Genomic DNA, 51086 nt, shown 5'->3' with positions numbered 1-51086 from the left:
TGACGGCGGTGAGTTCAACCTCCCAGCCGGTCTCTTCGAGGGTTTCCCGCAGGGCGGCCTGGGGCAGCGTCTCGTCGGCTTCGAGGTGGCCGGCGGGCTGGTTCAGGACGGCCCGGCCGTCGGCTTCTTCCTCGACCAGGAGGAAGCGGCCCTGGTCTTCGACCACGGTGGCGACGGTGATGTGGGGTTGCCAGGTCATGGTGTGGCTCCTTCTGAGGGGGCGACATGTTCGCAGGGCTGCGCCGGAAAAAGAAACCCCGGGACATGCCCGGGGGTTCTGGTGCTACAGGTCGTTTAGGCGACCAGTCCGTCGATGACCGCGTTGAAGGTGGCGCTGGGGCGCATCACCTGGCTGGTCAGCTCGGGGTTGGAGCGGTAGTAGCCGCCGATTTCGGCAGGCTTGCCCTGTACGCCGTTGAGTTCGGCGACGATGGCGGCTTCCTGCTCGGTCAGGGCCTTGGCGACCGGGGCGAAGTGGGCCTTGAGTTCGGCATCTTCGTCCTGGGCGGCCAGGGCCTGGGCCCAGTAGAGCGCCAGGTAGAAGTGGCTGCCACGGTTGTCGATCTCGCCGACCTTGCGGGACGGGGACTTGTTGTTGTCCAGCAGTTTGCCGGTGGCTTCGTCGAGGGTCTTGCCCAGCAGCTTGGCCTTGGCGTTGCTGGTCTTGATGCCGGTCTCTTCGAGGGAGACGGCCAGGGCCAGGAACTCGCCGAGGGAATCCCAGCGCAGGTAGTTCTCTTCCACCAGTTGTTGCACGTGCTTGGGCGCGGAACCGCCAGCGCCGGTTTCGTACATGCCACCGCCCGCCATCAGTGGGACGATGGAGAGCATCTTGGCCGAGGTGCCCAGTTCCATGATGGGGAACAGGTCGGTCAGGTAGTCACGCAGGACGTTGCCGGTCACCGAGATGGTATCCAGGCCGCGGATCATGCGTTCCATGGAGACGCGGATGGCTTCGTTGTAGCCCATCATGCGGATGTCCAGTCCGGTCAGGTCGTGGTCCTTGAGGTACAGCTCGACCTTCTTCTGCAGTTCGCGGTCGTGGGCGCGCTCCGGGTCCAGCCAGAAGATGGCCGGGGTGTTGGACTGGCGGGCACGGGTGACGGCCAGCTTGACCCAGTCGCGGATCGGGGCGTCCTTGGTCTGGCAGGCGCGCCAGATGTCGCCGGCTTCCACTTCGTGCTGCATCAGGACGGTGCCGTCGGCGGCGACGACGCGCATGGTGCCGTCGGCGGTCATCTCGAAGGTCTTGTCGTGGGAGCCGTATTCCTCGGCCTTCTGCGCCATCAGGCCAACGTTCGGTACGCTGCCCATGGTGGTGGGGTCGAACGCGCCGTTGGTTTTGCAGAAGTTGATCATTTCCTGGTAGATGCGGGCGTAGGTGCTTTCCGGCATCACGGCCTTGGTGTCTTTCTGCTTGCCGTCCTTGCCCCACATCTGGCCGGAGTTGCGGATCATGGCCGGCATGGAGGCGTCGACGATCACGTCACTGGGGATGTGCAGGTTGGTGATGCCCTTGACGGAGTCGACCATCGCCATTTCGGGGCGGTGGCTGTAGACCTCGTGGATGTCGTGCAGGATCTCTTCCTGCTGGGAGGCGGGCAGGGCTTTGATCTTGTCGTAGACGCTGCTGATGCCGTTGTTCGGGTTGACGCCCAGTTCCTTGAACAGGTCGCCGTATTTGTCGAAGACGTCCTTGTAGTAAACGCTGACGGCGTGGCCGAACACGATCGGGTGGGAGACCTTCATCATGGTGGCCTTGACGTGCAGGGACCACATGACGCCGGTTTCTTTGCAGTCTTGCAGGGTCTGTTCGAAGAAGGCGCGCAGTTTCTTGCAGCTCATGAACATGCTGTCGAGCACTTCGCCGTCCTGAAGGGCCAGCTTTTTCTTGAGCTCGACCTGGCCGTCCTTGCCGACGAATTCGATGCGAACGTCACCGGCCTTGGCCATGGTGATGGACTGCTCGCTGGAGAAGAAGTCGCCGCCACGCATGTAGTCGGCGTGGGAGCGGGAGGCCATGCTCCACTTGCCCATGGAGTGAGGGTGCTTGCGGGCGTAGGCCTTGACGGCTGCCGGGGCGCGGCGGTCGGAGTTGCCTTCGCGCAGGACCGGGTTCACGGCGCTGCCCAGCACCTTGGTGTAGCGCGCGCGGATTTCCTTCTCTTCTTCGCTCTGCGGATCTTCAGGGAAATTGGGGACGTTGTAGCCCAGTGCCTGGAGTTCGGCGATGGCGCCCTTCAGCTGCGGTACCGATGCGGAGATGTTCGGCAGCTTGATGATGTTGGCGTCGGCGGCGGTCGCAAGGGTCGCCAGGTAGGCCAGGTCATCCTCGATGCGCTTGTCGGCGGGGAGGGTGTCGGCGAAGGTGGCGAGGATGCGTCCGGCGAGGGAGATGTCGCGGGTCTCCACGTCGATGCCGGCGGAGGCGGCGAATCCCTTGACGATGGGGAGGAGGGAGTAGGTGGCGAGCGCTGGGGCTTCGTCGGTGAAGGTGTAGGTAATCTTCGGACGGTTGGGCATTAACGTTTGACTCTCTTCTATGCTGGACGCGCACAGACTCTCGTAGCGCACCGGTAGATGCAGTCGCTCAAACGGATCTGATGTTGAGCAGTGCCGAGAATTGCCGCGGAGGGGTAATGGAGCGCCAGTAGAGCGTTGCTCGGCCCGATCATGATGGTGGTCTGGCCGCTTCAGGGTCAGTTGAGCCTGGTCCCAGACTGCTCGACCCAGGTGACCATGAGGTCACGGCGCGCAGTGTACCATTCCTTTCGGTTGGCTGGCTCTGGCACGATGTTTCGACTAAGGAAGATATGGTCGATGACCGCCCGTTTGGAGTAGGCTCACGGGCCGCAAGAGCATTCTCAAACCACAATATGGAGCTCAGCATGGGATACCAAAAGATCCAGGTTCCGGCAGTCGGTGACAAAATCACCGTTAACGCGGATATGTCCCTGAACGTACCGAATACCCCCATCATTCCCTTCATCGAGGGCGATGGTATTGGTGTCGACATCAGCCCTGTAATGATCAAGGTCGTGGACGCTGCAGTGTCCAAGGCCTATGGCGGTGAGCGCAAGATCGCATGGATGGAGGTCTATGCCGGCGAGAAGGCCACTCAGGTCTACGATCAGGACACCTGGCTGCCCAAGGAAACCCTGGAGGCCGTGCGCGACTACGTCGTATCCATCAAGGGTCCGCTGACCACGCCGGTGGGCGGTGGCATCCGCTCTCTCAACGTGGCCCTGCGCCAGGAGCTGGATCTTTACGTTTGCCTGCGCCCCGTGCGCTGGTTCGAAGGCGTGCCGAGCCCGGTCAAGAAGCCCGGCGACGTGGACATGGTGATCTTCCGCGAGAACTCCGAGGACATCTATGCGGGTGTCGAATGGAAGGCGGGTAGCCCTGAGGCCGAGAAGGTCATCAAGTTCCTCACCGAGGAAATGGGCGTGAAGAAGATCCGCTTCACCGAGAACTGCGGTATCGGTATCAAGCCTGTTTCCGAGGAAGGCACCAAGCGCCTGGTTCGCAAGGCCCTGCAGTACGCGGTAGACAATGACCGCAGCTCCGTGACCCTTGTGCACAAGGGCAACATCATGAAGTTCACCGAAGGCGCCTTCAAAGAGTGGGGCTACGAGATTGCGCGCCAGGAGTTCGGTGCTGAACTGCTGGATGGCGGGCCGTGGATGCAGTTCAAGAATCCGCGCACCGGCAAGGACATCGTGGTGAAGGACGTCATCGCCGACGCCATGCTGCAGCAGATTCTGCTGCGCCCGGCCGAGTACGACGTGATCGCGACCCTCAACCTCAACGGCGACTACCTGTCCGATGCCCTGGCGGCTGAGGTGGGGGGTATCGGTATTGCTCCGGGCGCCAACCTGTCGGACTCGGTCGCGATGTTCGAAGCAACCCACGGCACTGCGCCGAAGTACGCAGGTCTGGACAAGGTGAACCCGGGCTCGGTGATTCTTTCCGCCGAAATGATGCTCCGCCACATGGGCTGGGGCGAGGCTGCGGACCTGATCATCAAGGGCGTGAACGGTGCCATTGCGGCGAAGACCGTCACCTACGACTTCGAGCGTCTGATGGATGGTGCCAAGCTGCAGTCCTGTTCCGAATTTGGTGACGCCATCATCACGCACATGTAATTGCTAAGGCGTGCAACAAAAAAAGGCCGGTCAAGTTGACCGGCCTTTTTGTTTTCCAGCTTTCAGAGTCAGGCTTCGACGGCGCTGCCTTTGGCAATAGCAACTGCAGCGGTGCCATGGGTATCGCTGGTCGCCGTGACAGGGCTGATATTCACGGCATGCAGACCCTTCGGGCCCTGGATAATGTCGAAGCTTACCGGTTGGCCAGCTTTGAGGGTCTTGTAGCCCTCCATCTGGATCGCCGAGTAATGGGCGAACAGGTCCTCATCTCGGCCTTCAGCGAGGATAAATCCATACCCCTTGGCGTTGTTGAACCACTTGACCTTACCGCTAACCATGCTGATATCCCTCTGCAAAGGACTCCATCACTGGAGTATCATCCACTACGACCCCGCGCCATGCCCGACCGGGCGGACGAAGGTGCGGAACCCTTGATACCCGTAGGTGGGTATCCCTTGTTTGTAACACCCTTTTGCCTTTAGTCAAGGCGATGCGGCGACCGGCTGAGAGGCGGGTCAAACTCCATGGGGCGTTCCTTTCCATCGGCCAAGAAGCTTTTTCCAGCATGCATGCAAGCAGCCAGATTCGACTAACATTCAATCAGGATCGACCCGAGCACATTGGTGGTGGTGATGCCGGCTTGGTGCTCCAGGAAGCCAAGCCGGCTCTGAAAGCGCCATCCATGTACAAGGTTGTGATGTTCAATGATGACTACACGCCGATGGACTTCGTGGTCGAGGTGCTGGAAACCATCTTCAATCTGGATCGTGAAGTGGCGACGCGGGTCATGCTGACCGTCCATACCGAAGGGCGGGCTGTGTGTGGTGTGTATACGCGCGATATTGCTGAAACCAAGGCTATGCAGGTGAATCAATACGCGAGAGAGAGTCAGCATCCGCTGCTCTGTGAGATCGAGAAGGACGGTTAATCCGGCCACTTGGGTATGAGGTGAAGCTATGTTGAACCGCGAGCTCGAAGTCACCCTCAATCTTGCCTTCAAGGAAGCACGCGCAAAACGTCATGAGTTCATGACGGTCGAGCACTTGCTGCTGGCCCTGTTGGACAACGATGCTGCTTCCGCCGTCCTCCGCGCCTGCGGCGCTAATTTGGATAAGCTCCGGCGTGACCTTCAGGAGTTCATCGACTCCACCACGCCGCTGATCCCGCAGCATGATGAGGATCGTGAAACCCAGCCGACGCTTGGCTTTCAGCGCGTCCTGCAGCGTGCGGTCTTCCATGTACAGAGTTCTGGCAAGCGTGAAGTCACCGGGGCCAACGTGCTGGTCGCTATCTTCAGTGAGCAGGAGAGCCAGGCTGTCTTCCTGCTCAAGCAGCAGAGTGTCGCTCGTATCGATGTAGTCAACTACATCGCCCATGGTATCTCCAAGGTGCCTGGGCATGGCGAGCAGCACGAAAGCGAGCAGGAAATGCAGGACGAGGAAGGTGGAGAGTCTTCTTCGGCAGGTCATCCGCTCGACGCTTATGCCAGTAACCTGAATGAGCTTGCTCGCCAAGGGCGCATTGATCCGCTCGTAGGGCGCGAGCAAGAGGTCGAGCGCGTTGCGCAGATATTGGCGCGTCGTCGCAAGAACAACCCGTTGCTGGTCGGTGAGGCTGGTGTTGGTAAGACTGCCATCGCCGAGGGGCTTGCCAAGCGAATCGTGGACAGCCAGGTGCCGGAATTGCTGGCTGATAGTGTCGTCTACTCATTGGATCTCGGTGCGTTGCTGGCCGGGACGAAGTACCGTGGCGACTTCGAGAAGCGCTTCAAGGCGCTGCTGAACGAGCTGCGCAAGCGCCCCCATGCAATCCTGTTCATCGATGAGATTCACACCATCATTGGTGCAGGGGCAGCATCCGGAGGGGTGATGGATGCATCCAATCTTCTCAAGCCTCTTCTGTCTTCGGGTGAGATTCGCTGCATCGGCTCGACGACCTTCCAGGAGTTCCGCGGCATTTTCGAGAAGGATCGGGCGCTAGCTCGGCGCTTCCAGAAAGTTGATGTGGTCGAGCCTTCCGTCGAGGACACCATTGGCATCCTTAAAGGGCTCAAGCCGCGCTTCGAGCAGCACCACCACATCGAGTACAGCGATGAGGCGCTGCGTGCTGCGGCAGAGCTGGCGGCTCGTTACATCAACGATCGGCACATGCCTGACAAGGCCATTGATGTGATCGACGAGGCGGGCGCCTATCAGCGCCTTCAGCCGGAAGAGAAGCGCGTGGCTCGGATCGAAGTGGCTCAGGTGGAAGATATCGTCGCGAAGATCGCACGCATTCCGCCCAAGCATGTCACCAGTTCCGACAAGGAGCTGCTGCGCAATCTCGAACGTGACCTCAAGCTCACCGTCTTCGGTCAGGATGCTGCCATCGATTCGCTGTCAACGGCCATCAAGCTCTCCCGTGCCGGTTTGAAGTCCCCGGACAAGCCGGTCGGTTCCTTCCTGTTCGCCGGTCCTACCGGTGTGGGCAAGACCGAGGTCGCGCGCCAGCTGGCGAAAGCGCTGGGGATCGAACTTGTGCGCTTCGACATGTCCGAATACATGGAGCGGCACACCGTCTCGCGTCTCATCGGTGCGCCTCCCGGCTACGTCGGGTTCGATCAGGGCGGGTTGTTGACCGAGGCCATCACCAAGATGCCCCACTGTGTGCTCCTGCTGGATGAGATCGAGAAGGCGCATCCGGAGGTCTTCAACCTTCTGCTGCAGGTCATGGACCACGGCACTCTCACGGACAACAACGGGCGCAAGGCTGATTTCCGCAACGTGATCGTGATCATGACCACCAACGCGGGCGCCGAGACTGCTGCGCGAGCGTCCATCGGTTTCACCCAGCAGGACCACTCGTCCGATGCGATGGAGGTGATCAAGAAGAGCTTTACGCCCGAGTTCCGCAATCGCCTGGACACCATCATTCAGTTCGGTCGGCTGTCGATGGAGACCATCAAGAGCGTGGTCGACAAATTCCTCACCGAATTGCAGGCCCAGTTGGAGGACAAGCGTGTCCAGCTGGTTGTCAGTGACGAGGCGCGGGAATGGCTCGGGGAGCGCGGCTATGACGTGCAGATGGGGGCTCGCCCCATGGCTCGTCTGATCCAGGACAAGATCAAGCGCCCGTTGGCAGAAGAAATCCTGTTTGGTGAGTTGGCCGATCACGGCGGCGTGGTGCACGTCGATGTGAAGGGTGATGAGCTGGCCTTCGAGTTCGAGACGACGGCCGAGATGGCCTGATAGTCAGGCAAACGAAAAAGCCCGGCGATTGCCGGGCTTTTTTCTGGATCTGATCAGCGAGCGCGGTAGGTGATGCGGCCTTTGCTCAGATCATAGGGAGTCAGCTCGACGCGAACTTTGTCACCGGTCAGGATGCGGATGTAGTTCTTGCGCATCTTGCCGGAAATGTGCGCGGTGACGACGTGCCCGTTTTCCAACTCCACGCGGAACATGGTGTTGGGTAGGGTGTCGACGACAGTGCCTTCCATTTCGAAGCTGTCTTCTTTCGACATGCAGTAGAGCCCTCGGAATCAAAGAATGGCCGGGTGCAATCGGCGCCTGGCAAAAACGGCGTGCATTGTGCCCGAAAATGCCACCGCTCGCCAAGGGCTTCAGGTCAGAGTGACCCAGCGCTGATTCACGAAGAGCTCGATTGGGCGGTACTGGGTCTTGTAATTCATCTTGCGGCAGTTCTTGATCCAGTATCCGAGATAGACCGCCTCAAGGCCCAGGCGGAGGGTTTCGCCGATCTGCCAGAGGATCGCGAAGCGGCCCAGGCTGCGCCGTTCTTCCGAGGGGTCATAGAAGGTGTAAACGGCGGAAAGACCGTTTGGCAGGACGTCGGTGACGGCTACAGCGATGAGGCGTCCCTGCAGGCGGAACTCGAAGAAGCGGCAGAATGAAAGATCGCGGACCAGGAAGGTCGAGAACTGGTCGCGGCTCGGAGGGTACATGTCACCGTCGGCATGGCGTTCCTCGATGTAGCGCACGTAGAGCGCGTAGTACTCCTCCGTGAAGGAGGGTTTCACTCCGCGTACTTCGATGTCCGCGTTCCGCTTGAGGATGCGGCGCTGCTGGCGATCGGGGCTGAACGGTGCGGCAGGAATGCGGGCAGGAATGCAGGCAGTGCAGCGTTGGCAGTGGGGGCGGTACAGGTGGTCTCCGCTGCGGCGGAAACCCATTTCCGAAAGTTCGGCATAGACGTCCACATCCATGGGCTGGCTGGGGTCGAGGAACAGCGTGGTGGCCTGCTCCCCGGGCAGATAGCTGCATGGGTGTGGCTGAGTGGCATAGAACTTCAAACGGGCCAGCTCGGTCATGGCGGAACCTCGGAAAAGCCTTCCGCAAGTGTATGTCAGGGTTGGCGACTCGCCTAGGCAGCGGTCCAGTTGGCGGTGTTCGGCTGGTCGAGGTACAGCTGAAGGTAGCGGGCGTACTCGCTGCGGGGGATGGCGTAGGCGCCCAGACTCTGGAGGTGCGAGGTGGGCATCTGGCAATCGATCAATACGAACCCCCATTTGACGAGGTGGGTGGCCAGCGTGGCGAAGCCGACCTTCGAAGCATTGTCTGCCCGGCTGAACATGGACTCGCCAAAGAACAGCTTGCCAATGGCCAGGCCATAGAGGCCGCCCACCAGTTCACCGTTCAGCCTGACTTCCACCGAGTGGGCAAAGCCCCTCTGGTGCAGCTCGATATAGGCCTGTTGCATGGCGTCGGTGATCCATGTTCCGTCGGCATAGCTGCGAGGGCCTGCGCACCCCTGGATCACGGCTGCGAAGTCCGTGTCGAAGCTCACTTGGAACCTGCCCTGGCGAAGGATTTTCGCCAGGCTGCGTGATACGTGAACTTCGTGGGGGGATAGGACGGTGCGTGGGTCGGGCGACCACCAGAGTGGTGGCTGCCCCTCCTGGAACCAGGGGAAGCAACCGTGGCGATAGGCAGCGAGGAGGCGCTCCGCGCTCAGGTCGCCGCCTGCTGCGAGCAAGCCGTTGGGCTCACGCAGTGCGCGCTCCAGGGGAGGGAAGTCACAGGTGTCGCGATTGAGCCAGGTCAGCATGGAAGGGGAGGGCGGCATGGCCGCCCTGCCTCGTCGTCAGTGGCTGTCGTCGAGGAACTTCTCGGCGTCCAGGGCTGCCATGCAGCCTGCGCCGGCCGAGGTGATTGCCTGGCGATAGACGTGGTCGGCTACGTCGCCGGCGGCAAAGACGCCCTCGATGCTGGTCGCCGTGGCATTGCCCTCTGAGCCACCACGGATCACCAGGTAGCCGTCGCGCATTTCCAGTTGGCCCTGGAAAAGATCAGTGTTCGGTTTGTGGCCGATAGCAATGAATACGCCTGCCAACTGCAGTTCCTGGGTCGTGCCGTCTTTCGTGCTCTTCAGGCGTACGCCGGTAACGCCAGTCTTGTCGCCCAGGACTTCATCCAGGGTCTGGTTCCAGTGCAGGCGGACGTTGCCGTTGGCTGCCTTCTCGAAGAGCTTGTCCTGCAGGATTTTCTCCGAGCGCAGCTTGTCGCGGCGATGGATCAGGTGTACTTCCTTGGCGATGTTGGACAGGTAGAGCGCCTCTTCGACGGCGGTATTGCCGCCGCCAACCACGCAAACAACCTGGTTGCGATAGAAGAAGCCGTCGCAGGTGGCGCAGGCCGAAACCCCCTTGCCGGCAAAGGCTTCCTCGGACGGAAGGCCAAGATACTGGGCGGACGCGCCCGTAGCGATGATCAGTGCGTCGCAGCTGTAGATGCCACTGTCGCCCTTGAGGATGAAGGGGCGTTGCTGCAACTCAGCGGTGTGGATGTGGTCGTAGAGGATCTCGGTGTCGAAGCGCTCGGCATGTTTCTGCATGCGCTCCATCAGTGCGGGGCCGGTAAGCCCTTCGACGTCGCCGGGCCAGTTGTCCACCTCAGTGGTGGTGGTCAGTTGCCCGCCGGGCTGGATGCCGGTGATGACGGTAGGCTTGAGGTTGGCGCGTGCAGCATATACGGCGGCGGTATAACCGGCTGGGCCGGAGCCCAGGATAATCAGACGTGAATGCTTGACGTCGCTCATAAAAAGGCCTCATAAGTCTTTGTCACAAAAGAGAATGCATGCTCCAATTGAGCACTGCGCAAGACGCTGCGGGCTATGCTACACCGAAGCAGGAAGCGTCAGCAAAACGCACCCGTAGCGCCGTGTGCGCTGTGGCGTCCGAGCGTTAAACCCGTACAATGGGCATCCTTTTCGCCCCTGATCGAATCTTGGACGCGCCAATGGCGCAGGAAACCAGGCGTTTGAAGAATTCCACCCCCTCTGCCCAGATTCCAGTCTGGCGACAGCAATTGCACTCCCGCTTGAAAGAGGGAGCGCTGATTGCTCTGGGCGCCCTGTGCCTCTATCTCTGGATGGCGCTCCTCACCTACGACTCCGCCGATCCGGGCTGGACCCACACCAGCAACGTCGAGCAGGTCCAGAATGCTGCCGGTCGCCTGGGTGCCTGGTCTGCTGACATCCTGTTCATGGCGCTGGGCTACTTCGCTTATGTCTTCCCGTTGCTGTTGGGGATAAAGACACTGCAGGTGTTCCGCCATCGTCACCAGCCCATCGACTGGAGCGGCTGGTTGTTCTCCTGGCGGCTGATCGGTCTGGTCTTCCTGGTGCTGGCCGGCGCCGCGCTGGCTGATATCCACTTCCAGGACAGCGTTGGCATGCCGGCTTCTGCCGGTGGCGCGCTGGGTGAGAGCCTGGCTCATCTCTCGGTCAATGCGTTGAACGTGCAGGGCAGTACGCTGCTGTTCTTCGCCCTGTTTCTGTTCGGCCTCACCGTGTTCACCGACCTGTCCTGGTTCAAGGTGATGGACCTGACCGGCAAGATCACCCTCGATCTGGTGGAGTTGATCCAGAGCCTGATCACCCGTTGGTGGAACGCCCGTATGGAGCGCAAGCAACTGGTGGCCAAGCTCCGTGAGGTCGATGACCGTGTCACCGAGGTCGCGGCTCCGGTCGTCAAGGACACCCGCGAGCAGGCCAAGGTCAAGGAGCGGCTGATCGAGCGTGAGGAGTCCCTTGCCAAGCACATGACCGAGCGGGAAAGCCGTCCGGCGCCCACCATCGCGCCGCCGCCACCGCCCAAACCTGCCGAACCCAGCAAGCGCGTCCAGAAGGAAAAGCAGGTCCCGCTGTTCATCGACAGTGCCGTGGAGGGAACCTTGCCGCCCATCTCCCTGCTCGACGCTGCCGAGAAGAAGCAGAAGAGCTTCTCGCCGGAGTCGCTCGAGGCCATGTCGCGCCTGCTGGAGATAAAGCTGAAGGAGTTCGGCGTCGAGGTCATGGTGGAGTCCGTTCACCCGGGCCCGGTGATCACCCGCTTCGAAATCCAGCCGGCGGCCGGTGTCAAGGTCAGCCGCATTTCCAACCTGGCGAAAGACCTGGCGCGATCCCTGGCGGTCATCAGCGTGCGCGTGGTCGAGGTCATTCCCGGCAAGACCACCGTCGGTATCGAGATCCCCAACGAAGACCGGCAGATCGTGCGCTTCTCCGAAGTGCTGTCGTCCACCGAGTACGACGACGCCAAATCGCCGGTCACACTGGCCCTGGGGCATGACATCGGCGGTCGGCCGGTCATCGCCGACCTCGCCAAGATGCCTCACCTGCTGGTGGCCGGTACTACCGGCTCCGGTAAGTCGGTGGGCGTGAACGCCATGATCCTGTCGATTCTCTTCAAGTCCACGCCGGAGCAGGCGCGGATGATCATGATCGACCCCAAGATGCTCGAACTCTCCATCTACGAGGGAATCCCGCACCTGCTCTGTCCTGTGGTGACGGACATGAAGGAGGCGGCCAATGCCCTGCGCTGGAGCGTTGCCGAGATGGAGCGCCGCTACAAGCTGATGGCCGCGATGGGCGTGCGTAACCTGGCGGGCTTCAACCGCAAGGTGAAGGACGCCGAAGAGGCCGGCACACCGCTGCCCGACCCGCTTTATCGTCGCGAGAGCATGGAAGATGAAGCACCCCTGCTGAAGCAGTTGCCCACCATCGTCGTGGTCGTCGACGAATTCGCCGACATGATGATGATCGTCGGCAAGAAGGTTGAAGAGCTCATCGCCCGTATCGCCCAGAAGGCGCGGGCAGCGGGCATCCACCTGATCCTCGCCACCCAGCGTCCGTCGGTGGATGTGATCACCGGCCTGATCAAGGCGAACATCCCCACCCGCATGGCGTTCCAGGTCTCCAGCAAGATCGACTCCCGCACCATCCTCGACCAGGGCGGTGCCGAGCAGCTGCTGGGCCACGGCGACATGCTCTACCTGCCGCCGGGCACCGGCCTGCCTATCCGTGTCCATGGCGCCTTCGTCTCCGACGACGAAGTGCACCGTGTGGTGGAAGCCTGGAAGCTGCGCGGCGCACCCGACTACATCGAAGACATCCTCGCCGGCGTGGAGGAGGGCGGTGGTGCCTCCGGGAGCTTCGAAGGTGGTGAGGGCGGTAGCGAGGGCAGCGAGGATGACCCGCTGTATGACGAAGCTGTACGTTTCGTCACCGAAAGCCGTCGTGCCTCCATCTCGGCAGTCCAGCGCAAGCTGAAGATCGGCTACAACCGCGCTGCCCGGATGATCGAAGCCATGGAGATGGCCGGCGTGGTCACTCCGATGAACTCCAACGGCTCGCGCGACGTGGTCGCTCCCGCGCCGATCCGCGATTAACCCTGAACGGTTCACTCAAGAGGATTCCCATGCGCCTGATCCGCATGCTGCTCGTCGCTGCCCTCGGCTTTGTCGCCTCCCAGGTGCAGGCAGACGACCAGGTGGCCATTTCCCGCCTGACCGAGATGCTCAACAAGGCCCAGACCATCACTGGCCGCTTTTCCCAGCTGACCCTGGACGGCTCCGGCACCCAGCTGCAGGAAACCTCCGGCGAACTCGCGCTCAAGCGTCCCGGTCTGTTCCGCTGGCACACTGATGAGCCCATGGAGCAGCTGCTCGTCTCCAATGGCGAGAAGGTCTGGCTGTATGACCCGGACCTGCAGCAGGTCACCATCCAGACCCTGGACCAGCGCCTGACCCACACCCCGGCCCTGCTGCTGTCCGGTGACGTTTCGAAGATCAGCGAGAACTTCGAGATCACCCACAAGGAAGGCGGTGACGTGGTCGACTTCATCCTCAAGCCCAAGGCCAAGGACACCCTGTTCGACACCCTGCGCCTGTCCTTCCGTAACGGCGTGATCAACGACATGCAACTGATCGACAGCGTCGGCCAGCGCACCAACATCCTGTTTCTCGGGGTGAAGATGAACCAGAAACTCGATGCCGCGCAGTTCGACTTCAAGGTCCCCGAAGGCGCCGACGTCATCCAGGAATAACGGAGCCCACCGCCTCCCATGGACCTGTTCCGCAGCGAACCCCTCGCCCAGCCACTGGCCGCGCGCCTGCGCGCCACCACGCTGGACGAGTACGTCGGGCAGGAGCACCTCCTGGCGCCGGGCAAGCCCCTGCGGGAGGCCCTGGAGCAGGGCGCGCTTCACTCGATGATCTTCTGGGGGCCCCCTGGGGTGGGCAAGACCACCCTGGCCAAGCTCCTGGCCCAGGTCAGCGATGCGCATTTCGAGACCATCTCCGCCGTGCTCTCGGGCGTGAAGGAGATTCGCCAGTCCGTCGAGATGGCCCGCCAGCAGGCCGCTCAATATGGTCGGCGCACCATCCTTTTCGTCGATGAAGTGCACCGCTTCAACAAGTCCCAGCAGGATGCGTTCCTTCCCTACGTGGAAGACGGCACGCTGATCTTCATCGGCGCCACCACCGAGAACCCCTCCTTCGAGCTGAACAACGCGCTGTTGTCCCGTGCTCGGGTCTACGTGCTCAAGAGCCTCGACGAACCGGCGATGCGCCGCCTCGTCGGGCGGGCGCTCAATGAGGAGAAGGGGCTGGGCAAACGCAAGCTGAGCCTCTCCGATGAAGCCTTCTCCATTCTCGTCGCGGCGGCGGATGGCGATGGTCGCAGGCTGCTCAACCTGCTGGAGAACGCTGCTGACCTCGCCGAAGATGGCAGCGAGATCGCCCCCGAATTGCTGCAGAACCTGCTGGGCGACAGTCGCCGGCGGTTCGACAAGGGTGGCGAAGCCTTCTACGACCAGATTTCCGCCTTGCACAAATCCGTGCGCGGCTCCAGTCCCGATGGTGCGCTCTATTGGTACGCGCGGATGATCGATGGCGGTTGCGATCCGCTCTACATCGCCCGCCGTGTGGTGCGCATGGCCAGCGAGGACATTGGCAACGCCGATCCTCGAGCGCTCAGCCTGTGCCTCGCCGCCTGGGATGTGCAGGAGCGCCTCGGCAGCCCCGAAGGCGAGTTGGCCGTGGCCCAGGCCATCGTCTACCTGGCTTGCGCACCCAAGAGCAACGCGGTCTACACGGCCTTCAAGGCTGCCATGCGAGACGTGGCCGAGAACGGTTCTCGCGAGGTGCCGCTGCACCTGCGCAACGCGCCGACCAAGCTGATGAAGCAGCTCGGCTATGGCGACGAATACCGCTACGCCCACGACGAGCCCGACGCCTATGCCGCCGGGGAAGACTACTTCCCCGAAGACCTCGAACCGCGTCGTTACTACGAGCCGGTGCCCCGTGGTCTGGAACTCAAGATCCGCGACAAGCTCGAGCACCTCGCTACGCTCGATGCTCGTAGCCCTAGGAAGAGACGCCCATGACGCCACTGCCTTTGCTGCTCTCCGTCTCCCTGGGCGGCGTTGCCGGCACCCTGCTGCGCTTCACTGCGGCCAATTGGGTTTCGGCGCACTGGCCTCGGCACTTCTACCTCGGTACTCTTGCCGTCAATATCGTCGGCTGCCTGCTCATCGGCATCCTTTACGGCCTGTTCCTGCAGCGGCCGGAGGTGCCGATCGAGCTTCGTGCAGGCTTGATCGTCGGATTTCTCGGCGGCCTGACGACGTTTTCTTCGTTTTCCCTCGACACGTTGCGCCTGCTGGAGAGCGGCCAGGTTCCCCTGGCCCTCGGCTATGCGGCAATCAGCGTGCTGGGTGGTCTGCTTGCGACCTGGGCAGGCCTGACTTTGACCAAATTCTGATAGACGGGAACCTCACATGCTCGACTCCAAACTGGTACGCACCCAGACCCAGGACGTGGCCCAGCGCCTCGCCTCCCGTGGCTTCCAACTGGACGTGGCGCGCCTCGAATCCCTGGAAAACCAGCGCAAGGCCGTGCAGACCCGCACCGAGCAGTTGCAGGCCGAGCGCAATGCCCGCTCCAAGTCCATCGGTCAGGCCAAGCAGCGCGGTGAGGACATTGCACCGTTGCTGGCCGATGTGGACCGCATGGGCGGCGAGCTGGAAGAGGGCAAGCGTGAACTCGACCGTATCCAGGCCGAACTGGATGGCCTGCTTCTGACCATCCCCAACATCCCCCACGAGTCCGTTCCGATGGGCGCGGATGAAGAGGGCAACGTCGAGGTTCGTCGCTGGGGCACCCCGCGAAGCTTCGATTTCGAGATCAAGGACCACGTCGCCCTGGGCGAGCAGCATGGCTGGCTGGACTTCGAAACCGCCGCCAAGCTCTCCGGTGCCCGCTTCGCCCTGCTGCGCGGCCCTATCGCTCGCCTGCACCGTGCCCTGGCTCAGTTCATGATCAACCTGCACACCGGTGATCATGGCTACGAAGAGGCCTACACCCCCTACCTGGTCCAGGCTCCTGCGCTACAGGGCACTGGCCAACTGCCGAAGTTCGAGGAAGACCTGTTCAAGATCAGCCGCGAGAACGAGGCCGACTTCTACCTTATCCCCACTGCCGAAGTGTCCCTGACCAACATCGTGGCGGGCGAGATTCTCGACGCCAAGCAACTGCCGCTGAAGTTCGTCGCCCACACCCCGTGCTTCCGCAGCGAGGCGGGCGCATCCGGTCGAGACACCCGCGGCATGATCCGCCAGCACCAGTTCGACAAGGTCGAGATGGTGCAGATCGTCGAGCCGTCCAAGTCCTTCGAGGCCCTGGAGTCCATGACAGGCAATGCCGAGCGCGTGTTGCAACTGCTGGAGCTGCCATACCGCGTGCTCGCCCTGTGCACCGGTGACATGGGCTTCTCCGCCACCAAGACCTACGACCTCGAAGTCTGGGTGCCGAGCCAGGACAAGTACCGCGAGATTTCCTCCTGCTCCAACTGCGGTGACTTCCAGGCCCGCCGCATGCAGGCGCGCTACCGCAACCCGGAAACCGGCAAGCCGGAGCTGGTCCACACCCTCAACGGCTCCGGCCTGGCCGTAGGCCGGACCCTGGTGGCGGTGCTGGAGAACTACCAGCAGGCGGACGGCAGCATTCGCGTGCCCGAGGTGCTCAAACCCTACATGGGCGGCATCGACATCATCGGCTGATTGCCTGCGCCCGCACCGGCGCCTGCCAGCCTGTCCAGCCCGCGTCTCGGCCTCTGCCGACGCGGGCTGTTTCTTCCCGATTCACCCAGGACTTATCCATGGATTTCCTACCGCTGTTCCACAACCTCCAGGGTCGTCATGTGCTTGTCGTCGGGGGCGGAGAAATCGCCCTGCGCAAGGCGCGCCTGCTGGCGGACGCCGGCGCCTGCCTGCGGGTGGTGGCGCCGGAGATCGACAGCCAACTGGTGGCATTGGTCGAGCAGTCCCATGGGCTGGTGCATCGCCGAGGGTACGCCTCGGGTGATCTGGAGGGTGCGGTACTGGCCATTGCCGCCACCGATGACGAGCCGCTCAACGCGCAGATTTCCCGCGATGCCCAGGCGCGTGGCGTGCCGGTCAACGTGGTGGATGCGCCGGCCCTGTGCAGCGTGATCTTCCCTGCCATCGTCGACCGCTCGCCGCTGATCGTCGCGGTGTCCAGTGCGGGGGATGCGCCCGTCCTGGCCCGGCTGATCCGCGCCAAGATCGAGACCTGGATCCCGTCTGCCTATGGCCAGTTGGCCGGCCTGGCCAAGCGCTTCCGCCAGCAGGTCAAGCAACTGTTCCCCGACGTGCAGCAGCGCCGGGTGTTCTGGGAGGACGTCTTCCAGGGGCCGATCGCCGAGCGCGTGCTCTCTGGGCAGCCTGCCGAAGCCGAGCGAATGCTTGCCGAGCGGGTCGCGGGCGGTGTGCCCAAGCCTCTGGGCGAGGTGTACCTGGTGGGGGCTGGCCCGGGCGATCCGGACCTGCTCACCTTCCGCGCCCTGCGGCTGATGCAGCAGGCGGATGTGGTGCTTTACGACCGCCTGGTGGCCGAGCCCATCATCGAGATGTGCCGGCGTGACGCCGAGCGGATCTACGTGGGCAAGCGCCGTGCGGACCACGCAGTCCCCCAGGACCAGATCAACCGCCTGCTCATCGACCTGGCCAAGCAGGGCAAGCGGGTGCTGCGGCTGAAAGGCGGCGACCCGTTCATCTTCGGCCGGGGTGGCGAGGAGATCGGCGAACTCGCGGCCCATGGCATCCCCTTCCAGGTGGTGCCGGGCATCACCGCTGCCTCCGGTTGCGCCGCTTACGCCGGCATCCCGCTGACCCATCGTGACCATGCCCAGTCGGTGCGCTTCGTCACCGGGCACCTGAAGGACGGCAGCAGCGACCTGCCCTGGGCTGACCTGACTTCGCCCGGCCAGACGCTGGTGTTCTACATGGGGTTGGTGGGGCTGCCCATCATCTGCGAGCAGCTGGTGCGCCATGGCCGCTCAGCGGATACACCGGCTGCGCTTGTGCAGCAGGGCACCACCCGCAACCAGCGGGTGTTCACCGGCACCTTGGGCAGTCTGCCGCAACTGGTGGCCGAGCACGACGTCCACGCGCCGACGCTGGTGATCGTCGGCGAGGTGGTCAAACTGCGTGATCAGCTTGCCTGGTTCGAAGGCGCTCAGGCGGACTGAGCGATGCCGCGCCCTGGCAGATGAGCGCGAGCGTGGGCACTCAGCAGGTCGAGTTCGGGACCGAGGGGGATGATCCCGGTCGGATTGATGGTCCGGTGGCTTGCGTAGTAGTGGCCCTTGATATGGGTGAGGTCCACCGTCTCCGCAATCCCCGGCCATTGGTACAGCTCCCGCAACCAGCCTGAAAGATTGGGATAGTCCGCCAGGCGCTTGAGGTTGCACTTGAAGTGCCCGTGGTAGACCGCGTCGAAGCGGATCAGGGTGGTGAACAGCCGCCAATCGGCCTCGGTGAGGTGCTGGTCCGCCAGGTAGCGGGACTCAGCCAGTCGCGCCTCCAGGGCATCCAGCTCCCCGAACAGCGTCGTCACCGCCTCTTCATAGGCCGCCTGGGTGGTGGCGAACCCGGCCCGGTAGACACCGTTGTTCACCGTCGGGTAGATGCGCTCGTTCCAAGCGTCGATATCGGCCCGCAGCGGGGCAGGGTAGAGATCGAGCGCGTTGCCGGTCAGTTCATCGAAGGCGCTGTTGAACATCCGGATGATCTCGGATGACTCGTTGCTGACGATCCGCTGCTGCTGCGTGTCCCAGAGTACCGGCACGGTCACTCGGCCGCTGTAGGTCGGGTCTTCCCGGGTATAGAGCTGGTGCAGGAAATCCAGGCCATGGAGCGCGTCGCCGGTTGAGCCCTGTGCCCGTTCGAAGGTCCAGCCGTTTTCCCGCATCAGCCAGCTCACCACCGATACGCCGACCAGCGACTCCAGCCCTTTCAGGCGACGCACGATCAGGGTGCGGTGAGCCCAGGGGCACGCCAGGGATATGTAGAGGTGATAGCGCCCGGCCTCCGCCTTGAAGCCGCCGACACCACTCGGGCCTGGCTCTCCGTCACGGGTGATCCAGTTGCGGCGCCGGGCGTCCTCGCGCTTGAAACGCCCATCTCCGGACGTGTCGTACCAGGTGTCGTGCCATGTGCCGTCGACCAGTAATCCCATTGTCCTGACCTCGTTGAAATGCGAGGCGCCAGTCTAGAGGCGATGAGGCGGGCAGAGGGATGAAGAATCCGGGTTCAGGTTATCGACGGTATCGATGGATTGCGCTGCGCCCACAGTCGCTCGGCCTCGGCAAATGCTGCGTCCCGGTCGTAGCCCAGGCCGCGCAGGGCGAGCGCCATGGTGGCCGTGACAGCCAACTGGCCGTAGCTGTCGTCCCGGCTTCCGTGCCATAGGTCCAGCAACTGATCGACGGCCAGGCGCTCAGGCTTCACATGACGCAGTGCGGACAGCGCCGGCCATTCCTCGTCCCATACCTCGTCATCGCGGGTGCCGAACAGGGTGCAGGCGCTATCGGGGTTGACCTCGATCTCGCCGCCTTCGCCCTTGATCACCACCGAGGTGTCGCCCAGCAGGCGGCTCGCCTCGCGATGCACGGCCTGGTAGCCCGGGTGGAAGATGCTCTGCAGGCCGCAGCGGGCCTGGAGCGGGTTCAGCACGCGCGCGAGTGAGTGGATGGGCGAGCGCAGCCCGAGCACGTTGCGCAGGTCGATCATCCGTTGCAGGCGCGGCGCCCAGGCCCCCAGGGAAATGAAGGCGATGTTGTAACGGGCCAGTGCGGCTTCGACAGCCGACCAGTCTGCGCAGTCGGGAATGCCCAGGCACTCCAGGTACTGTTCCGTATAGACCCGCCCGGCCGTGTGCAGGCCGCCACCGTGCAGCAGGATGCGGTACCCACCCTGGGCCAGGGCCTTGGCCGCCAGGAGGAACCAGGGGTGATGGCGTTTCTTGCCCGCATAGCTGGGCCAATCCAGGTCGATTGGCAGGCGAGGGGCGTCATTGCGTGCACGAAAGGCTTCGGTGAAACCCGCCAGTTCTTCGGCGCTTTCCTCCTTGTGCCGCAGCAGCATCAGGAAGGCGCCGAGCTGGGCCTCTTCCACTTCGCCGTCCAGCAGCATGCCCATGGCATCGCGAGCCTCTTCCCGGGTCAGGCCACGGGCGCCGCGTTTGCCTTTGCCGAGGATGCGGACGAACTGGGCGAACGGGTGTTCAGTCGGGGCTGCGGGCGTCATAGGCAATTCGTCGGTCGGGGCAGGCCGGCGAGCTTGGCGGCAAGCTTGGCAGGAGCGCCCTTGAAGAGGTGATTGAGGTGCAGGCTGTTGCCCTTTTCCGGGCCTAGTTTCTGAGCGACGTACTTGATCAGCGGGCGATTGGCCGGTGACAACTGGAACTCGTCGTAGAAGGCGCGCAACAGTTCGAGGATTTCCCAATGGGCTGGTGTCAGTACCAGTTCCTCCCTGCGGGCCAGCGCTTCGGCGACGGCCGGGCTCCAGTCGGAGAGGTTTTCCAGGTAGCCGTCCTTGTCCAGTGCAAGGTTGCGGCCGTCATGCTCCAGGGTGTTCATAGCCAGCTGTTCACCTTGTCGTAGTCCAGGCACAGCGCCACGAAGCGCGGGTAGTCCAAGGCGGTGCAATGGCTGGGGAGGTCGTTCAGGGCGCGGGCCAGGATGTCTTCCTCCAGAGCGAGCAGCGCCACCTGGGCAGGGAGCTGGTCCAGCTTCAGCCTGGGGGCGGAGCCTTGGCGCAGGGCCTGGACTGCCTCACCCGTCAGCAGCAGGGCATCGCCCGGGCCGAGCACGCGCAGGCAACTGGCAAAGCGGCTGTCGCCGAACGGTGAGTGGGAAAGGATATGCAGCGTACTCATCAGAGGGTCACCACCAGGTCATGGCGTGCGATGAGGGCGCGCAGCGCCTCGTCGTCCAGTGGCTGGGCAGGCAGAGCCAGGTGCGAAGCATCCAGTCCGCGTTCCTGCAGGCTGTAGGTGCAGGCGAACAGATCCTCGATCCCGAACAGCGGCAAGGCCTGCAGGTTGGCGCTGAGGTCTTTCTGCTGAATATGGTGGGGCGCCTGGTCAGGCGTTAGTTGGAAGACGCCGTCATCCATGAACAGCATGGCCAGCGGCAGATCGAAGGCACCACCGGCCAGCGCGATATCCAGCGCCTCGCGGGCGCTGGGGCCAGAGCCTGGCGCGCGACGGCTGATGATGAGCATGGACTTGACCATCAGTCCTCCCCGAAGCAGACCAGCCGGTCTGCCAGTTGAGCGGCTTCGTGCAACTGCCCGAGGCCCGAAAGTGACCACTCATCCGCCAGGTTGGCCGCCTCTCGGCCGTACCGCGCCGCCTCCTCGGCATTCAGCACGCCCCGGCGCAACGCAGCGGCGATACACACCACGCCGTCCAGTTGATGAGCAGCGACCAGCGCCTGCCATTCCCGCGCCGTATCGGTTTCATCCTGCGGTGCGACGATGTTGGCCGAGGCGCTGTGCACGCCGTCCTGGTAGAGGAACAGCCGCACCACTTCATGGCCGGCCGCGAGCACGGCTTCGGTGAAGCGCAGCGCCCGGCGAGAGGCTGGCGAGTGGGGCGGGGAGAAGAGGGCGATAGCGAATTTCATGGAGCAGATCGTCTTGAATGCAGGGCGCCATGATAAGGCTTGGGCCGTCGTTTTGCAGGCAAGAAAAAGCCCGCCGAAGCGGGCTTTCCTTGAGGCTGCTGGATCAGTCGTCGCCGCTCATCACACCAATGATTTGCAGCAGGCTGACGAACAGGTTGTAGATCGACACGTACAGGCTGATGGTTGCCATGATGTAGTTGCGCTCGCCGCCGTGGATGATCGCGCTGGTCTGGAACAGGATGCAGACCGAGGAGAACACCACGAAGCCAGCGCTGATCGCCAGTTGCAGGCCGCTGATGTCGAAGAAGAAGCTGGCCAGCATGGCGCCGATCAGGACGAAGAACCCGGCGGTGATGAAACCGCCCAGGAAGCTCATGTCCTTGCGGGTGGTCAGCACATAGGCCGACAGGCCGAAGAACACCAGCGCCGTCATGGCGAACGCCGAGGCCACCACTTCACCGCCGTTGGGCATGCCCAGGTAGCGGTTGAGGATGGGGCCGAGGGTGTAGCCCATGAAGCCGGTCAGGGCGAAGGTGGACAGCAGGCCCCAGGCGGAATTGCGCAGCTTCACGGTCAGGAAGAACAGACCGTAGAAGCCCAACAGCACCACGAAGATGCTAGGGTAGCCGACGCGCATTTGCTGCGCGACGTAGGCGACCAGGCCGCTGAAGGCCAGGGTCAGCGCCAGAAGGCCATAGGTGTTGCGCAGCACCCGGCTGACTTCGAGGTCGCCGGCCTGCGCCTGGCTGATTGCGTAATCGTGATCGCTCATTTGCATGACTCCTGCAAGGTTGTATGGTCCGTGACCGCAGTCGGGCGAAATGATAACAGAGCACACGAACGTCCCACGTGACAGAGTTTGACAGCGTGTTGCGTTCGGGTACTATTGCCGCCCGCAAATGCGGAAGTGTGGCCGAGTGGTTGAAGGCAGCGGTCTTGAAAACCGCCGATGGGAAACTGTCCGTGAGTTCGAATCTCACCGCTTCCGCCATATTCAAAGCCCTGATTTATCAGGGCTTTTTCATTTTCTGGCGCCGGCTGACGCTCGCCGGCAGGCTGTGAGAATCAGGGCGAGTCCCAGAATAAATGGGGTGCAGTCCCAAAACTCACAGCTATTTTGCCGGCTTGGCGATCGCTCCTCGCCTGACGTAGACGGTCTTCGTGATCTCCTCTTCAGTGTGTCCCAGGAGGCGGCTGGCCTCCTTCAGGTCGTTGATTTCGGTCGCGGCCTTCGGCCTGATGTCCTTGAACTGGAATTCACGGATCAGCGCCCCCAGCTCCGGGTCACCGGCTTCGATCGCAGCTTTCTGAGCGGCCTCCCGTGCCGCCTCCCACCGGTCCCTCAACATGCTCGGGCTGACGTGCCGCCCTCTGTCGCTGAGGATCAGGTACGGGCTGCCGAAGCCTTCATTGCGCGCCAGGATTCGGGCCACCAGCACGCCCAGACTTGTCAGCACCCCGTCGATCTTCATCAACACGCGCACCTTGTGGCCCGTCTTCCCTTGCTTGACCTCGAAGTAGTCGCCGTCGATGTCGGTTTTCCGCATCATGATGACGTCTGCCGGGCGCTGTCCGGTGAGATAGGCGAGGTCCATTGCGTCCCGGAGCTCGGGAACAGCCCTGGCATACACCGCATCCCACACCGCGTCCTTGGCGTAGTAGTCCCGAGGTTTCTCCCTGTTCTTGCGCACCCCGCGGCAGGGGTTCTCCTTCGTCGTGAGCCCCCATTCCCGGGCGATGTTGAACACATGCGAAAGCGTCGCGATCTCCCTGTTGGCGCGGACTTTTGCTGATCGGCCGTCTCGGTACTGGGCGATCATCGCCGGGGTCAGCGCGTCGATCGGAGCCTCATCGAATACGATCCGGAGCTGCTTGATCTCCTTCTTGTTGTCCTCCTGCGTGCGGGGCGCCTTCTTCGGCACGATGTCCCGGAGGTAGCGATCGAAGATCGCGCCCATGATGCGTAGATCCTTGGGCTTCTCGGTGGCCTCGAACTCGGCCCACTTGATGCGGGCCATGTCCAGGTCGTTGCCGAGAAACACGTCTTTGCCGTCTGAGCCGCGGTAGTAGTAGGCGACCCAGACATCTCCATTCTTCCGCTTGCGCCGCCGGACATAGAGGTTCGGCGGCAGCTTGCGGTTCTCTCTGTTGCGGGGGCGCATTTCAATTCATCCGTGTGAAGTCGGGAGTCCAGGCGGGCGTCGGCAGGGGCGGCGGCTGCAGTCCATTGACGACCTGGACCAGACCGAGCTTCATGCGCGCGTACTGGCGCCCCACCAGGGGGCGTCCGCCACGGCTCTCGACGAAATGCCAGTGGCGTTCTCGAAGCCAGCGGCGCTGCCAGCCGCGGGCCTTGTAGCCGGTAATCTCGGCCAACTCTTCGTCGGACAGGATTTCGCTTTCCATGGGAGGTCCTCCCCGCCGGCATGGCCGGCGGGTTGCTATGGGATGGGGGTTACTTGGTGGGCTTCTTGCGGCGCGCCTGTGCGAGGCTCTTGGAGCACTCGGCCACGCCATTCGCTACGTCTTCGGGGAGGATCGCCGTCATGCAGTGGGGACAGAGCGGCGCTGTGTCACGCTTGCGCCATGCTGCATCCATGGCCTTTGCGGCCCGGCTGATGATCCTGAATTTCTCTACCTCTTCCAGCTCGCGCCGGCGGCGATCGATCTCGGCTTTCGCCCGCTGGAATACGCCAACCACGGACAGGAAGGCGTCGAACGCTTCAACCTCCTGCTCGCAGTCCTGGCACCAGACGCGGCGCTCCTTGTCGTCGTAGACCAACTGGCGATGCCGGCATGACGACAGCGGACGCCTGGTCAGACCTCTGGCGACGCGAAGATCCTCGATCTGCACGACCTTCGGGCCGTAGAGGTATTCCTGGGGTTCAATCGGTGGTCCGGCCATTACACCACCCCGTCCGTCTTGGTGGTGAGAAGCACCTCGGCTGCCAGTTCATCCCATGCTGAGAATCCCTGGCTGCCAAGTATCGCCGCAACTCGCTCCAACAACTCCTTCGGCACGCTCACCGCTTCCGCGACCCGAGCGCAGCGGACTTCCAGGATGGCCATAACCAGGTCTCGCTCAGCCTTCAGGACGTCGTGTTCGTCCAGCAGCTTGATCACCGTCTCCGGCGACAGCTCTTTCAGCAGTGCCTGGTCTCGTCTCAGCAGGCCGGCCTCTTCAATAGTGCCTTCCCACCCGTAGGAACGGATGATCTCGTCGCGGCACTCAATAGCGAGCGCGCGTAGCTTGTTTCTGTTCACATCGCTCATCGGTCGTTCTCCTGGCTCGGCGCTGCCGACTGCAGTTTCTTCGTCAGCTCTTCCAGAGCGGCCCGCGCCGTCATGGCCACAGCTTTAGCGATTGGCTCGGTCTGGGCGCAGTAGGCTATGGCGGTGTAGCCAGCGTCGTATTCCGGCAGCAGCTCGATGCGGTGCTGGTCGATCATGTTTAGGAGATCAGCTTCATCCCTCTGCTGTTCGGATGCAGGCCGGCTCTGGCGACGCTGCTGGCATGCCACGCACTCAGCCTTCAGGTATCCGCCCATCTCGGAGCCATTGCGGACGGCCGCCGTGTTCTTAGCGGTCGCGTACACACACGTGCATTCATGGGGTTGCTGTTCGGATGCAGGCGGGGTGGGGGCTTCTGCGAGCATGGCGTCGTACTGCTCAATCACCCGTGCATGAGCGCTTCGATCTGGCTGGCCTAGGGACGCCTCATAGCCGGCCTCGACCATCTCAATGGTCGGCTTGAGAGGGGCCAGCTTCCACCCCTCCGGCACCCCAGCAGCAGGCGGCTCTTTTGCCGGGATAGCTGCATCGCAGTTCTCGCACATGCCAGAGCCCGCAATGAACCCAGCGCCGTAGCTGTCGTGCGGGTACTCGTCGCCGCACATGCAACGGACGTTAGTTAGCTTGACAGGCACAGCAGCAGGCGGGGCGGAGAGCGCGGCGCGGGCGCTCCATGCGGCCCAGGTGTAGCGGTTGAACGGCCCATCCCAGTCCATCGGGATACGCGCGGGCATCCCGAGTTGCTGCCTGATCCAGCGCTCGCACGCTGCCCGCTCATCCTCGACATGGGCAGGGGAGAGGGTGGCGGACAGCGCATCGAACGCCTCCAGAGCCCAGGCCTGCAAAGCTTCCACCTCCTGCTGGCCGTAGTTGCTGAAGTTGATTTCGGGGAAGCGGCTCAGCAGCTCGCCGGGCTTCGCGGTCTTGTCAGTCACGGCCTTTCCTCCTGCTTCTGAATGTGGTTCAGCGCCTGCTGGACGGCCTCGACGATGCGGGCCAGATATAGGCGCTTCGGGTGTTCAACCATCGCGTGGTCGCTGACGGCGTAGTGCCATTCCTCGCCGAAGAGCTGGGTCAGCAGCTCGCCGGCGTCCTCGCTGTACGTCAGGGCCTCCGCGCTGGAGAACTGCGACAGGATCGCGGCCTCGTCGTACAGCCTCCGGGCGTCCTCGCGGTCCAGCGGCATGCACTCCCACCGGCTGGTGCGCCCGCGCCGGCAGTCAAGAACGCAACGCCGGGCAGCGGTGCGCAGCGCGGAGCCGTCGAAAACCGCGCGATCAATCTCGGCGCCGCGGGCCAGGCAGCCCACCAGGTAGTCCACGCTGCAGGTGGTGAAGAACTGGACCAGCATCTGGTTGCCCATGCCGCCCCAGTAGGCCGACCACGACTCGCGCCAGCACTCAATCGTGATCTGCCCGGCGCGGGTGATGTAGCCGGTGGCCTCGGGCAGCGGCACCGGCCGGCCGCCGAGGTCTTCCAGGAACACCGAAACCGTGTCCAGATCCGGGACCTCGGTGATCGTCAGCTTCTGGACCTGTGTTGCTTCGACCTTCATGCGGCGATCCTCCGGAACTCGACGACCCAGACCCAGGGGTTGGCCGCCCAAGACTCGGCGCCGTTGATGGACTCCCACAGGTCATGGAAGCGCTGGCGCGCGTAGCCGGGGATTGAGGTGTTGGTCTGGTCGACCCCTTCAGCCAGGGCCTGCTCATCGCTGATGTCCTGCAGCCGCTCGACGCGCACCGCGATGATCTCCAGCAGGATGCGGGAGGCCCAGCGGGGCATGTGGATACTTGGTCTGGCGCGCCAAACTCGATGCGGGTCAGCCGCGGCGTATGAACCGTTTCGGAGTCCGTTCGGGTAGTGACGGTTCGGCTCGTTTGGCGGCTCTCCATCTGCCCTGAAGTGAATCCGCTTTGACCCAACCCAGTGGTCGCAGTCACCTTCTGGATATGCAGATGTCCATTCGCCTGCCTGCCAGAAACCTTCCCGCACCCATAGACGGTCGCCTGGCTGGCCGTATGGGCAGTGCGGTAGGGCTGCATATGGCCGAGTCCCGTCTGGCAGCCACCAGTCATGCGTATGGCGCTCGTGTCTCGGAGTTTCGGCAGTCCTCACGGACCATGGCCCCTCGTTGTACTGGGGCTTCACGATGCGCCGCGTGACGGTTTTCTCGCCGCTGTGGATGGCGCGGACCATGGGACCGGCGAACAGGATCGGACGCTCACGCATGGCACACCTCCGCGCGGTGCTGACGCGGGGCCAAGATCTTGGAGGCCAGGACTACCTCCATTCCGCACTGCACCGCGCAGGCATGTTCCAGGGTGGCGCCGGATGAAGAAGTCCAGCCCGGCAGCATGGCCACCGCATCGCAGGTCATGAGCGCCTGGATATCGCGGCGCATGCAGACCGCACGGGAATCGGTGGGCTCATTCAGCTCGGCGGGGTTGACCACGTCGTAGCCCAGGGCGCGGAGGCGGGCGGCCTCAAGGTGGAAGCGGGGGTAGTTGAAGTTCGGCAGGCCCGTCATCGGGCCGCTGAGGTAGATGCGTTGCACGGGGATACCCTCCGGCGCAGTGCGCAGAGTCAGGTGATGGGGTAGGGGGCGGTGTTACTGGTCCGGCGCAGGAGCCGGCGGGCGACAGCGGAGGCAGGTACAGGTGCCAACCCGCAGGCCGGTGGTGCGGCAGTAGATCGGGGCGTTCATTGCTGCTGGCCACCTCGCCGGACTTCGCTGCGGAGAGATCCGCAGTAGTTGGCCTGGCGGAACTCCGTGCAGATCACCACCGTGTCCACGCCGTCCTGGCGGTAGACCGGCATCGTGTGGAACGGCAAGCTGCTGCAGTCGTTGTGGCATTCCGTGCAGTTCTGGCAGCGCGCCCGGCGCGGGTAGTAGTGGATCTGGCTTTTGCGGGTGGTCATCTCTCACTCCGAAAAGAGGTCAGCCCCTGGTCGCTTGGCCCGGGGCATCGGCAGTTGCTGGCGGGGGAAGAAGTCGCGGCGAGCCCTCAGCCAGGCCTTGTAGGGCCAGCCTGAGCGCTTCTGCCACGGGTAGCTGTCGTCTATTGCCCGGGCCCTGGCCATGGCATCCAAGCCGTCGGCCAGGGCCTGCTGGTGCACCTGGTGCATGTGCTGCCAGGCTCTGTCGTACCAGCTCATGCTGCACCCAACTGGCGCAGCAAGCGCCGGCCGATCCAGCGCACCACCGGAACTGCCTTGCTGTTGCCGATGGCCTTGTAGCGAGGCCCGTCTGGGCATTCCTCTGCAGGTCGTCCACGCCAGGGGATCAGCGTGTAGTCGTCGGGGAAGCCCTGCAGGCGCTCGCACTCGCGCGGGGTGAGGCGGCGGACTTGCGAGCCAATCATGGCGGTTGCGCCGGGAATTCCCGTATCAAGTGGGCCAGCTATAGGTCGGTACTGAAGAACATCGGATTGGCGGGCATCAAGGGCATGAGCTACCAACAGCCCGGCATGGGCGTCCTGTTGGGTCGCGCTTCCGGCGGCTTTGGTGCCGGCGTTGAGGGTGCCGGCTATCAGGTTCACCGGGTTGCAGTCGTTGCCGGCGGGTATGCCGCCGTTCTTCCCGTACTGGGCGGTCAAGGTCGCGGCCACTGCTGGGATGTCGTCGTAGCTGTAGCCCCCGGCCTTGCGCCCACCACCTGCAAGAGTCGGGGCTACCACGAAAGTCTCGGCGTCCAAGTCGTAACGCCCGCCGGGATGCGCGGTAACGGCCGTGCTTACGTCGGTTGGGTTGCAGTTCTTTCCACCCCCGAATGCTTGGGTGGAGGCCCGCCCCGCTTCCTGTCGTCCTGGGTCTCCGCCGTCGCCATGAGTGCCGCATGCAGTGCGTCGGGCAACTTCTTCCGCCGCGCCTCGGCTCGGCGCAGAATCCCGACGCACGCCGCCTGACTCAAAAAGTACCGCTGCGGGATCGAATCCGTTTCGAGCACTTGCGACAACGAACACACGGCGGCGTCGTTGGGCCAGGCCGAAATATTGGGCATCCAGCACCCGCCATGCGGCTGCTCTGCGGGGACCATACACACAACCAGCGTCCGTCCATTTTCCCCCTGACGGCTGGAGCGCATCGGATTCGCCCACCAGGGCCCCGAGGAAGCATCCGAACGCATTGCCTTTGTCGGAGAGGACACCAGGGACGTTTTCCCAGAGGACGACGCATTCGTCTCCGGCGGGGCGAACATGGTCAATTGCATCTGCAAGCTCCACGAATTTGATGGTTAGGGCGCCTCGCTCGCCGGCGAGGCCCTTGCGCATGCCCGCGACCGAGAAATCCTGGCATGGGGTGCCGCCGACCAAGATCAGCGGCGCGGCGATGTTGCCCAGCAGGACCTCGCGGGCCAGCTTGGTCATGTCGCCCAGGTTGGGAACGTCGGGCCAGCGGTGAGCCAGCACGGCAGAAGGGAAGGGCTCTATCTCGGCGAACCAGCGGGGGGTGAACCCCAGGCATTCCCATGCCATGGACGCGGCTTCAATGCCGCTGCAGATTGACCCGTAGTCGATGGCGCACGTCATGCGGCGGATTCCCTCTCTTCGGCCTCGATCAGCGAGAAGAGGTCAGGCATGGCTACTTCCCGAGAGATCGCGGCGCAGTAGGCCGCCATGTCCAGGAAGTAGGCCGGGGACAGCTCGCAGGCCCGGCCGTAGCGGCCGAGCTTTACGGCGCGGTAGGGGGTGGTGCCGATGCCGCCGAAGGGGTCGTAGACCACTTCGCCGCGCATCGTGTACTGCTCGATCGCGCGGTCGACGATGTCGAACTGGAGCGGGCAGATGTGCTGCTCGCGGCCCTTGGCCGCCTGGGTGCTGTTCAGCGTCAGCATCCGGGTGATGTCGGTCCAGACATCGGGATGCCAGCTCTGAGGCTGCAGGAGCATGAAGCTGCTGGGCAGCCAGCCGGAGTCGGCGACGTGCTCGGCGATGGTCACGTCGTGGCGGAAGTCGTAGACCTCCTGCAGGCTGTGGGCCTTGAAGCGCTGGAAGATCGCGGCCTGATCCAGGCCGTCGAGATCCTGCGGCATCAGCGGGCGGTTTCCGCTGGAGCGGGTGAACCCGTGGGCGTCGAACTGCCAGCGCGGGCGCGTGTACGCCTCCTTGCTCTTCACCACGGGCACGTCGGCGTAGCCGTTGCTGCGGTCGGTCGGGGGCTTGCGGAAGATCAGCAGGTACTCCGGCATGCCTGCGCCCTGGCGGCTGCCGTCCTTGCACTGCTCGGTCCAGCCCAGGCGGTAGGTCTGGGCGTTCTCGCGCACCACGTCCGTGACGATGGTCTTGCGCGCCAGAAAGCCGAAGCCGTGCTTGCGGAAGGCGGCCACGCACTCATCGCTGAAGGGCTGCACCACCTGGAAGCCCATGCCCGAGATCCCGCTGGGGGTGATCCGGTCCTTCACGTGGATCGCGGCGACGCGCCCGGGTTGAAGTACTCGGTACAGCTCGGGGATCAGGTAGTCCATCTGGGACCAGAAGTGCTCGCTGTCGTCGGTGTGGCCGAAGTCGTTGTAGCTGGGCGAGTACTCGTACTGGTTGCCGAAGGGGATGCTGGTCAGGACCAGGTGCACGCTGTCGCTCTGCATGCGCTGGGTCTCCAGCACACAGTCGTTGTTCACCACGGTGTAGTGCTCGCCCTTCGCCTCGACGCGCTCGACGCCGAGAGAGCGGGCCAACTGCTGGGCCATGGCGGCATGCGCCAGGCCGAAGTCGCGGATGATCTTGGTCATACGTTCTGCCTGCAGGTTGTGCTGCTGCCACTTGCGTTCGAGCTGGCGGCGGATGTCGCGCTCGGCCTCGGTGTAGATGAGGTCGATGCGCACGCGGTGCTGCTGGCCGAACCGCTGGATGCGGTGCACGGCCTGGATGAAGTCGCGGAACTTGAAGCCGATGCCGAGGAAGACGGCCTGGTGGCAGTGCCGCTGGAAGTTGCAGCCGGCGCCGGCGATGACGGGCTTGGCGGCCAGCTCGGGGAATTTTCCGTCGCTGAAGTCGACGATCAGCTGCTCGCGCTCGTCCAGGACCTGGGAGCCGTAGACGCTGACGACGCCCGGGATCGCGGCCTCGATGGCGTGGCGCTCTGCTTCGAGGTCGTGCCAGATGATCCGGTGGGCGTCCGGCGCTTCGGCGCGGATCTGCTGCAGGCGCTCGATTCGGTCCGGCAGGCTGTCGCGCTTCACCTTGGATGCGTCCTGTACGCCGATCGCCGCGTTGCGGAACAGGCGCCCCTGGCCATCCTTCTCGGTACCGGCCTGGCTGTGATCACTGGGCAGCTCGTGCCAGTGCAGGTCCAGCTCCGGCAACTGGTACCCGTCATCGCTGAAGCCGAGATCGCTGGGCTTCTGGATGAACAGCGCCCAGCTGGCGACCCACAGCCAGAACTCTTCCTCCTTGTGCGGGTGGATGGTGAGCTGGTCGGCCTTCTCGCTGTTGCGCTTGAAGAAGCGGGTCTTGGCGGCGACGACGTCCATCACGCCCAGGTAGGCGGCGTAGGCAAGCAGCTCGATGTAGTCGTTGGGTGACGGCGTGGCGGTTGCCACGAACCGGTACCGGACGCCCTCGGTGCGAACGCCTGCCTGGCGATCATCGCCAGCGAACAGGCGCATGAACTCGCGGAAGGTCTTGCTGCCGCCGAAGCCGCGCAGGCAATCCGCCTCGTCCAGGCTGGTGGCCACGAAGTGGCGGGGGTCCAGCTTGCCGTCGCGCACGGTCTCGTAGTTGGTCAGGTAGACGCCGGTGGCGTCGGCTTCCTCGATGCTGCGGATGAAGCGCGGCGGCTCTGCCCATCCCAGGCGCTCGACAGCGTCGCGGCGGAATTCCTGGCGCACGCCGAGAGGGATGGTGATCAGGCCGCGGCCTCCAGTGTGCTCGGCGGCCAGGCGAACCGCTTCGAGCTGGATCACCGTCTTGTGCAGGCCGAAGGACGCGAACAGCGCGCGCCGCCCGCCAGCCAGGAGCCAGGGCACGATCGCCTGGCAGTGCGGCTTCATGCGAGGGTTGACCAGGGCCTGGTCGACCTCGAAGCCAAGCGAAGGGGCTACGCATACCTTGCGCTTCAGGAAGTCGTTGTAGTTCATGGGGGTCCCCAGTCTCATGGGCGTGCACGCACGCCAGAGCCGCCGACGCGGCGCGATAAAGGAAGGGAGGAGGCCGCCGCATGGGGCGGCCAGGGTCAGGCGGGAGCGTTCACGCCTTGGCGCGGAGCCCGTTGCGGGCCACGAACTGCTCGAAGGTCACCGGTCCCATGCGCAGGCGCCGGCGGATCTGCTCAGGTGCGAGGCGAGCGTTGAACAGGGCCTGCGCGCGCTCGGCCTGCTGGCGCTCGTGCTGTTCAGCGGCGCGCCGGGGGTGCTTGATCGGGTCCATGTCAGCCGTCCTTCGCTTTGCGCAGCTGTGACTTCAGCTGTTCCGGCACATTGCGGATCGTCAGCACGTCGCGTGCCTGGTCGAACTCCACCGACGAGCCCAGCAGGCGCGCCTCGAAGCTGATCGACAGCCCTTCGGCGCGGCCGGTGAAGCGCTTGAACTGGTTCAGGGTGCGCTTGTCCGGCGGGATCTCGGGCGACAGGCCGTAGTCCCGGTTACGGATGAACTCGAAGAAGGCCCGGGGCTGGTCCTCGTCGATCAGCCCGGACAGCTCTTCCAGGGTGATCGCGCTCCCCAGCTTGGCCTGGGTGGTGGCGTAGTCCACCAGGGTCTTGGTCTTCTCGCGGGCCTGTTCTTCGGCCAGGTCTCCCTGCTCGACGAAGTCGCTGAAGGCCTTGAGCAGGGTACGGGTCTCGCCCGGGGCGTCGACGCCTTCCTGGCAGCCGATGAAGTCGCGGAAGTAGTCGGTGGCCTTGCGCCCGGTCTTCGCCTTGATGAAGGAGATGTACTGGCGGGACTTCGGGTTGTTGCGCCACTCCGACAGGTTGATCCGCGCTGCCATGTGGAGCTGGCTCAGGTCCAGGTAGCGCACGGGTACCGCCTGCAGCGATGCGTCGATGGCCACGGCCTCGGTGTAGCGGAGCACCGCCACCTGCAGGTAGTCGGTCATGCCCTGCTGGTAGTGGGCGATGAAGAGGTGGCCGCCGGTGGCCAGGTTCGCCTCTTCCAGCAGGCGCTGGAGGTGCTCGGCCGCGTCGCGGCTGAATTCGGTGAAGTCACGGCCACCGACCAGGTACTCCTTCAGCCATCCGCTCAGCGGGTAGGCGCCGGACTCCTCGTGGAACAGACCCCAGGCCTTGCCGGGCTTGGCGTTGTAGGCCTCGTTCAGGTCGGTGAGCAGGTTGCTGGCGGCTTCAGTCGGGCCCAGCGGGGTTTCGGCCAGATGCAGCACGGAGGGGCTACCGTCGGGCTTCTTGTCGATGTGGTGGATGATGCCGTTGATGATGGGCATGGTCTGCTCCTGGCTCAGATGCCGGTGGGCACTTCCTCACCGCCCAGGGCGTCGAGGAGGGCGGGGATGAATTCGCGGAGGGTCAGCATCATCAGCGTGAAGCTGGCTATCTGCTGGGACAGGGCGTCGGCGTCCTTGCCCGCGTCGTCGAGTGCCTTCTCCTGCAGGAGGTCGTCGAAGCGGAGCTTGCGAATGACCAGGCCCTCATCGAGGACGAAGGAGAGCTTGTCCTTCCAGGCGAGGGAGAGGCGGGTGACGCTCTTGCCGGAGGAGATGTGCAGCTGGATCTCGTCGCTGGTCAGGTCCTGGTGCTTGACGTTGATGCTGCCGACCTCGTCGGTGTCGCGCAGCAGCGCATCGTCGCTGAGCCAGAAGTCGGTCCCGGCCTTCTGGTTGCGCACCCAGTCGGTGAGGGTGGCGGTGGCCGCCACCTTCACGGACACCGGGCGGACGGGAAGGGAGCCGAGTGCCTCGCGCAGCGTAGAGAGCAGGTCCTCGGCCCGCTTCGGGCTGGTGTGGTCCACCAGGATCAGGCCCTCGGCCGGCGCGATCGCCGCGTAGGTGGCCGACTTGCGCGTGAAGGCGCGGGGCAGCAGGGTCTGGACGATCTCGTCCTTTAGCAGGTCGCGTTCCTTCTTGTAGACCTTGCGCTGCTGGCTTTCCTCGATGGCGTCGACCTTCTTGCGCAGCTCTTCGTTGATCACGGAGGCGGGCAGGATGCGCTCTTCCCGCCGGACGCAGATCAGCAGGAAGCCGGCACTGGCCTGGACCAGGGCGTCGGTCCCCTTTCCCAGGGGCGGCGCGAAGCCGAAGGTCGTCCACTCCTGGCTTTCACAGGCGCGCGCCGGCTTGCTGGCCAGGGCGGCCTCCAGGGCCTGGGGGTCGAAGGGGGCGTCTTGGGTGAGGCGGTAGATCAGTAGGTTGCGAAACCACATTGGATGGGTCTCCCGGGCATTTTCTAGAAGGGGATGTCGTCGTCGTAGCTGTCGTAGTCCGGCGCCGGTTGCTGCGGGTGGTGGGTCGTTGGCCGGGTCTGTTCACGCGGCGGGCGCCGCGTCTCGCTGCCCTCCGGCCGGCTGCCGAGCAGCTGCATCTGGCCGGTGATGTCCACGACGACTTCGGTGGTGTAGCGGTCCTGGCCGTCCTGACCCTGCCACTTGCGGGTGCGCAGGCTGCCTTCGACGTAGACCTGGGAGCCCTTGCGCAGGTATTCGCCAGCGATCTCGGCGAGGCGACCGAAGAACACCACGCGGTGCCACTCGGTGCGCTCCTTCTGCTGCCCGGTCTGCTTGTCCTTCCACACGTCGCCGGTGGCGAGGTTGAGGGTGGTGACAGCGTTGCCGTTCGGCATGTAGCGAACTTCCGGGTCGCCGCCGACGTTGCCGACGAGGATCACCTTGTTGACACCGCGTGCCATGGCCTACGCCTCCACCGGTTGGGCGCGAGCCTCTGCCTGCGGGGCATCCAGCGTCACGCCCTGCAGGGCGAAGTAGACGCGGGCGCACGCGGTGGCATCCGCCATGGCGCGGTGGGCGCCGGTCATCTCCTCCTGGAAGAAGTGCTTGTAGGCCTCACCCAGGCTCGGGCTCTTGAAGTGGAAGCGCTTGGCGGCGCGCATGGCCGGGGTGGGCGGGATGCGCACGATGTCGGTGCTGTTGCGCATGGTGCAGTAGCTGGGGCCATTGGCGAACGAGTCGGCCGCTTCGTCACCTTGGAAGCGCTTCAGCGCGATCCGGAGGATGCGGTCGTCGAAGCTGAGGTTGTGCGCGACCCGCATCTGCGCGCGGAGATGGAAGGTCAGGAACTGTTCGAGGGCATCCGCTTCGGGAATGCCTTCATCCATGGCGCGTTCGGTTGTGATGCCGTGCACGTTCGCTGCTGCATCGGGGATCACCCAGCCATCGGGCCTGATGAGGGCCTCAAAGGAGTCGACCAGGCCGCCCTCCGGGGTGTAGAGGCGTGCAGCGATGTCCACCAGGTGCGGCTGGTGCGGCGCCTCGCTGGGCGATTTCCAGTCGGGAAAACCGGTGGTTTCGGTGTCGAAGGTGTAGAGCAGCTTGAGTGCGGTCATGGTTTTTCTCGGCATGAGGAGGCCGTCAGCGGCACCGTGTGGCGCCGCTTAGGGCCATGGTTTGGAGGGAGGAGGGTGGGTCAGGCGGCTTTCGCCGGGATCTTCTCGACGGTGACGCCGGCCAGTTGGAGGCTCTGGCCTTTGTCGTTGGCCAGGCTGTCGAGCGCGGCCTGGTCGACGGTGAGCAGGTCTTCGGTGGCGTAGCCGGCAGCGATCGCAGCGATCAGCGCGGACTTGTCCACCACCCGGGCATGCCAGAGCGGGGCAGCAGCCGGCGTGGGGCGTGGCAGAGGCGAAGCAGCGGGGGTAGCGGGGGTAGCGGGTGCCGGTTTCGGGGCTTCGACTTCTGCCGCCAGCTTTTCCTGGCGCAGGCGTTCCGCTTCCAGGAACTGCTCGATGCGAGAGCGGATCACCAGCTGCAGGTCGTCGTTGTCCTTGAGGACCAGCTGCTGCTTGTCGGTGAAGAGGAAACCGTACTGCTCGGCGAATTCCGCCAGGCTCGCCAGGTTCTCTTCGATGTGCGCAGCCCAGGTGTCTGCAGCGGCCCGCGCCCGGGCCAGCTCACCGTCAGCGCCTTCTTTCAGGCCAGCGATGGACTTCTTGCCCTTGATGGCCGAGGCGAAGTCGGCCGGGATGGCGGGGAGCTGCACGCTGGCCAGGCGCTGGTTGATCGCGGCGATGTAGTCGCGCAGGGCACGCTCCGCGTCCGTCTTGATGTCAAGGCGGATGGCTTCCTTGCGCGCTTTCACGAGGCGCTCCAGTTCCAGGCGCTTCGCCCGGGTCTCGGCGCTGATATCGTCCAGCGCCCGGAAGAGCTTCTCGATGCTGGCGGTCTGGGACAGGGCGTGCTCCTTCGCGGCTGCCAGCCGGGATTCCACGTCCTCGCACCATTTCACCGTCTGGCTCGCGTTGGCGAAGTCCTGGTCGGTGGCCAGGCTGGTGTTGATGGTGTTCAGCACCTGCATCGCGGTTGCCTTGAAGGCGTCGACGTTGCTGGCCTTCACCAGGCCGGTGACCTCGATGTGCAGTGCCGGCAGGTGGTCAGGCGCCCGGCCGACGGGCTCGGCCTGGGGGACAACCGGCTCGAAGCCCTGCAGTTCGGTGGCGAACTGGCGCCAGCCGGCCAGCAGAGCCTCGGCGCGCCCTGGCACGGAGCGGTAGTCCATGTGCACGAAGTTCCGGCGGGTACCGTCCGAGCAGACAAAGATCACGCGCTCGGCGCCGCTGACCCACAGCTGCTGCTCCAACTGCCAGTAGTAGTGGGGCTCAAGCTCGCCCGCCCGCACCTGGGCCGCCAGGGATGCGTTCCACAGCTTGTGCTCGAAGAGCACGGTCTCGGCCATGTTCATGCCGTCCATGCTGGCCAGCAGCTGGTCGCGGCTGGCCGTCACCGGGTAAAGCTCTTCGCCGATCATCTCCTCGACGATCAGGCGGGCGGCAGCCTCGGCGGCGTGGCCGCGATTGAACAGGGCCTGTTTCTGCGGGCTCACGTCCTCGGCCAGGCGCGTCTTCTTCTGCTGGAGCAGATCCGCACGGGTCTGGTACTTGGAGGCGCCCATCATGGCCGGCGCCTCGGAGGCGGTGAAGAAGCCCGCGCGCAGGGCGTGCCATTCCGGCGATCCTTGGGTCACGTTGTGGATGTTCACTGTTCAGCTCCTGGCGCCGGCTCGAGGGCGCGGATGAGTTGGATCTGCTTGGGGGTCAGGGAGTTGCCGCTGCAGACCGTGGCGATGACCTGGTCGGCAGTTTTCTTGCCGGAGCTGATCAGGTCCTTCCACTGAGGAAGCATCTTGTTCAGCTTGGCGTCCGGGTACGCGGGCTTGCCGGTGTCCTGGGGGGACTGCGGAGTCTCGATGGGCGGCAGGTCGTCGCCCTCTCCGCCGTTGTTGTCGAGGTCGTCATCGGCGGCGATGTCGAGCAGCGCTGCCTTCGCATAGCGCCGGAGGTAGGAGACGGTTGCGCCGTAGTCCTTGATGTCGCGCTGCTTTTCCGCCGCCGGCAGCGGGATTTCCGCCTCGATGCAGGCGCCTTCCGAATGCACGAGGCGGGTGAAGATGGACGTGCCGCCCACCGCACTCGTGCTCCGGCTGATGAACTGCATGGTCCCCAGGCCGTTGTCGCTCAGCGGCTTGCGGGTCTTGCTGTTGATCTCTTCCAGATCGGCGTAGCGGAACTTGTAGGAGCCGATGCGTGCGCCAGTGACCTTATCCTTGACGGGGATCTCGACTTCGCGGTTCTTGGCGATCGGCGGGAACTCGCCCTGGGCCTTGGCGAAGGCGGCATACAGCTTCGCCACTTGGTCGGCGGTGCCGTAGGTGGCGTGGTAGATCTCGGGGGTAGTGTCCATGGACTCTCCGGCGCTCATTTGCGAGCGGAAGCAGGGGGCTTGAGCGGGGTGGTGACGCTTTCGGCCAGGCCGTTGAGGAACAGCCAGCCGACGATTACGAGGATGGCGACGAAGGCGCCACGCCAGATGGCGAAGCGCCGGGCGCGTTGAGGGCTGTGGGTGCGTGGGTCAGTTGCCATCGCCCACCTCCTTCAGCTGCAGCCCGGCTGCCGCCATGTCGCCTTGGGTGCGGATGCCCATCAGGGCCAGCGCTTCGATGGCAGCGCGCAGGGAGAGGAAGCGGACGCCCTTCATGCCGCGTCCTCCACGCCGTCCACCTGGCGGACCTTGTTGCGGATCGGCTCGCCCTTCCAGCCCTCCTGGCGGGCCCAGGCCGTGACCTCTGCCACCGCGACGCTCTGGCTGGGCGCCTCCAGGGTGGCGCTGTAGACGGGCTGGCGAGAGGCCTTCGAGTAGATCAGGTCGACTTGGTATTTCATGCCGCTTCTCCATGGGTCAGTTGCTGGGCCTGTTCGGCGATGAACCGGGCACGGTGCTTTTCGATGTGGTCCACGATCCCGGCCAGGGCCGAGTGCAGGGCCGGTGCTTCGGGCTTGATGCGGTCCATCAGGCGGAGCCAGGCGGCGTCGCCGGTCTCGATCACGGCGCGCAGCAGCGACAGGGTCTGTTCGCTCGGTAGCGAGTCGTCGCAGTGGGCCGCGAAGGCGTCCACCGCGTCGGGCTCGCGGTGCTCCAGTTGGTCGAAAACGTGCTGTTCGGCTGCTGCCTGTGCGGTGCTGATTCGCATGTCGCTCTCCTGTGCTCGCCTGCAGTGGGCAGCACTCGAGCGACCCGCTGTCTGCCGTTGGGCGCGGGGGCGAGTGCTCTCGACTGGGGGCGGATGTGAAAAGCCCCGCAGGTGCGGGGCTCTGTTTGGCGGGCGCCGGCCGATCAGCTGGCCAGCTTCACCTCTTCGCGGACGCGGTCCGCGATCTCCTTGCGGTGTACTGCCACACTGGGCGGTGCGGTGATGCCGATGCGCACCTGGTTGCCCTTGATGCCGGTCACGGTGATCTTGATGTCGTTACCGATTTCGATGGTTTCGCCTACGCGACGGGTGAGAAGCAGCATGTCGATTTCCTTTCGTTGTGGTGGGAGGTGCCCTGCTACCGGCAGGGCGGCGGGTTGTACATCTGGTTATCTAGGGTTGATTACCGCTGCGTTGTGCGACAAAAGGCGATCCAGCGTCACTCCCATCAGAAGCTGATCGACACCGGCTATTCGACTCATGAGCGTCGATTTGTGGGTGATCTTTGTGCGCCACGGCGCTACATCAATCCGAGCGTCAGGCGATCCATCAACAAAGATCACGGCGCAATATTCGTTAGTAGATACCCCTATGCCCTTAAAAACCTCAATGCGCGTGATCTTCGGCATTTCCTTCCTCCGTTCTGCCCTACAGGGCTGAGGTGTGGCTGCATGGGTTGGGCGATCTGGCCGGTGCTGAAATCCTCCGGCTTTGGCTTCGGTGTCAGCCTGGTTTTTGGCCCTTTGCCAGCCATCCGGCATGGCGCGCATCAGCCTGCGCATTCAGATCACCCACCAATGCAGCCCGGGGCCGAAACCCCGGGTTTGCGTTGTTCGTTTCTCCGCGTTCGCCTACTGGGCTTCTACAACCCGCGGTCTTGCTTCTGGCTGTCAGGGGAACCGTGGCGCCGGCATGCCGAGCGCTGCAGTCGTGTTACGGCTGGGGTTACGAGGCCACCACCAGCTGGGCACGAACCATCAACGCAAGCGCTTTCGCGCCTGTCCGCTATGCCTGGAGACTCATCCCTTTCAACGGGTCCAGGCCGGGAGCGTTAGCGAAGCAACCCTCGGCGCGTCGCCTCCAGAAGGGCGTCGCAGCTTCGAGCAGGCCGGTATCCAGAGCCGGCATGGGGGTTCAATTTGTTAAAGAGCGTTCGGTTCTCACCGAATCTGCGCATAACGCAGAATGTGGTTTGCATTATGCGCAGATTGAAATCTGCGTCAAGCGCAGAATTTCAGGCAATAAAAAGCCCGCCGATTGGCGGGCTCTTCTGAGAGAGGGATCAGTAAGGGGTGGGGGCTGCCCAGGTGAGGTGTACAGCTCCATCGTCGCGGCGCGTCATCTTCACGCTTTCCTCCTGGCTCAACTCATCGAGGAGCTGTTCCCAGGCAGATTGATCGTCTTCGGGATTACGCTGGATCAAAGCTCGTCGCTCGGCCTGTGACAGCGGACTAAGGATCTGCTGCTGAACTCGCTTTGCGAGGATCTCATAGGGGGTAGGCGTGCGACCATTGCTTGCTTTGCGTGCCATAACGGCTCTCCTTTGCTGTATGGATATACAGTATATCGGCAGGCCTTTATCGATCAAGAGGGTAAAAAAAAGCCCAGCTCTAGGCTGGGCTTCTTGGGTGTTGGCGGGGGATGCGCCCTAAAGGACTCCCTTTGGCGCTTTCATGTCGATGACCCGACCGATGATGTCCCACTGGTCATCCATCTCAACCTGCTTGAATTCCTTGTTGAGTGGGACCAGGTACTCGCGGCCGCTGTCATATATGTACTGCTTGAAGGTGGTTTCCCCGTCGCGGTGCTTCGCGATGTAGAACTTCCCGCTGACCAGGTCAAAGCCTTCTGGCTGCACCAGGATGGGGGTTCCCTCGGGGAACGACGGGGGAGAGGGGCTGGTCATGGAGGGGCCTCTCACAATCAGCCAGTACCCGTGCGGGCCCGCGCTTTCAGTGGAGGCGAGCCATTCCTCCGCCACGCCAGGCGAATAAGCATCGAGAGACAATGCACGTTCTCCAGCGATTACCCAACTTATAACAGGGTACTCCTTCGGGGCGCGCGAAGGCTGCAGCGTAGGTTGAATGTTCGCGGTGGGTTCGGCCGACGCAGCATCAGCCAAGGTGATGCCGAGTTCTGCCAGAAGCTTTTGGAGCAGCTCTTGACTGGCGCCTTGCTGTCCTCTCTCGAAGCGCGAGAGGTTGCCGGTGTCGGAGCCCACGCGAGAGGCCAGTTCTTCCAGCGTCCAGCGTTTGGCTTTCCGCGCAGTTCGAATGATTTTTCCAATGTCCATGGCCAGATTTTCTACCGACGTCTGCGTGCCGCGCAAAGCGCATGGCGCAGATTCTCTTGCAAATAAATCTGCGCTATGCGCAGAATTGCTTGGCACACACACAGGGTATTGCCATGCAACCGACCATGACCCCTCTCAAAAAGGCCCGCCTTGCTCGCCAGTGGCGACTCGCTGACGTTGCTCAGCGCCTGCGGGACCTGGGTGAGCACATCGACACCGGAAACCTCTCGCGGATTGAGCGCTGCGAACAACGCGCTTCGCCTTCCATGGCCGAAAAGCTGGTCCGTGTCTTCGACGGTGTGCTGACCGAAATCCATGTCCTTTACCCCGAGCGATTCGTTGAGCAGGCGAAGCCGGGGCAGCAAGACGAAGCTGCGTAGGAGCCAGACCATGTATCCAAACCGGAAACACCTCAACGACGTGGAGATCAAGATCCGCGTCGACGAAGAGACCGCTGAGCGAATCGAAGGCTGGGCCCGGTTCCGTAAGGCCCAGCGTGCCGCGTTCTGCCGCGAGTTGCTCAAGACCCAGTTGGATCTCTTGGAGCAGCTCGAAGGCGAGCTTACCGACGAGCAGAAGCAGGGCTGAAGGCCCCAAGGAGGCCCTGTGCCGGATCTTGATCTGCTGCTGGACCAGATGACGCTCGCTCGCCTGGAACGCGAGGCGCTGCGCCGGGGCATGACTGCCGAGGCGCTGGCTGGCCAGCTTCTGGACGCCGAAGTTGCCACGCGATCGCGGCCCCGTGCGGGTGGTGTCGGGGCGACCCCCTTCTACCGCCGCAAGAGCCAGGACTAGTCGGGGAGCCGCAGCCGTGGCCACCCAATCCAGGGAGCAAACCGACATGCAGACACATGCTGGCCCATCGCGGGCGGGCAGTTCTTTGCACGTCCTCGATATCGAGCTGTGGGGGCTCGCTGACATGCAATTCACAATCACGATCAACCAGGTCAAGGCGCTGGAGTGGGGACTCAACGCCCAGCAGGCCTTGATGTTCGCCTTCGTCTACGAGTGCCCGAGTTGGGCGACACCGGTAGAGCAGGGCGGCGAGACCTTCTATTCGCTGAGCAAGGCGAAGATCCTCGAGGAGTTGCCGCTGCTCACCGACAAACCGGACACCGCCTACCGCCTGCTGAAGCAGTTGCAGGCGGCCGGCGTCATCATGCTGTCCAGCACGTCGAGCATCACGCTGTTCCGCCTGACCCCGAAGGGCCAGGAGTGGAACCGCAAGCTGGACGGCTCGGAGAAGTACACACCCCCCGGAAAAAAATCCGACCTCGGAAAATCTTCCGAGCCCGGAAAATCTTCCGACCTCGGAAAAAAATCCGAGCAGAAGGAGGCGGCAGGGTCGGAAAAAAAACCGAGCAAGGTCGGAAAAAAATCCGGGGAGGGTCGGAAAAAAATCCGGAGAGGGTCGGAAAAATATCCGACAAATCAGGTAACCAGTAATCAGGGTACCAAGGATCAGGGTACCAATCAGGATTTTGCCGGAGGGCCTATTCAGGCCCCGGCGCAGGAATTCACTCCCGCTGGGGAGCAGCCGGCGCCGCGCTGCGAGATCCCCGCTGACATGCCAGGGCCGAAGGACACCACCTGCAAGACCTTCCGGACCTGGGCCAACTACGCCATCGCCTACCGCAACCGCCACAAGACCTGGCCGGTGTGGAACGCCACTGTCGGCGGAATGCTCGGGAAGCTGGTGGATCGCCTTGGCCAGGCGGACGCACCCAAGGTCGCCGCGTTTTTCGTCCTGCGGGTCAACGACGCCAGCGTCCTCCGTGGTTGCCACTCGCTGAAGGCCCTCCTGGCCAACGCCGAGGGCTACCACACCCAGTGGAAGACCGAGAACCCCATCACCCACACCCAGGCTCGCCAGGCTGAGCGCAGCGACTCGAACCTGTCCGCCGCTGAGCAGGCCCTGGAAATCCTACGTGCATCGAGGGCTGGCCATGCTTAACGAGCTGCAGCAGGAGCAACTGCTGGCGTCTCTGTACGCCACTGCCGAGATTCTGGACCAGCAGCTGCAGCCACGCGCTGCGGCCCTGATGGTCGCTGACCTGAAGATCTACGGCGAGAAGCCGCTGGTCGAAGCGCTGTCTGCCTTGCGTCGTACCGGTCAGAAGCTCACCCCGGAGAACGTGATCCGCCACCTGGTGACGCAGGACGGGCGGCCCGAGGCAAACGAGGCCTGGGCGATCGCCATGACCAGCTACGACGAGGCGGAGACGGTGCTGATGACGCCGGAGATCCAGCAGGCGGCAGCCTCGGCAGAGAGCGTTTTCCGTGCCGGGGACAAGATCGGCGCCCGCATGGCGTTCATCGCCACCTACGAGCGGCTGGTCACCACCGCGCGCCAGGTGGGCACGCCGTTGAAGTGGTCGCTGTCGCTGGGCCACGACGCCGAGCGGCGCGCGAGTGCGATCGAGAGCGCAGAGCGTCTCGGCCGGCTGCCGGCGCCCCAGGCTCAGGCGCTGCTCGCCCACCACGCGGTCGGCCAGATCACGGCCGAGGGCCGCGCCATCGTCGGGCTGCTGGCGGGTCCCTCTGCTGACGGCCTGCTGGCACTGACCGCCGATGAAAAGACCCGTGAGGCACTGAAGGCCGAGGCCGGGGAGGGCAAGTGCTCCCTGGACGTGCGCGAGCAGCTGCAGCGCATCCGCCAGAGCATGGCCGCCAGCCGCGGGCAGAAGGACGAGGAGCGTCGGGTCGCGAAGTTGAAGGAGCGCCGCGAACTGGCCAAGAAGCGCCGGGCCGCCCTCCAGACCATCCAGGAACTACAGGAGCAGCGTCATGCGCAATGAAGCCGCAGCGACCTCTGCCGCCCCGAAGAAACGCACCAACCGCCCCGTGTACCTCGAATTCAAGCGCATGGTTGATCCGGACACCGGCGAGGTGCGCCTTGCCCTGGTCGCTGGAAGCGACGTCGACCGGTTCCTGCTGAAGGAGCGCAGCTACCGGGCCGGCGATCGGGTGCGCGCCGAGCTGAAGCAGCCGCGCGACGAGCGCCGCCACCGGCGGGTGCACCGCCTGGGCCAGTTGGTGGCGCAGAGCATCGACAAGTTCGCCGGCATGGACGCGCACTCGGTGATCAAGAAGCTCCAGGGTGATGCCGGCGTCTGCTGCGCCGACGAGGTGTTCGACCTCGGCTCGCTGGGCCGGGTGACCCGCAGCGTGCCGGAGTCCCTGGCATTCGACGAGATGCCCGAGGAGCGCTTCGGCGAGTTCTGGCGCGGCATCAGCCGTTACCTGATCGACACCTACTGGCAGCACCTGGACGAAGACCAGGTCAACGACATGGTGCAGATGATGCCCTCGGAGGTGGCCTGATGAGGGCCTCAAAAGCCCCCCGGCCGAAGAAGTGCCGGGCCTGCGCTGAGCCTTTCATCCCCGTGAAGTCGCTGCAGGTGGCCTGCAGCATCGCCTGCGCCTTGAGCATTGCGAAGGCCAAGCAGGCGCGCGAGCGCGTTGCTCTGGAGAAGGTGGAGCGTCGCGAGCTGCGCGCGGCTCGGCAGCGGCTCAAGCCCATGCGGGAGTACATGCAAGAGGCGCAGGCCGCCTTCAACAAGTTCATCCGCCTGCGCGACCGCGATCAGCCGTGCATCTGCTGCGGCAGCTACGGGCCGGACGAGGACTGGCTCACCGGCGGCAAGTGGGATGCCGGCCACTTCCTGTCGCGCGGCTCGCACCCGGAGCTGCGCTTCAACGAGGACAACTGCCACAAGCAGCTGAAGAGCTGCAACGGCGGGTCCAGCAAGTACGCCCGCAAGGGCCGCACCGTTGCGGAGGGCTACCGCGCACGCCTGATCGAGAAGATCGGCCTGGAGCGCGTCGAGGCCCTGGAAGGGCCTCATGAGGCCTGCCGCTACTCGATCGAAGACCTGAAGGCGATCAAGGCCCGGTATCAGGCCTTGGCGCTGCAGTTGGAAAAGGAAGCGACCAGCGGGTGAGGAGGTGGGTATGCGTCATGAGGAGATGACGTGCGCCGCGGACATGAAGGTGCGGCTGGGCGATCAGGAGATGACCGCGCTGGCCTGGGCGGTGGCGCGGGGGTTGAAGTGGAGCACGGTCAGGCAGCGCCGGTACCGCGGTAGCAACTGGCAGGAGGCGCTGACGCCAGGGCTCCGGCGGTCGCGATTCAACGACGGAGCCCTGGCGGGGTCGCGTTAGGCCTCCGGCGAGAGGTGCAGCACAACCGGCTCGCCGTCCGGCACGTCCTGGGCGCTCACACGGAGCTGGGTGAGCAGGGCTTCGAGGCGATCCAGGGCCTCGGGGCTGACCCTGCCGCCCAGTGCAGCGATCTCGCAGCCGTCCTCGGCCAGGGAGATGCCCAGCCAGGTGCGGCTGCCGCGCTTCTCGATCTCTTCGCCGAATACCGCCATGGCCTCGGTCACTGCCATGTACTCGTCGTCGTCCACCTGGTCGATGTTCTGCCCCATCGTCGTTTCCTCGTTTTGTTGGGCCGTTGCCCGGGATGTGAAAAGGCGACGCTCTGTAACTGGAAAGTGCTTTGCAAGGGTTGCGGGCGCCGGCCAGTGACATAGCGTCGGGCCATCCGAACATCGCAAGGACGCCCCAAGTGGACGACCCGAACATGCAAACAGAGCTCGCACTGCTCAACCAGGAGGTCGCCGGCCTCCACCGCGTGGTCTCCGAGATCGGCGGGAAGATGGACGTGGTCATCCAGATGCAGCTGCAGATGCAGCGCCTGCAGGACCGCAGCGACCGGCTGGATACCGAGGTACGGCGTTCCCAGGAGAGCAACGAGCGGGCAATCGCCAGCATCCGCGCCGACCTCGACTCGGCATTCCAGGTGGCTCACGGCGCCCGGGACCTGGCCACGCGCTGGCTCAACCGCTGTGTAGGCGGCTTCGCCGTCGGCGCCGTGCTGTTTGGCGCGCTGCAGTGGTTCGTGCTGCGCGAGATCACCGACTACAAGGCCGCCGCCGGCCGTGCCAGCGAGCTGGAGCGCCAGGTGCAGCGCCTGGAGTGCGCCGTCACGGGGAAGTGCAAATGAAGCTGATCCCGCAATGGCGCCGCTTCTGGCGCATGTACAGCGTGTGGTGGATCGTCGCCCTGACCCTGCTGGCAGCCACCAGCCCCTTCATCGACGAGATCCGCGCCGTCCTCGACCTGGGCCTGCTGCCCAGCATCCTCCTCACGGCCCTGGCCATGCTGGCCGGGGTGCTCCTCCGCCTCGTGGCCCAGCCGAAGGTGCGCAACGATGACGACCAGTAGGAAGCGCACGGCGCTGAGTGCCGCCGTGCTGGCCCTGGTGGCCGCTGGCGCCTCGGCGCCGCAGATCATGGACCAGTTCATCCGGGAGAAGGAGAGCGGCGACCGCTACGAGCTGAAGGCCTACCAGGATGGCGCCAAGGTCTGGACCGTGTGCGACGGGAAAACGAAAGGGGTAACCCCTTCCACCGTCATGACCCGCGAGCAGTGCGACGCCTGGCGCAAGACCGAGATCGGCCAGCGGCTGGCCTACGTGCACAGCATCATCCGGGTGCCCATGAGCGAACCCGCCTGGGCTGGTGTGGGGTCCTGGTGCTTCAACGTGGGCAACGCTGCCTGCGGAAAGTCCACCGCAGTGCGCCTGCTCAACCAGGGCAACCAGGCCGCCGGCTGCCGCGCGCTGCTGCAGTGGCGCTTCATCACCCGCGACAACAAGAAGATCGACTGCTCGACCGATCAACCGTACTGCACCGGCGTCTGGGAGCGCCGGCAGGGCGAAGCGGAGCTCTGCGGCCTATGAGCATCGACACCCTGCGTGTGGCGGCCTACGCCGTCCTGACCGTTCTCGGCCTGGCCATCGGCTGGAGTGTTCGCGGCTGGAAGGAGGGCAGCGAGGAGGCGATCCGCCTGCAGGCGCAGCTGGACCAGCAGGCACTGGCGCGCAGCGTCGTCGACCAGGTGGCCGCGTCCACCAACCAGGCCATCGCCGAGATCCGCGTCACCAACACCACGATCTACCAGAGAACCCGCCAGGAGGTCATCCGTGAGCCGATGGACCCTGCTTGCCGCCTGCCTGCTGGCTGGATGCGCAACATCAACGCCGCCCGTGCTGGTGGACCAGTCCCTGCTGCAGCCGTGCCCGGATCTTCGGCCGGTGCCGATCGCTGAGGACGGAACGGGCGACCCCGCAGAACTCACCCTGGCCGACGTGGAGATGTCGGGCCAGTACCTGGAGTGCCAGAGGCGCCACCAGGGTCTCGTCGAGGCCGTGAAGGCCACCAACAACCAGTAACGACAAGGGGGCAGACCATGTCGAACCGCCGCACCTACCTGGCGCACGAGTTGCGCGCCGGGCACACCGTTTTCATCGTCACCCGTGCACTCGTGGACCACGCCACGGGGGAGGGCCGCTACGAAGTGGCCGAGCACCTGGTGGCCAGCAAGGGCGAGCCGCAGCCTGAGCCTGGCCCGCTCCCGTTCCGGATGCACCCGGACATGGCCCGCTGGGCAGCCAGCAAGACCGACCTGTGGCGTACCCGCCGCGATGCCAAGCGGGAGGCCGCCCGCCGGCAGGCCCTGGAAGACGCTCACTTCGCAGCCAAGAGGAAGGCCTGATGGACCGCACCGAACTGCAGCAGGCCGCCGAGAAGGTGGCCGCCGAGATCCAGGGGCTGCCAGTGGGCCTGGTGTTCCCCGACGGCGCGCGCCGGCTCTTCCTCGAGCACGTAGAGCCGAAGATCGGCACCTACCGCCTGTACATCGCCCGTCCGTTCGGAGTGGTGCGTCCGGGAGGCATGAAGTGGCGTATCCAGCTCAACGTCCAGTTCGAGGGCCGGCAGGACCTGGTCACCGTGAACGACGGCCGCGTGCAGGCGCCGCTGGAGCAGCTGGGTGACCTGATCATCGAGGCCGCCGGCCGCCTGGCTGACCACATCGCCGCGAACAACCGCCTGCTGAAGGAGGCGCGCCGCCAGACCATCCAGGCTGTGGCCAGGCAACCCGAGGCGCTGGTGGTGCATGAGGGAGGGAAATGAGTGGGTAAGGGAAGGGTAAGCGCCCTGTCGCAATTGATCGCCAGTGGTGGCCGCTTTCGCAGTGCGGAGGCGGGCGTGTGCCAGTTGGTGGAGCTGCTCCTTCAGCAGGGCGTCTTCGCTGACGCTGCTGAACTACCTGCTGTCCTGCACTGGGAGCGAGAGTACCCACTGCCTCGCGGTAGGGCCGACTTCGTTCTGTTCCATGCGGACGGCAGTATCACAGTGCTCGAAGTGAAGAAGGCCGGCGACGAGTTGCGTGCCATACATGGGGCCATAGGACAAGTCATGAGCTACGCCGTCCAAGTGGGCTACGCCAGGCTCCCTACGGCGATCAGGATGATGGTTGCGGCAGACGTACCAGGGGCTGGCTCCCTCCTCATGAGCCAGGCCTGTGCCGCTGCCGGGGTGCATTGGTTGCCGCTTGGCACGATGGACGAGCATGAGCGCCCTTGGTTGGCGCTGATGGAGGTGGCCAATGGCTGAAGCCGCTCCAGACTGGGACGCGATCCACGCTGAGTACCGCGCTGGCCAACTGTCGAACGTCATGCTGGGCAAGAAGTACGGTGTGACCGAGGGCGCCATCCGCAAGCGGGCGAAGGCAGAAGGCTGGCAGAAGGACCTGGCCGACGCAGTCCGCCAGCAGGTGAAGGAGAAGCTGGTACGAGACGAGGTACGAGCCCCTAACGCACGTGACCGGGAGATCGTTGAAGCGGCCGCCACGACTGGTGCCGACGTGGTACGAAGGCACCGCCGAGACATCTCCAAGGGCCAGGACATCGTCAGCATGCTGTTCGGCCAGTTGGAGGAGGCAGCCTCCAACCGTGCCGAACTGGAGGACGCCATCGAGGAAGAGACCAAGAACGACGAGACCACACGCCGGCGCACCCAACTGATGCGCCTGGTGAGCCTCGCCTCCCATGCCGGCGTGCTGCGAGACCTGTCGGCCGCCATGAAGAACCTGATCCCGCTGGAGCGCCAGGCTTACAACCTCGATGAGCAGGAGCACGAGGAGCCGTATGAGGAGCGGTTGCGTCGGTTGCTTGGGCAGGAATGAAAGAGCCCGCAATCAGCGGGCTCCGTGTTCACAGCTCCATGTCGTCGAGTGGGGCGCCATGTTCGACTATCCCATCCCACTCGAACTGGGCGATGGTTTGCCGGGCAATCTCTAGGATCGCCTTGCCGTCGTCGTCGTAGGGGTCTACAGCAGGGGCGAGCTCGAAAGAGCAGCTGCAGCTGTTGGAGTCGTAGAAGAGGCTCACCACCTTGCTCTCAAGGTTTGCCCGGGATGCGGCCACACAGAAGTTCAGCATCTCGGCCAGTTCGTTGGCCTTTCCGTGTCGCGTGCAGATGTTGATGCCGCACGCAGTCATGCTTCCTTCCGTAACTGAGTTCTTGCTGTCGTTGCAGTAGCCCATGAAACCACCTTCAGATTTTGTGGGGAGCGCATTTTATCCGTTTGGGCGGTTAGAAAAGTGCACTTGCGGCGAACGGTCAGTGACATAGCGTCGCCCTTGTCACCCACTACGACAGGGGCCGCTCCCATGCCCAACCCTTCCGACCCCCGCCGCGCCCGAAGTATGGGCCAGGCGGCTCTCAACGCTGACGGCAAGACGTACAACGGCTACCGCCTGCTGTCCTGGCTTTCCGAGGTGCTGCACCCAGGCAAGGGCCTGAGTGAGGCCGAAGTGCGCGAGATCGACGCCGAGGTGCGGGCCAAGCGCCAGGAGGCCCGAGATGGCGCCTGATGCCCCCGAAATCCCGCTGAAGATCACCCGCGGCAAGACCGCTGAGTTCGCCTTCCTCTACGCCGACGAAGAGCAGGTCTTCCTGCCCATCGAGGCCATGCCGGTGAAGGCGCCCGCACGACTGACCATCACCGGGCACCAGATCCCAGACGGCTGGCCGGTGCAGGTCCAGTGCGTCAAGGCTCCGGCCGAGTTGAACAACGACCCCAACGGCGACGAGCCCTACTACAAGACCAAGGTGGTAGACGCCAACACCATCGAGTTCAACCGGGTGAACGCCCACTGCTGGAAGGAGTACGTCGGCGGCGGGCTGGTGGTGTTCAACCGCCCGGTGAACCTGACGGGCTGGCGGTGCCGGGCGCAGGTGCGCAGCAAGGCCGGCGCCACCGGTACACCGCTCTTCAGCTGGGACAGCGACGCGAGCCAGAACCCTGATGGTGTGGCAGTGGTGGACGTGGCCCGCGCGTGCTTCGTGCTGCGCGTCGACGCTGCTGCAGCTGCCGCGCTCACCTGGTCGAGCGCCGTCTACGACCTGGAGGCGATCGCCCCGGACGGTAGCGTCTACGCCGTGACCGCCATCAGCCCGGTCACCGTAGAGGGCGAGGTGACCGTATGACGGCCCACCTGGTGGTGCGCAGTCGACCTGGCGGCGTGCTCGTCGCCCGGGGCAGCTCCGTTGTCGTGACGGCTGCGCGCTCAGCTCCCCAGGTCCTGGCCTTGGACGCCGGGCGCCGCTTCTTGGTGCTGGCCGGCCTGCAGGGTCCGCCGGGGCGTGACGGCGTCGACGGCGCATCCCTGAGCCCCGACGCCGGCAATCAACTCGAATCCCGCCCGAATGGGCTCTACGTCGCGCCCGTGAGTTGGGCCGAGCAAACCTGGTAACCGGAGAACCTCATGAGCACCATTCAATTCCACAAGGTCAGCAGCCTGCCCGGCACCCTGGCCGCCGATGCCTTCTACTTCGTCCAGAACGGCACCTACGCCGAGGGCTACCTGACCAACGCCGCCGGCGAGGCGCGGGCCATCGGCAACAGCTCGATGATCAACGCGCTGATCACCGACGCTCTGAGCAGCCTGCCGAGCAGCGGGGCGCCGCTGGTGTTCGTCGCCGACATCGCCGCGCGCGACGCCCTGGAGGGCAGTCTGACCTCGGCCACGTTCGTGCTGGTCCAGGACGCCACCGGCGACCCGACCGTGACGGCTGGTGCTGCGCTCTATGCCTGGAACCCGTCCACCACCAGTTGGCTGAAGGTCGCCGAGTACGAATCCATGGACGTGACCCTGACCTGGAACGCTATTCAGGGTCGCCCCACCAGCACCCCGGCGCAGATCGACAGCGCCGTGGCCGCCTCTCACTCCCACGCCAACAAGGCCACCCTGGACAAATTCAGCGAGTCCGGCGGCCTGCTGCGGTTCAACGGTTCCCCCATCCCCGCCGAGTGGAACGGCTCCAACTGGTGACCCTATGCCGACGATCAGTCAGTTCAAGGCGGTGGCCGCGCTGCCGTCGACCCTGGAGCCGGACGCCATCTACTGGGTGCGCAGCGGCAGCGGGTTCGACATCTACGTCACCAACGGCTCCGGCACCATCGTCGCCTACCCGGCAAACTACGCGCGCCAGGGATCGGCGCTGCCGGACCTGGATAGCGACAACATCGCCGCCGGGGTAGCGGGTGCCGATGGCTCCAGCGGATGGACGGCGGTGGGTGGCACCCTGGACATGCAGGGAAGCAGTGTCCTGCGGTTCACCAAGACGGCGGGGGCCGGCTCGGCTAGTTAC

General features: G+C 64.3%; 71 protein-coding genes, 1 tRNA gene and 2 pseudogenes (1 of these 74 running past the window's edge). 31 read left to right on the top strand and 43 right to left on the bottom strand.

The features are described 5' to 3' along the window. Positions 1-199, bottom strand: partial view of an NUDIX hydrolase gene (locus tag A9G05_RS11385; RefSeq protein ID WP_069561082.1) — the beginning only. Its footprint begins 248 nt before the window's first position; the window shows 199 of its 447 coding nt (coding positions 1-199); it begins with the start codon at positions 197-199; its stop codon lies beyond the left edge, outside the window. 95 nt (positions 200-294) lie between these two features. Then, the gene (locus A9G05_RS11380) at positions 295-2523 is read right to left on the bottom strand and encodes an NADP-dependent isocitrate dehydrogenase (RefSeq protein ID WP_069561081.1); all 2229 of its coding nucleotides are present in this window, start codon (positions 2521-2523) and stop codon (positions 295-297) included. A gap of 365 nt (positions 2524-2888) precedes the next feature. On the opposite strand from A9G05_RS11380, the gene icd reads away from it, so the two are divergent. Then, the gene (gene icd / locus A9G05_RS11375; RefSeq protein ID WP_069561080.1) at positions 2889-4145 is read left to right on the top strand and encodes an NADP-dependent isocitrate dehydrogenase; all 1257 of its coding nucleotides are present in this window, start codon (positions 2889-2891) and stop codon (positions 4143-4145) included. A gap of 79 nt (positions 4146-4224) precedes the next feature. Here the strand turns inward: icd and cspD are convergent. Continuing rightward, a pseudogene (cspD, locus tag A9G05_RS11370) lies at positions 4225-4483 on the bottom strand (cold shock domain-containing protein CspD); the annotation flags it as partial. A gap of 227 nt (positions 4484-4710) precedes the next feature. Here cspD and clpS point away from each other — a divergent pair. After that, the gene (clpS, locus tag A9G05_RS11365; RefSeq protein ID WP_069561079.1) at positions 4711-5073 is read left to right on the top strand and encodes an ATP-dependent Clp protease adapter ClpS; all 363 of its coding nucleotides are present in this window, start codon (positions 4711-4713) and stop codon (positions 5071-5073) included. Positions 5074-5101: 28 nt separating this feature from the next. Beyond that, a complete protein-coding gene (gene clpA, locus A9G05_RS11360; protein ID WP_069561078.1) occupies positions 5102-7372 on the top strand; it encodes an ATP-dependent Clp protease ATP-binding subunit ClpA in 2271 nt (756 codons plus the stop codon). Positions 7373-7425: 53 nt separating this feature from the next. Here clpA and infA read toward each other — a convergent pair whose 3' ends face one another. From infA to trxB, 4 genes are all read right to left on the bottom strand, one after another. Then, positions 7426-7644, bottom strand: a complete 219-nt coding sequence (infA, locus tag A9G05_RS11355) for a translation initiation factor IF-1 (RefSeq protein ID WP_002553999.1) — start codon at positions 7642-7644, stop codon at positions 7426-7428. A 99-nt stretch (positions 7645-7743) separates the two neighbouring features. Beyond that, entirely contained in the window at positions 7744-8451 is a 708-nt protein-coding gene (locus A9G05_RS11350) for an arginyltransferase (RefSeq protein WP_069561077.1), read from the bottom strand. Between the two features lie 53 nt (positions 8452-8504). Then, complete coding sequence (aat, locus tag A9G05_RS11345; RefSeq protein ID WP_069561117.1) at positions 8505-9188, bottom strand: leucyl/phenylalanyl-tRNA--protein transferase; 684 nt, start codon at positions 9186-9188, stop codon at positions 8505-8507. A gap of 36 nt (positions 9189-9224) precedes the next feature. Further along, positions 9225-10178 (bottom strand): thioredoxin-disulfide reductase, encoded by a 954-nt coding sequence (trxB, locus tag A9G05_RS11340; RefSeq protein WP_069561076.1) that lies wholly within the window; start codon positions 10176-10178, stop codon positions 9225-9227. Positions 10179-10378: 200 nt separating this feature from the next. Between trxB and ftsK the strand changes: the two genes are divergently transcribed. The 6 genes from ftsK to cysG all read left to right on the top strand — a co-directional run bounded on the left by ftsK (position 10379) and on the right by cysG (position 17969). Continuing rightward, positions 10379-12808: a DNA translocase FtsK gene (ftsK, locus tag A9G05_RS11335; protein WP_139131131.1), complete on the top strand. Its 2430-nt coding sequence runs from the start codon at positions 10379-10381 to the stop codon at positions 12806-12808. Between the two features lie 29 nt (positions 12809-12837). Then, positions 12838-13464, top strand: coding sequence for an outer membrane lipoprotein chaperone LolA (gene lolA, locus A9G05_RS11330; RefSeq protein WP_069561074.1), 627 nt, complete (start codon positions 12838-12840; stop codon positions 13462-13464). 18 nt (positions 13465-13482) lie between these two features. Beyond that, complete coding sequence (locus tag A9G05_RS11325; protein ID WP_044406337.1) at positions 13483-14805, top strand: replication-associated recombination protein A; 1323 nt, start codon at positions 13483-13485, stop codon at positions 14803-14805. Continuing rightward, a complete protein-coding gene (gene crcB, locus A9G05_RS11320; protein WP_069561073.1) occupies positions 14802-15182 on the top strand; it encodes a fluoride efflux transporter CrcB in 381 nt (126 codons plus the stop codon). The genes A9G05_RS11325 and crcB overlap by 4 nt, the downstream gene beginning before the upstream one ends. Positions 15183-15198: 16 nt before the next feature. Further along, positions 15199-16479, top strand: a complete 1281-nt coding sequence (gene serS, locus A9G05_RS11315) for a serine--tRNA ligase (protein ID WP_069561072.1) — start codon at positions 15199-15201, stop codon at positions 16477-16479. 98 nt (positions 16480-16577) lie between these two features. Next, positions 16578-17969: a siroheme synthase CysG gene (gene cysG, locus A9G05_RS11310; protein WP_069561071.1), complete on the top strand. Its 1392-nt coding sequence runs from the start codon at positions 16578-16580 to the stop codon at positions 17967-17969. Here cysG and A9G05_RS11305 read toward each other — a convergent pair. The 7 genes from A9G05_RS11305 to A9G05_RS11275 all read right to left on the bottom strand — a co-directional run bounded on the left by A9G05_RS11305 (position 17957) and on the right by A9G05_RS11275 (position 22182). Next, entirely contained in the window at positions 17957-18958 is a 1002-nt protein-coding gene (locus A9G05_RS11305) for a glutathione S-transferase family protein (RefSeq protein ID WP_069561070.1), read from the bottom strand. The genes cysG and A9G05_RS11305 overlap by 13 nt on opposite strands. Before the next feature lie 74 nt (positions 18959-19032). After that, positions 19033-20028 carry a glycosyl transferase family protein gene (locus A9G05_RS11300; RefSeq protein WP_069561069.1) on the bottom strand — a complete coding sequence of 332 codons (996 nt, stop codon included), beginning with the start codon at positions 20026-20028 and terminating at the stop codon, positions 19033-19035. Then, entirely contained in the window at positions 20025-20360 is a 336-nt protein-coding gene (locus A9G05_RS11295; protein ID WP_069561068.1) for a TusE/DsrC/DsvC family sulfur relay protein, read from the bottom strand. Before A9G05_RS11295 ends, A9G05_RS11300 begins: the two co-directional genes overlap by 4 nt. Further along, complete coding sequence (gene tusB, locus A9G05_RS11290) at positions 20357-20659, bottom strand: sulfurtransferase complex subunit TusB (protein WP_069561067.1); 303 nt, start codon at positions 20657-20659, stop codon at positions 20357-20359. Before tusB ends, A9G05_RS11295 begins: the two co-directional genes overlap by 4 nt. Then, positions 20659-21018: a sulfurtransferase complex subunit TusC gene (gene tusC / locus A9G05_RS11285; protein ID WP_069561066.1), complete on the bottom strand. Its 360-nt coding sequence runs from the start codon at positions 21016-21018 to the stop codon at positions 20659-20661. Before tusC ends, tusB begins: the two co-directional genes overlap by 1 nt. Next, positions 21018-21410: a sulfurtransferase complex subunit TusD gene (tusD, locus tag A9G05_RS11280; protein ID WP_069561065.1), complete on the bottom strand. Its 393-nt coding sequence runs from the start codon at positions 21408-21410 to the stop codon at positions 21018-21020. The genes tusC and tusD overlap by 1 nt, the downstream gene beginning before the upstream one ends. Positions 21411-21513: 103 nt before the next feature. Continuing rightward, positions 21514-22182 (bottom strand): Bax inhibitor-1/YccA family protein, encoded by a 669-nt coding sequence (locus A9G05_RS11275; protein ID WP_069561064.1) that lies wholly within the window; start codon positions 22180-22182, stop codon positions 21514-21516. Positions 22183-22313: 131 nt separating this feature from the next. On the opposite strand from A9G05_RS11275, the gene A9G05_RS11270 reads away from it, so the two are divergent. Next, positions 22314-22401: transfer RNA gene (locus tag A9G05_RS11270), tRNA-Ser, on the top strand. Positions 22402-22522: 121 nt separating this feature from the next. On the opposite strand, the gene A9G05_RS11265 is transcribed toward A9G05_RS11270, so the two are convergent. From A9G05_RS11265 to A9G05_RS11145, 27 genes are all read right to left on the bottom strand, one after another. Then, positions 22523-23572: a tyrosine-type recombinase/integrase gene (locus tag A9G05_RS11265; protein ID WP_069561063.1), complete on the bottom strand. Its 1050-nt coding sequence runs from the start codon at positions 23570-23572 to the stop codon at positions 22523-22525. Position 23573: 1 nt separating this feature from the next. Beyond that, positions 23574-23816, bottom strand: a complete 243-nt coding sequence (locus A9G05_RS11260; RefSeq protein ID WP_069561062.1) for a DUF4224 domain-containing protein — start codon at positions 23814-23816, stop codon at positions 23574-23576. Positions 23817-23865: 49 nt separating this feature from the next. Next, complete coding sequence (locus A9G05_RS11255) at positions 23866-24315, bottom strand: hypothetical protein (RefSeq protein ID WP_069561061.1); 450 nt, start codon at positions 24313-24315, stop codon at positions 23866-23868. Then, a complete protein-coding gene (locus tag A9G05_RS11250) occupies positions 24315-24683 on the bottom strand; it encodes a hypothetical protein (protein ID WP_069561060.1) in 369 nt (122 codons plus the stop codon). The genes A9G05_RS11255 and A9G05_RS11250 overlap by 1 nt, the downstream gene beginning before the upstream one ends. After that, entirely contained in the window at positions 24680-25636 is a 957-nt protein-coding gene (locus A9G05_RS11245; protein ID WP_069561059.1) for a hypothetical protein, read from the bottom strand. Before A9G05_RS11245 ends, A9G05_RS11250 begins: the two co-directional genes overlap by 4 nt. Beyond that, positions 25633-26256 carry a hypothetical protein gene (locus A9G05_RS11240; RefSeq protein ID WP_069561058.1) on the bottom strand — a complete coding sequence of 208 codons (624 nt, stop codon included), beginning with the start codon at positions 26254-26256 and terminating at the stop codon, positions 25633-25635. Before A9G05_RS11240 ends, A9G05_RS11245 begins: the two co-directional genes overlap by 4 nt. Then, positions 26253-26933, bottom strand: a complete 681-nt coding sequence (locus A9G05_RS11235) for a hypothetical protein (RefSeq protein WP_069561057.1) — start codon at positions 26931-26933, stop codon at positions 26253-26255. The genes A9G05_RS11240 and A9G05_RS11235 overlap by 4 nt, the downstream gene beginning before the upstream one ends. Beyond that, entirely contained in the window at positions 26926-27258 is a 333-nt protein-coding gene (locus tag A9G05_RS11230; RefSeq protein ID WP_069561056.1) for a DUF4406 domain-containing protein, read from the bottom strand. The genes A9G05_RS11235 and A9G05_RS11230 overlap by 8 nt, the downstream gene beginning before the upstream one ends. A gap of 146 nt (positions 27259-27404) precedes the next feature. Continuing rightward, positions 27405-27623 (bottom strand): hypothetical protein, encoded by a 219-nt coding sequence (locus A9G05_RS11225; protein ID WP_069561055.1) that lies wholly within the window; start codon positions 27621-27623, stop codon positions 27405-27407. 3 nt (positions 27624-27626) lie between these two features. Next, entirely contained in the window at positions 27627-27860 is a 234-nt protein-coding gene (locus A9G05_RS11220) for a hypothetical protein (RefSeq protein WP_069561054.1), read from the bottom strand. Beyond that, entirely contained in the window at positions 27857-29233 is a 1377-nt protein-coding gene (locus tag A9G05_RS11215) for a DNA cytosine methyltransferase (protein ID WP_069561053.1), read from the bottom strand. Before A9G05_RS11215 ends, A9G05_RS11220 begins: the two co-directional genes overlap by 4 nt. Further along, positions 29230-31779, bottom strand: a complete 2550-nt coding sequence (locus A9G05_RS11210) for a DNA methyltransferase (protein ID WP_069561052.1) — start codon at positions 31777-31779, stop codon at positions 29230-29232. Before A9G05_RS11210 ends, A9G05_RS11215 begins: the two co-directional genes overlap by 4 nt. 109 nt (positions 31780-31888) lie before the next feature. Next, the gene (locus A9G05_RS11205; protein WP_069561051.1) at positions 31889-32068 is read right to left on the bottom strand and encodes a hypothetical protein; all 180 of its coding nucleotides are present in this window, start codon (positions 32066-32068) and stop codon (positions 31889-31891) included. A gap of 1 nt (position 32069) precedes the next feature. Next, positions 32070-33080, bottom strand: a complete 1011-nt coding sequence (yejK, locus tag A9G05_RS11200) for a nucleoid-associated protein YejK (RefSeq protein WP_069561050.1) — start codon at positions 33078-33080, stop codon at positions 32070-32072. 14 nt (positions 33081-33094) lie between these two features. Then, positions 33095-34015 (bottom strand): recombination-associated protein RdgC, encoded by a 921-nt coding sequence (gene rdgC, locus A9G05_RS11195; RefSeq protein ID WP_069561049.1) that lies wholly within the window; start codon positions 34013-34015, stop codon positions 33095-33097. A gap of 23 nt (positions 34016-34038) precedes the next feature. Further along, positions 34039-34497, bottom strand: a complete 459-nt coding sequence (ssb, locus tag A9G05_RS11190) for a single-stranded DNA-binding protein (RefSeq protein WP_069561048.1) — start codon at positions 34495-34497, stop codon at positions 34039-34041. 3 nt (positions 34498-34500) lie between these two features. After that, the gene (locus tag A9G05_RS11185) at positions 34501-35151 is read right to left on the bottom strand and encodes a 3'-5' exonuclease (protein WP_069561047.1); all 651 of its coding nucleotides are present in this window, start codon (positions 35149-35151) and stop codon (positions 34501-34503) included. 80 nt (positions 35152-35231) lie between these two features. Next, positions 35232-36797 (bottom strand): YqaJ viral recombinase family protein, encoded by a 1566-nt coding sequence (locus A9G05_RS11180; protein WP_069561046.1) that lies wholly within the window; start codon positions 36795-36797, stop codon positions 35232-35234. Beyond that, the gene (locus A9G05_RS11175; RefSeq protein ID WP_069561045.1) at positions 36794-37498 is read right to left on the bottom strand and encodes an ERF family protein; all 705 of its coding nucleotides are present in this window, start codon (positions 37496-37498) and stop codon (positions 36794-36796) included. The genes A9G05_RS11180 and A9G05_RS11175 overlap by 4 nt, the downstream gene beginning before the upstream one ends. Positions 37499-37512: 14 nt before the next feature. Continuing rightward, a complete protein-coding gene (locus tag A9G05_RS27635; RefSeq protein WP_165680137.1) occupies positions 37513-37677 on the bottom strand; it encodes a hypothetical protein in 165 nt (54 codons plus the stop codon). Beyond that, positions 37667-37792, bottom strand: coding sequence for a hypothetical protein (locus tag A9G05_RS28090; RefSeq protein WP_256548363.1), 126 nt, complete (start codon positions 37790-37792; stop codon positions 37667-37669). The genes A9G05_RS27635 and A9G05_RS28090 overlap by 11 nt, the downstream gene beginning before the upstream one ends. Beyond that, on the bottom strand, positions 37789-37977 hold the full coding sequence (locus tag A9G05_RS11170; RefSeq protein ID WP_069561044.1) for a hypothetical protein: 189 nt from the start codon (positions 37975-37977) through the stop codon (positions 37789-37791). Before A9G05_RS11170 ends, A9G05_RS28090 begins: the two co-directional genes overlap by 4 nt. Next, complete coding sequence (locus A9G05_RS11165) at positions 37974-38285, bottom strand: hypothetical protein (RefSeq protein ID WP_069561043.1); 312 nt, start codon at positions 38283-38285, stop codon at positions 37974-37976. Before A9G05_RS11165 ends, A9G05_RS11170 begins: the two co-directional genes overlap by 4 nt. 143 nt (positions 38286-38428) lie before the next feature. Beyond that, positions 38429-38608: a carbon storage regulator CsrA gene (csrA, locus tag A9G05_RS11160; protein ID WP_069561042.1), complete on the bottom strand. Its 180-nt coding sequence runs from the start codon at positions 38606-38608 to the stop codon at positions 38429-38431. A gap of 66 nt (positions 38609-38674) precedes the next feature. Continuing rightward, positions 38675-38914 (bottom strand): hypothetical protein, encoded by a 240-nt coding sequence (locus A9G05_RS27630; protein WP_069561041.1) that lies wholly within the window; start codon positions 38912-38914, stop codon positions 38675-38677. Positions 38915-39567: 653 nt separating this feature from the next. Further along, a complete protein-coding gene (locus tag A9G05_RS11150) occupies positions 39568-39816 on the bottom strand; it encodes a DUF1654 domain-containing protein (protein ID WP_069561040.1) in 249 nt (82 codons plus the stop codon). Between the two features lie 117 nt (positions 39817-39933). Continuing rightward, positions 39934-40578: an XRE family transcriptional regulator gene (locus A9G05_RS11145; RefSeq protein ID WP_069561039.1), complete on the bottom strand. Its 645-nt coding sequence runs from the start codon at positions 40576-40578 to the stop codon at positions 39934-39936. A 41-nt stretch (positions 40579-40619) separates the two neighbouring features. On the opposite strand from A9G05_RS11145, the gene A9G05_RS11140 reads away from it, so the two are divergent. The 8 genes from A9G05_RS11140 (at position 40620) to A9G05_RS11105 (ending at position 44742) form a co-directional block, all read left to right on the top strand. Further along, on the top strand, positions 40620-40958 hold the full coding sequence (locus A9G05_RS11140; protein ID WP_240921086.1) for a helix-turn-helix domain-containing protein: 339 nt from the start codon (positions 40620-40622) through the stop codon (positions 40956-40958). Positions 40959-40968: 10 nt separating this feature from the next. Beyond that, positions 40969-41166 (top strand): hypothetical protein, encoded by a 198-nt coding sequence (locus A9G05_RS11135; RefSeq protein ID WP_069561038.1) that lies wholly within the window; start codon positions 40969-40971, stop codon positions 41164-41166. An 18-nt stretch (positions 41167-41184) separates the two neighbouring features. Continuing rightward, positions 41185-41373, top strand: a complete 189-nt coding sequence (locus A9G05_RS11130; RefSeq protein ID WP_069561037.1) for a hypothetical protein — start codon at positions 41185-41187, stop codon at positions 41371-41373. Positions 41374-41497: 124 nt separating this feature from the next. Then, positions 41498-42532, top strand: a complete 1035-nt coding sequence (locus A9G05_RS11125; RefSeq protein WP_069561115.1) for a phage replication protein — start codon at positions 41498-41500, stop codon at positions 42530-42532. Next, positions 42525-43376, top strand: a complete 852-nt coding sequence (locus tag A9G05_RS11120; protein ID WP_069561036.1) for a hypothetical protein — start codon at positions 42525-42527, stop codon at positions 43374-43376. Before A9G05_RS11125 ends, A9G05_RS11120 begins: the two co-directional genes overlap by 8 nt. Beyond that, entirely contained in the window at positions 43366-43902 is a 537-nt protein-coding gene (locus A9G05_RS11115) for a hypothetical protein (protein ID WP_069561035.1), read from the top strand. Before A9G05_RS11120 ends, A9G05_RS11115 begins: the two co-directional genes overlap by 11 nt. Beyond that, positions 43902-44522, top strand: a complete 621-nt coding sequence (locus A9G05_RS11110; RefSeq protein WP_069561034.1) for a recombination protein NinG — start codon at positions 43902-43904, stop codon at positions 44520-44522. The genes A9G05_RS11115 and A9G05_RS11110 overlap by 1 nt, the downstream gene beginning before the upstream one ends. A gap of 10 nt (positions 44523-44532) precedes the next feature. Beyond that, entirely contained in the window at positions 44533-44742 is a 210-nt protein-coding gene (locus A9G05_RS11105; RefSeq protein WP_069561033.1) for a hypothetical protein, read from the top strand. Here the strand turns inward: A9G05_RS11105 and A9G05_RS11100 are convergent. Next, positions 44739-45011 (bottom strand): hypothetical protein, encoded by a 273-nt coding sequence (locus tag A9G05_RS11100; protein WP_069561032.1) that lies wholly within the window; start codon positions 45009-45011, stop codon positions 44739-44741. The genes A9G05_RS11105 and A9G05_RS11100 overlap by 4 nt on opposite strands. 155 nt (positions 45012-45166) lie before the next feature. Here A9G05_RS11100 and A9G05_RS11095 point away from each other — a divergent pair, with 155 nt between their 5' ends. The 8 genes from A9G05_RS11095 to A9G05_RS11060 all read left to right on the top strand — a co-directional run bounded on the left by A9G05_RS11095 (position 45167) and on the right by A9G05_RS11060 (position 48615). Continuing rightward, entirely contained in the window at positions 45167-45589 is a 423-nt protein-coding gene (locus A9G05_RS11095) for a hypothetical protein (RefSeq protein WP_139131129.1), read from the top strand. Beyond that, positions 45586-45810 (top strand): hypothetical protein, encoded by a 225-nt coding sequence (locus tag A9G05_RS11090; RefSeq protein ID WP_069561030.1) that lies wholly within the window; start codon positions 45586-45588, stop codon positions 45808-45810. Before A9G05_RS11095 ends, A9G05_RS11090 begins: the two co-directional genes overlap by 4 nt. After that, the gene (locus A9G05_RS11085; protein ID WP_069561029.1) at positions 45797-46327 is read left to right on the top strand and encodes a lysozyme; all 531 of its coding nucleotides are present in this window, start codon (positions 45797-45799) and stop codon (positions 46325-46327) included. Before A9G05_RS11090 ends, A9G05_RS11085 begins: the two co-directional genes overlap by 14 nt. After that, positions 46324-46695: a hypothetical protein gene (locus A9G05_RS11080; RefSeq protein ID WP_069561028.1), complete on the top strand. Its 372-nt coding sequence runs from the start codon at positions 46324-46326 to the stop codon at positions 46693-46695. The genes A9G05_RS11085 and A9G05_RS11080 overlap by 4 nt, the downstream gene beginning before the upstream one ends. 141 nt (positions 46696-46836) lie before the next feature. Beyond that, complete coding sequence (locus tag A9G05_RS11075) at positions 46837-47142, top strand: hypothetical protein (RefSeq protein WP_069561027.1); 306 nt, start codon at positions 46837-46839, stop codon at positions 47140-47142. Next, positions 47142-47561, top strand: coding sequence for a hypothetical protein (locus A9G05_RS11070; RefSeq protein WP_069561026.1), 420 nt, complete (start codon positions 47142-47144; stop codon positions 47559-47561). Before A9G05_RS11075 ends, A9G05_RS11070 begins: the two co-directional genes overlap by 1 nt. Positions 47562-47846: 285 nt before the next feature. Further along, entirely contained in the window at positions 47847-48044 is a 198-nt protein-coding gene (locus A9G05_RS27205) for a hypothetical protein (protein ID WP_139131128.1), read from the top strand. Next, entirely contained in the window at positions 48037-48615 is a 579-nt protein-coding gene (locus A9G05_RS11060) for a hypothetical protein (RefSeq protein WP_069561024.1), read from the top strand. Before A9G05_RS27205 ends, A9G05_RS11060 begins: the two co-directional genes overlap by 8 nt. 28 nt (positions 48616-48643) lie before the next feature. Here the strand turns inward: A9G05_RS11060 and A9G05_RS11055 are convergent, their stop codons facing one another. Next, entirely contained in the window at positions 48644-48976 is a 333-nt protein-coding gene (locus A9G05_RS11055; protein WP_139131127.1) for a hypothetical protein, read from the bottom strand. Between the two features lie 126 nt (positions 48977-49102). Here A9G05_RS11055 and A9G05_RS27200 point away from each other — a divergent pair, with 126 nt between their 5' ends. From A9G05_RS27200 to A9G05_RS11035, 5 genes and pseudogenes are all read left to right on the top strand, one after another. After that, entirely contained in the window at positions 49103-49306 is a 204-nt protein-coding gene (locus tag A9G05_RS27200) for a hypothetical protein (protein ID WP_139131126.1), read from the top strand. After that, on the top strand, positions 49296-49922 hold the full coding sequence (locus A9G05_RS11050) for a hypothetical protein (protein WP_069561022.1): 627 nt from the start codon (positions 49296-49298) through the stop codon (positions 49920-49922). The genes A9G05_RS27200 and A9G05_RS11050 overlap by 11 nt, the downstream gene beginning before the upstream one ends. Further along, positions 49919-50188: a hypothetical protein gene (locus A9G05_RS11045; protein WP_069561021.1), complete on the top strand. Its 270-nt coding sequence runs from the start codon at positions 49919-49921 to the stop codon at positions 50186-50188. Before A9G05_RS11050 ends, A9G05_RS11045 begins: the two co-directional genes overlap by 4 nt. A 12-nt stretch (positions 50189-50200) precedes the next feature. Continuing rightward, entirely contained in the window at positions 50201-50767 is a 567-nt protein-coding gene (locus A9G05_RS11040) for a hypothetical protein (protein ID WP_069561020.1), read from the top strand. A gap of 4 nt (positions 50768-50771) precedes the next feature. Further along, positions 50772-51086: pseudogene (locus tag A9G05_RS11035) on the top strand (hypothetical protein); the annotation flags it as partial.

This window comes from Pseudomonas sp. ENNP23 (genome assembly GCF_001728945.1).
Lineage (GTDB): Bacteria > Pseudomonadota > Gammaproteobacteria > Pseudomonadales > Pseudomonadaceae > Metapseudomonas > Metapseudomonas otitidis.
This window is presented reverse-complemented; position numbering and strand designations above follow the sequence as displayed.

Coding starts and splice junctions, on each gene's coding strand:
- A9G05_RS11380 (WP_069561081.1), bottom strand. CDS start 2,523: ATGCCCAACCGTCCGAAGATTACCTACACCTTCACCGACGAAGCCCCA.
- icd (WP_069561080.1), top strand. CDS start 2,889: ATGGGATACCAAAAGATCCAGGTTCCGGCAGTCGGTGACAAAATCACC.
- clpS (WP_069561079.1), top strand. CDS start 4,711: ATGCATGCAAGCAGCCAGATTCGACTAACATTCAATCAGGATCGACCC.
- clpA (WP_069561078.1), top strand. CDS start 5,102: ATGTTGAACCGCGAGCTCGAAGTCACCCTCAATCTTGCCTTCAAGGAA.
- infA (WP_002553999.1), bottom strand. CDS start 7,644: ATGTCGAAAGAAGACAGCTTCGAAATGGAAGGCACTGTCGTCGACACC.
- A9G05_RS11350 (WP_069561077.1), bottom strand. CDS start 8,451: ATGACCGAGCTGGCCCGTTTGAAGTTCTATGCCACTCAGCCACACCCA.
- aat (WP_069561117.1), bottom strand. CDS start 9,188: ATGCTGACCTGGCTCAATCGCGACACCTGTGACTTCCCTCCCCTGGAG.
- trxB (WP_069561076.1), bottom strand. CDS start 10,178: ATGAGCGACGTCAAGCATTCACGTCTGATTATCCTGGGCTCCGGCCCA.
- ftsK (WP_139131131.1), top strand. CDS start 10,379: ATGGCGCAGGAAACCAGGCGTTTGAAGAATTCCACCCCCTCTGCCCAG.
- lolA (WP_069561074.1), top strand. CDS start 12,838: ATGCGCCTGATCCGCATGCTGCTCGTCGCTGCCCTCGGCTTTGTCGCC.
- A9G05_RS11325 (WP_044406337.1), top strand. CDS start 13,483: ATGGACCTGTTCCGCAGCGAACCCCTCGCCCAGCCACTGGCCGCGCGC.
- crcB (WP_069561073.1), top strand. CDS start 14,802: ATGACGCCACTGCCTTTGCTGCTCTCCGTCTCCCTGGGCGGCGTTGCC.
- serS (WP_069561072.1), top strand. CDS start 15,199: ATGCTCGACTCCAAACTGGTACGCACCCAGACCCAGGACGTGGCCCAG.
- cysG (WP_069561071.1), top strand. CDS start 16,578: ATGGATTTCCTACCGCTGTTCCACAACCTCCAGGGTCGTCATGTGCTT.
- A9G05_RS11305 (WP_069561070.1), bottom strand. CDS start 18,958: ATGGGATTACTGGTCGACGGCACATGGCACGACACCTGGTACGACACG.
- A9G05_RS11300 (WP_069561069.1), bottom strand. CDS start 20,028: ATGACGCCCGCAGCCCCGACTGAACACCCGTTCGCCCAGTTCGTCCGC.
- A9G05_RS11295 (WP_069561068.1), bottom strand. CDS start 20,360: ATGAACACCCTGGAGCATGACGGCCGCAACCTTGCACTGGACAAGGAC.
- tusB (WP_069561067.1), bottom strand. CDS start 20,659: ATGAGTACGCTGCATATCCTTTCCCACTCACCGTTCGGCGACAGCCGC.
- tusC (WP_069561066.1), bottom strand. CDS start 21,018: ATGGTCAAGTCCATGCTCATCATCAGCCGTCGCGCGCCAGGCTCTGGC.
- tusD (WP_069561065.1), bottom strand. CDS start 21,410: ATGAAATTCGCTATCGCCCTCTTCTCCCCGCCCCACTCGCCAGCCTCT.
- A9G05_RS11275 (WP_069561064.1), bottom strand. CDS start 22,182: ATGAGCGATCACGATTACGCAATCAGCCAGGCGCAGGCCGGCGACCTC.
- A9G05_RS11265 (WP_069561063.1), bottom strand. CDS start 23,572: ATGCGCCCCCGCAACAGAGAGAACCGCAAGCTGCCGCCGAACCTCTAT.
- A9G05_RS11260 (WP_069561062.1), bottom strand. CDS start 23,816: ATGGAAAGCGAAATCCTGTCCGACGAAGAGTTGGCCGAGATTACCGGC.
- A9G05_RS11255 (WP_069561061.1), bottom strand. CDS start 24,315: ATGGCCGGACCACCGATTGAACCCCAGGAATACCTCTACGGCCCGAAG.
- A9G05_RS11250 (WP_069561060.1), bottom strand. CDS start 24,683: ATGAGCGATGTGAACAGAAACAAGCTACGCGCGCTCGCTATTGAGTGC.
- A9G05_RS11240 (WP_069561058.1), bottom strand. CDS start 26,256: ATGAAGGTCGAAGCAACACAGGTCCAGAAGCTGACGATCACCGAGGTC.
- A9G05_RS11235 (WP_069561057.1), bottom strand. CDS start 26,933: ATGCGTGAGCGTCCGATCCTGTTCGCCGGTCCCATGGTCCGCGCCATC.
- A9G05_RS11225 (WP_069561055.1), bottom strand. CDS start 27,623: ATGACCACCCGCAAAAGCCAGATCCACTACTACCCGCGCCGGGCGCGC.
- A9G05_RS11220 (WP_069561054.1), bottom strand. CDS start 27,860: ATGAGCTGGTACGACAGAGCCTGGCAGCACATGCACCAGGTGCACCAG.
- A9G05_RS11215 (WP_069561053.1), bottom strand. CDS start 29,233: ATGACGTGCGCCATCGACTACGGGTCAATCTGCAGCGGCATTGAAGCC.
- A9G05_RS11210 (WP_069561052.1), bottom strand. CDS start 31,779: ATGAACTACAACGACTTCCTGAAGCGCAAGGTATGCGTAGCCCCTTCG.
- A9G05_RS11205 (WP_069561051.1), bottom strand. CDS start 32,068: ATGGACCCGATCAAGCACCCCCGGCGCGCCGCTGAACAGCACGAGCGC.
- yejK (WP_069561050.1), bottom strand. CDS start 33,080: ATGCCCATCATCAACGGCATCATCCACCACATCGACAAGAAGCCCGAC.
- rdgC (WP_069561049.1), bottom strand. CDS start 34,015: ATGTGGTTTCGCAACCTACTGATCTACCGCCTCACCCAAGACGCCCCC.
- ssb (WP_069561048.1), bottom strand. CDS start 34,497: ATGGCACGCGGTGTCAACAAGGTGATCCTCGTCGGCAACGTCGGCGGC.
- A9G05_RS11185 (WP_069561047.1), bottom strand. CDS start 35,151: ATGACCGCACTCAAGCTGCTCTACACCTTCGACACCGAAACCACCGGT.
- A9G05_RS11175 (WP_069561045.1), bottom strand. CDS start 37,498: ATGGACACTACCCCCGAGATCTACCACGCCACCTACGGCACCGCCGAC.
- A9G05_RS27635 (WP_165680137.1), bottom strand. CDS start 37,677: ATGGCAACTGACCCACGCACCCACAGCCCTCAACGCGCCCGGCGCTTC.
- A9G05_RS28090 (WP_256548363.1), bottom strand. CDS start 37,792: ATGAAGGGCGTCCGCTTCCTCTCCCTGCGCGCTGCCATCGAAGCGCTG.
- A9G05_RS11170 (WP_069561044.1), bottom strand. CDS start 37,977: ATGAAATACCAAGTCGACCTGATCTACTCGAAGGCCTCTCGCCAGCCC.
- A9G05_RS11165 (WP_069561043.1), bottom strand. CDS start 38,285: ATGCGAATCAGCACCGCACAGGCAGCAGCCGAACAGCACGTTTTCGAC.
- csrA (WP_069561042.1), bottom strand. CDS start 38,608: ATGCTGCTTCTCACCCGTCGCGTAGGCGAAACCATCGAAATCGGTAAC.
- A9G05_RS27630 (WP_069561041.1), bottom strand. CDS start 38,914: ATGCCGAAGATCACGCGCATTGAGGTTTTTAAGGGCATAGGGGTATCT.
- A9G05_RS11150 (WP_069561040.1), bottom strand. CDS start 39,816: ATGGCACGCAAAGCAAGCAATGGTCGCACGCCTACCCCCTATGAGATC.
- A9G05_RS11145 (WP_069561039.1), bottom strand. CDS start 40,578: ATGGACATTGGAAAAATCATTCGAACTGCGCGGAAAGCCAAACGCTGG.
- A9G05_RS11140 (WP_240921086.1), top strand. CDS start 40,620: ATGGCGCAGATTCTCTTGCAAATAAATCTGCGCTATGCGCAGAATTGC.
- A9G05_RS11135 (WP_069561038.1), top strand. CDS start 40,969: ATGTATCCAAACCGGAAACACCTCAACGACGTGGAGATCAAGATCCGC.
- A9G05_RS11125 (WP_069561115.1), top strand. CDS start 41,498: ATGCAATTCACAATCACGATCAACCAGGTCAAGGCGCTGGAGTGGGGA.
- A9G05_RS11120 (WP_069561036.1), top strand. CDS start 42,525: ATGCTTAACGAGCTGCAGCAGGAGCAACTGCTGGCGTCTCTGTACGCC.
- A9G05_RS11115 (WP_069561035.1), top strand. CDS start 43,366: ATGCGCAATGAAGCCGCAGCGACCTCTGCCGCCCCGAAGAAACGCACC.
- A9G05_RS11110 (WP_069561034.1), top strand. CDS start 43,902: ATGAGGGCCTCAAAAGCCCCCCGGCCGAAGAAGTGCCGGGCCTGCGCT.
- A9G05_RS11105 (WP_069561033.1), top strand. CDS start 44,533: ATGCGTCATGAGGAGATGACGTGCGCCGCGGACATGAAGGTGCGGCTG.
- A9G05_RS11100 (WP_069561032.1), bottom strand. CDS start 45,011: ATGGGGCAGAACATCGACCAGGTGGACGACGACGAGTACATGGCAGTG.
- A9G05_RS11095 (WP_139131129.1), top strand. CDS start 45,167: ATGCAAACAGAGCTCGCACTGCTCAACCAGGAGGTCGCCGGCCTCCAC.
- A9G05_RS11090 (WP_069561030.1), top strand. CDS start 45,586: ATGAAGCTGATCCCGCAATGGCGCCGCTTCTGGCGCATGTACAGCGTG.
- A9G05_RS11085 (WP_069561029.1), top strand. CDS start 45,797: ATGACGACCAGTAGGAAGCGCACGGCGCTGAGTGCCGCCGTGCTGGCC.
- A9G05_RS11080 (WP_069561028.1), top strand. CDS start 46,324: ATGAGCATCGACACCCTGCGTGTGGCGGCCTACGCCGTCCTGACCGTT.
- A9G05_RS11075 (WP_069561027.1), top strand. CDS start 46,837: ATGTCGAACCGCCGCACCTACCTGGCGCACGAGTTGCGCGCCGGGCAC.
- A9G05_RS11070 (WP_069561026.1), top strand. CDS start 47,142: ATGGACCGCACCGAACTGCAGCAGGCCGCCGAGAAGGTGGCCGCCGAG.
- A9G05_RS27205 (WP_139131128.1), top strand. CDS start 47,847: ATGAGCTACGCCGTCCAAGTGGGCTACGCCAGGCTCCCTACGGCGATC.
- A9G05_RS11060 (WP_069561024.1), top strand. CDS start 48,037: ATGGCTGAAGCCGCTCCAGACTGGGACGCGATCCACGCTGAGTACCGC.
- A9G05_RS11055 (WP_139131127.1), bottom strand. CDS start 48,976: ATGGGCTACTGCAACGACAGCAAGAACTCAGTTACGGAAGGAAGCATG.
- A9G05_RS27200 (WP_139131126.1), top strand. CDS start 49,103: ATGCCCAACCCTTCCGACCCCCGCCGCGCCCGAAGTATGGGCCAGGCG.
- A9G05_RS11050 (WP_069561022.1), top strand. CDS start 49,296: ATGGCGCCTGATGCCCCCGAAATCCCGCTGAAGATCACCCGCGGCAAG.
- A9G05_RS11045 (WP_069561021.1), top strand. CDS start 49,919: ATGACGGCCCACCTGGTGGTGCGCAGTCGACCTGGCGGCGTGCTCGTC.
- A9G05_RS11040 (WP_069561020.1), top strand. CDS start 50,201: ATGAGCACCATTCAATTCCACAAGGTCAGCAGCCTGCCCGGCACCCTG.